Origin of the sequence: Eubacterium aggregans (assembly GCF_900107815.1) — a bacterium.
GTDB classification, from domain to species: domain Bacteria; phylum Bacillota; class Clostridia; order Eubacteriales; family Eubacteriaceae; genus Eubacterium_O; species Eubacterium_O aggregans.
In genome coordinates, this window is record NZ_FNRK01000016.1 from 1 (window position 1) to 54,089 (window position 54,089).

General features: G+C 50.3%; 55 protein-coding genes, 1 pseudogene and 1 riboswitch. Of the genes and pseudogenes, 17 read left to right on the forward strand and 39 right to left on the reverse strand.

Annotation, left to right across the window (positions count from 1 at the left end; translation table 11 throughout):
* Nucleotides 1-281 (reverse strand): transposase (locus tag BLW33_RS09575; protein ID WP_479723643.1); only part of this gene is annotated, 281 nt, incomplete at its 3' end.
* Between the two features lie 416 nt (nt 282-697).
* Between BLW33_RS09575 and BLW33_RS09580 the strand changes: the two genes are divergently transcribed.
* A complete protein-coding gene (locus BLW33_RS09580; protein WP_090308124.1) occupies nt 698-877 on the forward strand; it encodes a hypothetical protein in 180 nt (59 codons plus the stop codon).
* Nucleotides 878-1,493: 616 nt separating this feature from the next.
* On the opposite strand, the gene BLW33_RS09590 is transcribed toward BLW33_RS09580, so the two are convergent.
* The 9 genes from BLW33_RS09590 to BLW33_RS09625 form a co-directional block, all read right to left on the reverse strand.
* On the reverse strand, nt 1,494-3,788 hold the full coding sequence (locus BLW33_RS09590; protein WP_090308129.1) for a DGQHR domain-containing protein: 2,295 nt from the start codon (nt 3,786-3,788) through the stop codon (nt 1,494-1,496).
* Between the two features lie 18 nt (nt 3,789-3,806).
* On the reverse strand, nt 3,807-4,616 hold the full coding sequence (locus BLW33_RS09595; protein WP_090308131.1) for a DNA adenine methylase: 810 nt from the start codon (nt 4,614-4,616) through the stop codon (nt 3,807-3,809).
* Between the two features lie 60 nt (nt 4,617-4,676).
* Nucleotides 4,677-5,561 (reverse strand): HNH endonuclease, encoded by an 885-nt coding sequence (locus BLW33_RS09600; protein WP_090308134.1) that lies wholly within the window; start codon nt 5,559-5,561, stop codon nt 4,677-4,679.
* Nucleotides 5,551-5,715, reverse strand: a complete 165-nt coding sequence (locus tag BLW33_RS14145) for a hypothetical protein (RefSeq protein WP_176966694.1) — start codon at nt 5,713-5,715, stop codon at nt 5,551-5,553. The genes BLW33_RS09600 and BLW33_RS14145 overlap by 11 nt, the downstream gene beginning before the upstream one ends.
* Before the next feature lie 107 nt (nt 5,716-5,822).
* Nucleotides 5,823-6,614 carry a methyltetrahydrofolate cobalamin methyltransferase gene (locus BLW33_RS09605; protein WP_090308137.1) on the reverse strand — a complete coding sequence of 264 codons (792 nt, stop codon included), beginning with the start codon at nt 6,612-6,614 and terminating at the stop codon, nt 5,823-5,825.
* A 3-nt stretch (nt 6,615-6,617) separates the two neighbouring features.
* On the reverse strand, nt 6,618-7,250 hold the full coding sequence (locus BLW33_RS09610) for a cobalamin B12-binding domain-containing protein (protein WP_090308139.1): 633 nt from the start codon (nt 7,248-7,250) through the stop codon (nt 6,618-6,620).
* 16 nt (nt 7,251-7,266) lie between these two features.
* Nucleotides 7,267-8,820: an FGGY-family carbohydrate kinase gene (locus BLW33_RS09615; protein ID WP_242911646.1), complete on the reverse strand. Its 1,554-nt coding sequence runs from the start codon at nt 8,818-8,820 to the stop codon at nt 7,267-7,269.
* Nucleotides 8,821-8,868: 48 nt separating this feature from the next.
* On the reverse strand, nt 8,869-10,026 hold the full coding sequence (locus tag BLW33_RS09620; RefSeq protein WP_090308142.1) for a uroporphyrinogen decarboxylase family protein: 1,158 nt from the start codon (nt 10,024-10,026) through the stop codon (nt 8,869-8,871).
* Between the two features lie 14 nt (nt 10,027-10,040).
* Nucleotides 10,041-10,610 (reverse strand): glycerol-3-phosphate responsive antiterminator, encoded by a 570-nt coding sequence (locus BLW33_RS09625; RefSeq protein WP_090308145.1) that lies wholly within the window; start codon nt 10,608-10,610, stop codon nt 10,041-10,043.
* Between the two features lie 265 nt (nt 10,611-10,875).
* Here BLW33_RS09625 and BLW33_RS09630 point away from each other — a divergent pair, with 265 nt between their 5' ends.
* Genes BLW33_RS09630 through BLW33_RS09640 form a run of 3 tightly spaced genes read left to right on the forward strand, consistent with a single transcriptional unit; the run spans nt 10,876 to nt 13,505 of the window.
* On the forward strand, nt 10,876-11,277 hold the full coding sequence (locus BLW33_RS09630; protein WP_090308147.1) for a hypothetical protein: 402 nt from the start codon (nt 10,876-10,878) through the stop codon (nt 11,275-11,277).
* Between the two features lies 1 nt (nt 11,278).
* Nucleotides 11,279-12,481: a TFIIB-type zinc ribbon-containing protein gene (locus tag BLW33_RS09635; RefSeq protein ID WP_090308150.1), complete on the forward strand. Its 1,203-nt coding sequence runs from the start codon at nt 11,279-11,281 to the stop codon at nt 12,479-12,481.
* Nucleotides 12,482-12,527: 46 nt separating this feature from the next.
* Complete coding sequence (locus BLW33_RS09640; RefSeq protein WP_090308153.1) at nt 12,528-13,505, forward strand: SPFH domain-containing protein; 978 nt, start codon at nt 12,528-12,530, stop codon at nt 13,503-13,505.
* Between the two features lie 92 nt (nt 13,506-13,597).
* On the opposite strand, the gene BLW33_RS14005 is transcribed toward BLW33_RS09640, so the two are convergent.
* Together BLW33_RS14005 and BLW33_RS09645 are read right to left on the reverse strand one after the other, a co-directional pair.
* The gene (locus tag BLW33_RS14005; RefSeq protein WP_143032618.1) at nt 13,598-13,807 is read right to left on the reverse strand and encodes a hypothetical protein; all 210 of its coding nucleotides are present in this window, start codon (nt 13,805-13,807) and stop codon (nt 13,598-13,600) included.
* A 376-nt stretch (nt 13,808-14,183) separates the two neighbouring features.
* Nucleotides 14,184-14,344: riboswitch (cobalamin riboswitch) on the reverse strand.
* A gap of 64 nt (nt 14,345-14,408) precedes the next feature.
* On the reverse strand, nt 14,409-15,146 hold the full coding sequence (locus BLW33_RS09645; protein ID WP_090308157.1) for an NAD-dependent protein deacylase: 738 nt from the start codon (nt 15,144-15,146) through the stop codon (nt 14,409-14,411).
* A 192-nt stretch (nt 15,147-15,338) separates the two neighbouring features.
* Between BLW33_RS09645 and BLW33_RS09650 the strand changes: the two genes are divergently transcribed.
* The 3 genes and pseudogenes from BLW33_RS09650 to BLW33_RS14230 all read left to right on the forward strand — a co-directional run bounded on the left by BLW33_RS09650 (nt 15,339) and on the right by BLW33_RS14230 (nt 19,248).
* Nucleotides 15,339-15,857, forward strand: a complete 519-nt coding sequence (locus tag BLW33_RS09650) for a response regulator (RefSeq protein ID WP_090308160.1) — start codon at nt 15,339-15,341, stop codon at nt 15,855-15,857.
* Nucleotides 15,858-15,891: 34 nt separating this feature from the next.
* Nucleotides 15,892-16,017, forward strand: a pseudogene (locus BLW33_RS14590) (hypothetical protein); the annotation flags it as partial.
* Nucleotides 16,018-16,047: 30 nt separating this feature from the next.
* Nucleotides 16,048-19,248, forward strand: a complete 3,201-nt coding sequence (locus BLW33_RS14230; protein ID WP_207647822.1) for a PAS domain-containing hybrid sensor histidine kinase/response regulator — start codon at nt 16,048-16,050, stop codon at nt 19,246-19,248.
* Between the two features lie 37 nt (nt 19,249-19,285).
* Here the strand turns inward: BLW33_RS14230 and deoC are convergent, their stop codons facing one another.
* The 3 genes from deoC to BLW33_RS09670 are packed head-to-tail and all read right to left on the reverse strand — an operon-like array spanning nt 19,286 to nt 22,578.
* On the reverse strand, nt 19,286-19,951 hold the full coding sequence (deoC, locus tag BLW33_RS09660; RefSeq protein ID WP_090308165.1) for a deoxyribose-phosphate aldolase: 666 nt from the start codon (nt 19,949-19,951) through the stop codon (nt 19,286-19,288).
* A gap of 35 nt (nt 19,952-19,986) precedes the next feature.
* A complete protein-coding gene (locus BLW33_RS09665; RefSeq protein WP_242911647.1) occupies nt 19,987-21,495 on the reverse strand; it encodes an FGGY-family carbohydrate kinase in 1,509 nt (502 codons plus the stop codon).
* Nucleotides 21,496-21,525: 30 nt separating this feature from the next.
* Entirely contained in the window at nt 21,526-22,578 is a 1,053-nt protein-coding gene (locus BLW33_RS09670; RefSeq protein ID WP_090308168.1) for a galactitol-1-phosphate 5-dehydrogenase, read from the reverse strand.
* A gap of 213 nt (nt 22,579-22,791) precedes the next feature.
* On the opposite strand from BLW33_RS09670, the gene BLW33_RS09675 reads away from it, so the two are divergent.
* Nucleotides 22,792-23,637 carry a MurR/RpiR family transcriptional regulator gene (locus tag BLW33_RS09675; protein ID WP_090308170.1) on the forward strand — a complete coding sequence of 282 codons (846 nt, stop codon included), beginning with the start codon at nt 22,792-22,794 and terminating at the stop codon, nt 23,635-23,637.
* A gap of 107 nt (nt 23,638-23,744) precedes the next feature.
* Here BLW33_RS09675 and BLW33_RS09680 read toward each other — a convergent pair whose 3' ends face one another.
* Nucleotides 23,745-24,494 (reverse strand): SDR family NAD(P)-dependent oxidoreductase, encoded by a 750-nt coding sequence (locus tag BLW33_RS09680; RefSeq protein ID WP_207647823.1) that lies wholly within the window; start codon nt 24,492-24,494, stop codon nt 23,745-23,747.
* A gap of 177 nt (nt 24,495-24,671) precedes the next feature.
* Complete coding sequence (locus BLW33_RS09685) at nt 24,672-25,028, reverse strand: metal-sensing transcriptional repressor (RefSeq protein ID WP_090308172.1); 357 nt, start codon at nt 25,026-25,028, stop codon at nt 24,672-24,674.
* A gap of 193 nt (nt 25,029-25,221) precedes the next feature.
* Between BLW33_RS09685 and BLW33_RS09690 the strand changes: the two genes are divergently transcribed.
* From BLW33_RS09690 to BLW33_RS09715, 6 genes are all read left to right on the forward strand, one after another.
* Nucleotides 25,222-26,226 (forward strand): energy-coupling factor ABC transporter permease, encoded by a 1,005-nt coding sequence (locus BLW33_RS09690; RefSeq protein ID WP_090308175.1) that lies wholly within the window; start codon nt 25,222-25,224, stop codon nt 26,224-26,226.
* A 23-nt stretch (nt 26,227-26,249) separates the two neighbouring features.
* The gene (gene cbiQ / locus BLW33_RS09695) at nt 26,250-27,053 is read left to right on the forward strand and encodes a cobalt ECF transporter T component CbiQ (protein WP_090308177.1); all 804 of its coding nucleotides are present in this window, start codon (nt 26,250-26,252) and stop codon (nt 27,051-27,053) included.
* A 14-nt stretch (nt 27,054-27,067) separates the two neighbouring features.
* Nucleotides 27,068-27,838 (forward strand): energy-coupling factor ABC transporter ATP-binding protein, encoded by a 771-nt coding sequence (locus tag BLW33_RS09700; protein WP_090308180.1) that lies wholly within the window; start codon nt 27,068-27,070, stop codon nt 27,836-27,838.
* 222 nt (nt 27,839-28,060) lie between these two features.
* A complete protein-coding gene (locus BLW33_RS09705; protein ID WP_090308182.1) occupies nt 28,061-29,092 on the forward strand; it encodes a BMP family ABC transporter substrate-binding protein in 1,032 nt (343 codons plus the stop codon).
* 30 nt (nt 29,093-29,122) lie between these two features.
* Nucleotides 29,123-30,322, forward strand: coding sequence for a sodium/glutamate symporter (gene gltS, locus BLW33_RS09710; protein ID WP_090308185.1), 1,200 nt, complete (start codon nt 29,123-29,125; stop codon nt 30,320-30,322).
* Nucleotides 30,323-30,366: 44 nt separating this feature from the next.
* Nucleotides 30,367-30,762 (forward strand): hypothetical protein, encoded by a 396-nt coding sequence (locus tag BLW33_RS09715; RefSeq protein ID WP_090308187.1) that lies wholly within the window; start codon nt 30,367-30,369, stop codon nt 30,760-30,762.
* Here the strand turns inward: BLW33_RS09715 and BLW33_RS09720 are convergent.
* The 3 genes from BLW33_RS09720 to BLW33_RS09730 form a co-directional block, all read right to left on the reverse strand.
* Nucleotides 30,740-31,480 (reverse strand): HD-GYP domain-containing protein, encoded by a 741-nt coding sequence (locus tag BLW33_RS09720; RefSeq protein WP_090308190.1) that lies wholly within the window; start codon nt 31,478-31,480, stop codon nt 30,740-30,742. The two genes, BLW33_RS09715 and BLW33_RS09720, sit on opposite strands and share 23 nt — an antisense overlap.
* A 172-nt stretch (nt 31,481-31,652) precedes the next feature.
* Nucleotides 31,653-31,949 (reverse strand): hypothetical protein, encoded by a 297-nt coding sequence (locus tag BLW33_RS09725; RefSeq protein ID WP_090308192.1) that lies wholly within the window; start codon nt 31,947-31,949, stop codon nt 31,653-31,655.
* A gap of 32 nt (nt 31,950-31,981) precedes the next feature.
* Complete coding sequence (locus BLW33_RS09730) at nt 31,982-33,184, reverse strand: CaiB/BaiF CoA transferase family protein (protein ID WP_242911648.1); 1,203 nt, start codon at nt 33,182-33,184, stop codon at nt 31,982-31,984.
* Nucleotides 33,185-33,344: 160 nt separating this feature from the next.
* On the opposite strand from BLW33_RS09730, the gene recQ reads away from it, so the two are divergent.
* The gene (gene recQ, locus BLW33_RS09735) at nt 33,345-35,195 is read left to right on the forward strand and encodes a DNA helicase RecQ (protein WP_090308253.1); all 1,851 of its coding nucleotides are present in this window, start codon (nt 33,345-33,347) and stop codon (nt 35,193-35,195) included.
* A gap of 246 nt (nt 35,196-35,441) precedes the next feature.
* Here recQ and BLW33_RS09740 read toward each other — a convergent pair whose 3' ends face one another.
* The 18 genes from BLW33_RS09740 to BLW33_RS09825 all read right to left on the reverse strand — a co-directional run bounded on the left by BLW33_RS09740 (nt 35,442) and on the right by BLW33_RS09825 (nt 50,955).
* Entirely contained in the window at nt 35,442-35,882 is a 441-nt protein-coding gene (locus BLW33_RS09740) for a cupin domain-containing protein (protein ID WP_090308198.1), read from the reverse strand.
* Nucleotides 35,879-37,105 (reverse strand): ethanolamine utilization protein EutH, encoded by a 1,227-nt coding sequence (locus BLW33_RS09745; RefSeq protein ID WP_242911649.1) that lies wholly within the window; start codon nt 37,103-37,105, stop codon nt 35,879-35,881. Before BLW33_RS09745 ends, BLW33_RS09740 begins: the two co-directional genes overlap by 4 nt.
* Before the next feature lie 39 nt (nt 37,106-37,144).
* Complete coding sequence (locus tag BLW33_RS09750) at nt 37,145-37,684, reverse strand: BMC domain-containing protein (protein WP_090308204.1); 540 nt, start codon at nt 37,682-37,684, stop codon at nt 37,145-37,147.
* On the reverse strand, nt 37,681-39,036 hold the full coding sequence (locus tag BLW33_RS09755; RefSeq protein WP_090308206.1) for a 4Fe-4S dicluster domain-containing protein: 1,356 nt from the start codon (nt 39,034-39,036) through the stop codon (nt 37,681-37,683). The genes BLW33_RS09750 and BLW33_RS09755 overlap by 4 nt, the downstream gene beginning before the upstream one ends.
* A gap of 14 nt (nt 39,037-39,050) precedes the next feature.
* Nucleotides 39,051-39,332, reverse strand: coding sequence for a EutN/CcmL family microcompartment protein (locus tag BLW33_RS09760; RefSeq protein WP_090308209.1), 282 nt, complete (start codon nt 39,330-39,332; stop codon nt 39,051-39,053).
* Between the two features lie 4 nt (nt 39,333-39,336).
* On the reverse strand, nt 39,337-40,050 hold the full coding sequence (locus BLW33_RS09765; protein WP_090308211.1) for a hypothetical protein: 714 nt from the start codon (nt 40,048-40,050) through the stop codon (nt 39,337-39,339).
* 9 nt (nt 40,051-40,059) lie between these two features.
* Nucleotides 40,060-40,884: an ethanolamine utilization protein EutJ gene (gene eutJ / locus BLW33_RS09770; protein ID WP_090308214.1), complete on the reverse strand. Its 825-nt coding sequence runs from the start codon at nt 40,882-40,884 to the stop codon at nt 40,060-40,062.
* Between the two features lie 13 nt (nt 40,885-40,897).
* Nucleotides 40,898-41,509: a phosphate propanoyltransferase gene (gene pduL / locus BLW33_RS09775; protein WP_090308215.1), complete on the reverse strand. Its 612-nt coding sequence runs from the start codon at nt 41,507-41,509 to the stop codon at nt 40,898-40,900.
* A 9-nt stretch (nt 41,510-41,518) separates the two neighbouring features.
* Complete coding sequence (locus BLW33_RS09780; RefSeq protein ID WP_090308218.1) at nt 41,519-42,280, reverse strand: ATP-binding protein; 762 nt, start codon at nt 42,278-42,280, stop codon at nt 41,519-41,521.
* Nucleotides 42,281-42,299: 19 nt separating this feature from the next.
* Nucleotides 42,300-42,581, reverse strand: coding sequence for a BMC domain-containing protein (locus BLW33_RS09785; RefSeq protein WP_090246383.1), 282 nt, complete (start codon nt 42,579-42,581; stop codon nt 42,300-42,302).
* 1 nt (nt 42,582) lies between these two features.
* Nucleotides 42,583-42,882, reverse strand: a complete 300-nt coding sequence (locus tag BLW33_RS09790; RefSeq protein ID WP_090308219.1) for a BMC domain-containing protein — start codon at nt 42,880-42,882, stop codon at nt 42,583-42,585.
* 28 nt (nt 42,883-42,910) lie between these two features.
* Nucleotides 42,911-44,386: an acetaldehyde dehydrogenase (acetylating) gene (locus BLW33_RS09795; RefSeq protein WP_090308222.1), complete on the reverse strand. Its 1,476-nt coding sequence runs from the start codon at nt 44,384-44,386 to the stop codon at nt 42,911-42,913.
* Between the two features lie 33 nt (nt 44,387-44,419).
* Complete coding sequence (gene eutL, locus BLW33_RS09800) at nt 44,420-45,073, reverse strand: ethanolamine utilization microcompartment protein EutL (RefSeq protein WP_090308224.1); 654 nt, start codon at nt 45,071-45,073, stop codon at nt 44,420-44,422.
* Nucleotides 45,074-45,082: 9 nt separating this feature from the next.
* On the reverse strand, nt 45,083-45,973 hold the full coding sequence (eutC, locus tag BLW33_RS09805; protein ID WP_423230246.1) for an ethanolamine ammonia-lyase subunit EutC: 891 nt from the start codon (nt 45,971-45,973) through the stop codon (nt 45,083-45,085).
* Nucleotides 45,974-45,989: 16 nt separating this feature from the next.
* Entirely contained in the window at nt 45,990-47,357 is a 1,368-nt protein-coding gene (locus BLW33_RS09810) for an ethanolamine ammonia-lyase subunit EutB (RefSeq protein ID WP_090308229.1), read from the reverse strand.
* Nucleotides 47,358-47,387: 30 nt separating this feature from the next.
* Nucleotides 47,388-48,815, reverse strand: coding sequence for an ethanolamine ammonia-lyase reactivating factor EutA (gene eutA / locus BLW33_RS09815; protein WP_090308231.1), 1,428 nt, complete (start codon nt 48,813-48,815; stop codon nt 47,388-47,390).
* A gap of 141 nt (nt 48,816-48,956) precedes the next feature.
* The gene (locus BLW33_RS09820; RefSeq protein ID WP_090308234.1) at nt 48,957-50,369 is read right to left on the reverse strand and encodes a sensor histidine kinase; all 1,413 of its coding nucleotides are present in this window, start codon (nt 50,367-50,369) and stop codon (nt 48,957-48,959) included.
* 1 nt (nt 50,370) lies between these two features.
* Nucleotides 50,371-50,955 carry an ANTAR domain-containing response regulator gene (locus BLW33_RS09825; RefSeq protein ID WP_090246370.1) on the reverse strand — a complete coding sequence of 195 codons (585 nt, stop codon included), beginning with the start codon at nt 50,953-50,955 and terminating at the stop codon, nt 50,371-50,373.
* Between the two features lie 293 nt (nt 50,956-51,248).
* Between BLW33_RS09825 and BLW33_RS09830 the strand changes: the two genes are divergently transcribed.
* Nucleotides 51,249-51,893, forward strand: a complete 645-nt coding sequence (locus tag BLW33_RS09830) for a hypothetical protein (RefSeq protein ID WP_090308236.1) — start codon at nt 51,249-51,251, stop codon at nt 51,891-51,893.
* A 401-nt stretch (nt 51,894-52,294) separates the two neighbouring features.
* The gene (locus BLW33_RS09835) at nt 52,295-52,687 is read left to right on the forward strand and encodes a flavodoxin (RefSeq protein ID WP_090308239.1); all 393 of its coding nucleotides are present in this window, start codon (nt 52,295-52,297) and stop codon (nt 52,685-52,687) included.
* A gap of 106 nt (nt 52,688-52,793) precedes the next feature.
* Here the strand turns inward: BLW33_RS09835 and gltA are convergent.
* Nucleotides 52,794-54,089, reverse strand: a 1,296-nt coding sequence (gene gltA, locus BLW33_RS09840) for an NADPH-dependent glutamate synthase (protein WP_090308242.1), incomplete at its 5' end; no start/stop codon positions are given.

Here is a 54,089-nt window from a genome sequence, read left to right on the forward strand (position 1 = left end):
ACGATTTTGGGCTCAAAGGAAGCGTCCCGGTCCTGGGGAACCTGGATCTCCATGCTGCCATAACGGCTGTTCACCTGTTTGGATTTGTAGCCATTTCGAGAATCCGGGTTATCCGAACGTTGGGATTTTTCATAGCCCAGATGTTCGTCCATCTCGGACTCCATCATTTCCTTGATCGTTCCTCCAAGCAAATCCTTGAGGGCATCCTGGATATCCAAGGCAGACTCAATGTCATACTCTTCGAGGAGCATTCGGATGATGTTGCGTTTACCATCGGTCATCTCGACCTTGTGAACGGGTTTCTTTGGTTTTGCCATAATAAAAGGCCTCCTATGGGATTAGTTTATTCTACCACAGGAAACCTTGGTTTGGGAATTTACAGAAAGAGTTTCACAGACCCGCTAGACTCCCTGAGGGCTCCGAAAGAAGGCTAGCTTTTTGTCCGCACCCCCCTCCCGTTTTTAAAGTTACTCTGAAATTTAAGGTTGTATCCTGCGGTGCTGTTAACCAAATCTTAGCTCCTCACAGCACCACACAAAATAGAGCAAGCCATGTCAATTCTCTACCTCGCCCTCCACGCCGACCACAGCGGCTCCGTCCCTATCATCTACCCCGGCAGAACCAGTGGTCGCGCCCTGGCAGATGCCGTCGAGTTCCGCTTCGGCCTAGCCCCCGGGCCATCATCAGGGATGACGACATGGAAGTCCGGGATACCGCCATGCCCGCCTGCATCTTCGAAACCGGCAGCATCCGGGCCAACATCGCCTACCTCACCACCCCCGCCCCCTACGGCGCCATCATCGCCCAGGGGTCCGCGCCTACTTCAGCATGGAATCTGGCCTCATCCAAAACCCCACGGTCATCCATGCACCATTGATAGCATCCCCGAACCCGACCCCCGCAGTGCCGCCTAAGCTTTTCAGAGTGCCTGTGGACTGGAGACTGATGGCATTGTCGGAGTGCTGACCTTCCATGTACTGATGGGCTGATTCATACGGGCCCAATAAAAATAATCTTTCGCCAAAAACCACCGCCCTGAATTCAGGGCGGTGGTTTAATTTAAGAATGGTGCAGTATTCTATTAAAAACTAAAATTAACGAGGTGCTATGTATCCTACTGTTAAACTCTTCAGTTCTCTGATTCGGAATTTTGTGTTACCCAATCCATTTGAACAACTCCCCATGACCTATAACAGTCTTCCTATGTCTATTTTTGCGTTGTTTCAACCCTCTATACTTTTCTCTCTTGCTGTTATTCCCATTCATAAATTATCCTACTTTATGACGAGACTCTATTATCATCGTCCTTATGATTCAAAAGCTAAAGGGAGTATTCTGTATCTTTTCTTCTTCGTTGTCTATTCCGCTCTTCTATACATAATGGCAAAGTTTAGTTTTAGTCCAACAGTTATTTTTCTGTCAATTATCAGTTACGCCTGCTTTCATATTGGCGTTATCTTGTTGATCAATTGGAGCAATCTACATTCTTTTTTTTAGTCATCTGCGTTCACTATCCATTGGTGGACTTCACTTATTAATTCAAACGACATCTTAGGAACACTATAACTACTTGTTCTAACTAATTTGTTTTTTTCTTTACTTAATGTTTCTATCCATTTTGTTTTCGCTTCTTTTCCTCCTGCAACTTGTTTATCTTCAGGGCGAGTAATGATATCATCAAAGATTTCACTCCAATTGCTTCCATATATCACAATACTTTTAAAATCCAGTAGATCAACATAATCCCAAGCAGTTACAAATTCGACATCCTCTTCATCCTTGGAGACATTTTCATAATTTCTATCATTTGCCTCTCCTTCTGCCTTTTTATATACCGTTTTTGGCAAACCTTTTATTTCCCAATTTTCTCCATAATACTGTTGAAGTCCTATTTCAATCTTTTCTTTTAATTTCGACTCAATATCGTTCAAATACTGTCTTGCTTCATTGTTATATTGTTGTGTTTCGTTTTCTAAATATTCCGATAGACCTTCTGGTTGAAAATCTTCATATTTATTCGCAATTATTCTCTGAAACTCTCTCCAAAATTTAGTATCCGCACCTCCACCTAAAAAGCTTTTCAGTTCTTTCCTTTTATTAATATCAACACCTTTTAGAAAATCGACTAACGCTTTAAGATAGTATTGTACCTCAGAAAAAATGTGTTCTTCTTTATCCTGTAATGGGTTAATTTTCGACTGTTTTATAAGGTGATTAATAATATCATTAATCACCCTAATAACCGCTTGTATTCCTCGGTTTATTGTTAGGATACCATTTTCCCCCAACATCCACTCTTCTTCTGCTTCCGATTTAACATACGCTAGACATTGTTCCAGAAACGGATAAAAGGAATCACAAGTACTTTGATTTTCACCAAAATCAAAAGTACCATTCATTTGGATCGTATTGTTTTTTGAAAAGACTGAAAAAAATTGACATTTTTTTAATGCAACTTGGATTGCTTCTATTGTAATACACTTTGTTGCATTTTTCTCATCCTCCCCAATTACAATTCGTCCATGTAATGGTGATGTCGCTTCTTCTCCACACATTTGTGCAATCTTTGATCGAAGGGCCTCTCTCTTTTCATTTCCATTCTTCGAATCCCATAGCATATCACTATTTAGAGTTACCCTCAGTGTTTTTGAAACTGCCTTTTGATTTTCATTAATATCCATGAATATTTTTAATTGTTCATTTCTATCTAAGTTGATGAAAGCTACAACTGGTATTGAGTTTTTCTCTGCAAACGGAGTATCCGAGTAACCATAAAGTCGATGTTGACCGTCAATAATATAAATTGAATGATATTTCTTTGGTAAATGTAATACACCTATCTTAGATAAAGAATTTTCGACTTTCATTGCGGCTAAATCAAATTGTACTTTCTTATCTGATTCTATACTTACAATGAGCGAATTCGGAAAATACCCGCCATTATTAATAAAATTCTGAACTTCTTTTAATCGCTTCTTTTTTATAATCCTTTGATATGTTGGCATCATATTTTTGTTTGCTTCACTTCGATGCAACACATAACCTAATTTTAATAATTTTTCTGGCTCAATTGAAAAAGCATAATAAGTATATCCACCCATCTTTCCTTCAATAGCTGGAATTCGCGTATCCATATTTTTAATTTCTTGATTTGCAAATAAATTTCCAAGGAGTTGATACCGAGCACAGGTCCCTAAATGTTTGACCAACTCTTCGTAGTATTGGATCATTGATCGATTAAAATTGACAATTCCCCACTCCTCTAATCTTTTCAAATCAGCTCTATTTAAAATATAATTATCTGTTGCCCAAATAAATCTTACTTTTCTATTTGGATATTGCTTAAGTGCTTCTTTTCGTAAACCAGACATCTGTCCATGTAATGCTTCTATTTCTTTTTTAAAATTACCATCTTTTAGTGAATCGGCTGCTTTACACTCAATAATTAGTATTGTTTCCTGATCAACGGCAAATACATCTATTTGTTGTGTTAAATCTGCATTATGAAAATCATAAGACATTTTAAACTGTCGATCTTTATTAAGAGATTCAAAACCCATCTGGGCAAAAAGAAACCAAACCTTATCTTCAAATAGTTCATCAAATAGCTTCTTTTTTTTAACTTTAACGAATCTATCATCCGCATATTTCCGGACAAATTCCCAACCCTCACCCTCCAATTCTTCTTGACAGACTTTTCTCACCTTTTGTTCAATGTAGAGGTTTTTTCGTAACCGTTTAGACTGCTTTAATTCTTTATCCGTAACAATATTGTCCCAATTCGTCATTTCTTACCCCCATTATCGTCACTCAAGATTTGCAGATACAATGAGTTCTTGATAATTTTTTCTCCCTTTTGTATTACTAGAAACTTTACAAAACCGTTCAACTGTACTAAGCTCAAAACCACCCTGTTTTAGATATAGTTCGCGAACAGCAGGATGATCAACATTAGTCATTAAGATTTTGACTCCTTTTTTACGTGCTTTTCCAAGCGAAATCGACAATCGCACTTGATCTTCCCAAGTAAACAAATCTGCAGTATAGCTAACAAAACGCCCATTCTCGTTCATTACGGCATAAGGTGGATCGCAAAACAAAAAATCATTCTTATCCGCTTCTTCAATTGTTGTTTGAAAATCTTGCGCTTTGATAGATGCATTTTTTAATAGATTCGCCGTATTAATTAGTTCTTTTTTCTCAAAAAATATTTTGCGATTAGACCCTATTGGGACATTAAAATATCCACTTTTATTTACTCGATAAATACCATTAAAGCATGCTTTATTGAGGTAAATCATACGAGCAGCAGTCGTGTAATTCTTTCTAGTTTTTGTTTCCCGTATTTTATAATAATAATCCTTACTGTGCTTTTTGGAATGAATATCTAAATACCGACAGACATCATCCACCTCATTTTTTATTGAACAATATGTTGTAATCAATTCTTGATTGATATCACTTAATAGAGCTTCATCTGGTTTCAAATAGAAAAAAACCGCACCACTTCCAAGAAATGGCTCAATATATTTATTATAGTTTTTTGGAAATATATCACTTTGTGCTAAAGCAAACCAAGTTTTACCCCCGGCCCATTTCAAAAAAGTACCTTTCATTTCTTATCCAATTACACTTTCCTTAGTTTTGTTTTATTATACCCATAAAATTAATTGCTTTCAATATATATCTCCACGGGAGGTATTATTCTTAACTAAATGCACATCCAACGTCAGCCCTTCCCTCAGCCCATTGGGATATACCCACAGCCGTTCATTTCTCAGGAAGGTGGGCTTCGCCGCATGGACAATCCGATGATGGTTCGGGCAAAGGATCATCTGGTTACTGGCGTTATTATTGAGACTCTTCACAAAATAGTCAATGTGGTGGGCCTCTGCAACCTTCACGCCATAGGCTTCGCCACAATGCGCCCCACAGATCTGGCATCGGTAGCCATACAACACCTTAAGATCCTGACCAATGGCCGCATTGAGGTGGCGATACTTCCGAACACCCACCTTTTCGACGATTCCGGTACTGCCATCCTCCTTCGACAGGGCTTGCCATTCTTCCTCCAGGCGATGCTCATCCAAGTGTGCCGAATACTCAGACACCTCCCGCTGATCCTGTGGGGTGATTGCCTCCACCCAAAACACCCCTGGCTGACTGGTCCCGTAGAGCACCAAATAGGCCTTCTGGTCATCGGGCAATTGGATTAAGCGGCGATTCCCGGCCGCGCGCTGCGCCCGAAGGGCTTTCAAATAGCTAAAGTTCTCCCGAAACACCTGCTGTAATGCCCTGGCAAAGCTCGAATTGCTGCCATATCGCAGCTGAAGAATATCCTTGTGGGTGGGATAATCCACCTCGGAAAACGCCTGGTTCTTAAGCGTCACCCGATGGTCCATCCCCTCAAAGATGATGGTGATTTCCTGGGAATCGCCCCGGTGAAGCTGTCCATGGATGCCCTGCATGAAGGCCATCTGATAATCCAGGGTAATGGGACAGCCCTGGGTCAGTAGCGACCAATTGATTTCTTTTTTTAAAAAAAAACCATTATCCCACATCCTCACTCCTCCTTCCGCGTAAACCGGCACCCCGGATAGCCGTTGCAGACATTTCCAAAACCCACTGGGGCTTATCATACTCCCGGACCCGGGCAACAATCTGGTTTTTAAAATAGGTCTGAATATCCGAAGCCCAGAGGATCCCTGGGGCCACGGTCTTGACGCTGCCATCCCCAACGGGTTACATTCCCCTACAATTGAAAATGCCGGAGTCCACCCCGCTAAAGGTTTTCCCCGGCACAATCTGCCGTCTTCGCTATTTTAAACTTTTTTCCTGAAATACCGGCTATAGTTCTTACAGAATCGATCCTGCCCTAAAAGGGCTGTGGTGACTAAAAGGGCCTCCTGCATGTCCGCATCCGTGGGGTCCATCACCGCAGAATCCATGCCCGCCGCCATGGCCAGGGCAAAAAAGGTGCGGTTGATCATCTTCCGCTTCGGAAGCCCAAAGGAGATATTACTCAGACCGGAAGTGATATGAATGGTGGGGTAACAGCGCCGAATGCCGGCAATGTCCCTTTCAAAATTCAATAAGGACTGTCCCTCGGTGGCCAAGGCCAGTACACAGGGATCGATATGGATCCGCTCAGGTTTGACGCCATAGGCCGCCGCGGCCTCAACCAAGGACTGGGTAATGGCGATTTTAGTCTCGGTATCCTTGGGGATCCCATGGTCATCGCTGCAGGTAAGGCCGATAACCTGCCAGTCATTATCCTGTAAAAGGGGGAGTAATACGGCACATTTTTCCCCCTCTCCGGAAATGGAGTTGATGATTCCCGGACCCTTGACCAAGGGAAAAACCGATTCAATACAGCGGGGGCTGGGGGAGTCGATACATAGGGGTATATCGACAGTATCCTGAACCACCCGAATCAGCCACCTCAAATCCTCGGTTTCCCGGTCCGGCTCTGTCCCGGCACAAAGGTCAAGATAATGGGCGCCGGCATCGGCCTGGGCCTTGGCCCGGGCGATGATGAAGTCGGCGTCCCGTTCCAGAATCGCCTTCTGGACAACAGGGATCGCCCCATTGAGCTTTTCGCCAATAATAATCATGGGCTAACCCTGACACAGGGCAATGGCAATTTCTGCCGCACTGCCGGCATCTTTAGCGTAGGCATCGCAGCCTGTTTTATCACAAAATTCCTGGGTGATGGGTGCTCCGCCAATGAGGATTTTAACCTTGTCCCGAATACCCGCATCCTCAAAAGCCCTGACCACCTTGGGGGTTTCCGGCATGGTGGTGGTGAGGAGGATGGAGCAGGCGCAGATATCGGCCTGGTGTTCCATAACGGCCTCCACAAACCGGGCTTCTGGTACGTCCACCCCAATATCGATCACATGGAGTCCCCGGGCTTCCATCATCATCCGCACTAAATTCTTTCCGATATCGTGCATATCCCCCTTGACGCTGCCCAACACCACGGTGCCCCGGTCGGCCGCATCCCCTTCCTTCAGTAAGGGCTTTAGGACCTCTGCCCCGGCGGACATGGCCTCGCAGCAACAGAGGACCTCTGGGATAAAGAGGATTTCCTCCTTGAATTCCTGTCCCACGACAGCCATGCCTTCCATCATGGCGTCCAGTATTTCCTGGGGGCCGTACCCCGAATCCAGGGCTTCCTGCACTAAGGCTGGCATCCCCCGATCATCCCCTTCATAAAGGGTATCTGCAATTTTTTTTAAGATTTCCATGGTTTCTCCGATTTCTTTATTCTTCCAAGGCCAGCTTAACCAGACGTTCGTACACACCCGCATCCGCTAGAGCACGGTATGCATCCTTGTACACGGTAAAGTAGCGGTTGTAACGGTCATGAATGGCCATATCCGGTTCATAGCTCCCGGCGATCTGCACCATTTGATCCACGGCTGCCTCCACGCTATCGTAAAGGCCTGCCCCTACGGCTGCCAGGATGGCGGCTCCCAGGGAAGTGGCTTCCTCGATGGCGGGAATGAGTACCGGCTTGCCGTAAATATCGGCTTGAATCTGATTCCACACCGCCGATTTGGATGCGCCGCCGCTGATGATGATTGTATCGATTTCCACGCCGTTGGCGGCCATTTGCTCGACGATTTCCCGGGTTTCAAAGGTTACCCCTTCCATAATGGCCCGGGCTAATGTCGGGCGTTGATGCCCTAGGGTTAATCCGATAAAAGTTCCTCTGGCAAAGGGGTCCCAGTTCGGCGCTGCGGAACTGGCAAAATAGGGAATGCAGATGAGTCCGTCAGCCCCTGGTTTGATGTCGGCCACCTGTTCGTTAATGTAGTCGTAGGGGTCGATGCCGGTTTCTTCGGAAAGCTCCATTTCAGGGATGGCAAATTCATTGCGATACCATTTAAGTGAGCTGCCGGCGGCATTCTGCAGCCCTTCTGTTTCCCATTTGCCCGCTACCCCATGGGCGGAGCAGGGCAGGCGCATGCTGTCATCATAATAGGGCCCATCCATATAAGCCAGGGTAACGGCTGCCGTTCCCACGGTGACCTCCACAATGCCTTTTTTAATGGCGCCTGTCCCAATGCCGGCGCATTGCTGGTCGCCGCCGCCGGATACCAGCTTGGTCCCCGGGGCAAACCCGGTCAGGGAAGCGGCCTTCTGGGAGACTTCCCCCACCACCTGTCCCGATGGGACTAATTCCGGCAGCTTATCACCGTCGATGCCCAGGGTGTCTAACAGCTCCTGATCCCAGGTAAATTTTTTAATATCCATAAGCCCGTAAAGGGAGCCGTTGGACCAGTCTTCATAATAGCCTTCCGCCCCCAGCTTGTGGAGGATGCGCTCCTGATCCTGGGCAAATTTGTAGGTTTTTTCATAGATTTCGGGCTGATGTTTCTTAATCCACATGATTTTACTGCCGGTCCAGGTTGTCCCATTGGGCAGGCCGGTGATTTCGTAATAACGCTCGATACCGACCTTTTCGGCGATTTCGTCGCACTCCTCAAAGGAGCGGCTGTCCTGCCAGGAAATGGCGGTGCGCAGGGCCATCCCATCCCGATCCACCGGGGTAAAGGTACAGCGCTGGCTGGATAAGCCGATGGCTACAATGGCTGCCGGATCCAGGCCTGACTTTGCAATGGCATCGTTAGAGGCCTCACAGGTCATGGCCCAGGTCATTTCCCCATCCTGTTCCACCCATCCGGATTGGGGGAAGGTGCAGGGGTATTCCCGGTAAGCACTGCTAAGTTTATTCCCTTCTGCATCAAAGATAATGACCTTGACACCCGTCGTTCCAATATCGATTCCTGCAACATAATTTTTGTTCATCATAATTCCTCTCTCTTTATCTCTTTTAGAATAATATGACCGTTTCTGTTTTTATGCTTCGTCGATGCTGATGGGATAATTGCCGTATTTTTTGACGCAGTCCACCATATGGATGAGGTTTTTGGCACTGACGTCCCCCTGGACATTGTGGGCCGGCGCCAGCAGGAATCCCCCCCCAGGGGCCAGCGCTTTAATGGCATCCTTCACCTCTGCGGTGATGTCTTCCTTGGTTCCGAAGGGCAGGACATCCTGGATATCGATATTGCCGTGGAAGCAGATATCCTCTCCGAATTCTTCCTTAAGCTCATAGCGATTCATATTCTTGGCGGCGGGCTGGACGGGATCTAAAATATCGATGCCGCATTCGATGAGATCCCCAATGAAGGCCCGAACCGAGCCGCAGCTGTGGAGCATGACCTTCCCCTTGGGATTCTGAGCCAGCAGACTGGCCTTGGCATCCTCCCAGAGCTCCTTAAGATGAGACTTGACCACCTTTCTAAAGGTACGTGGGGAGATGAGGGGCCGATCCTGCATCCCCAGGTCCTCGCCGCTTAAACGCAGGATATCCACCTCTGCCCCAACAGCTTCCAGACAGCACCGATCGATGCGCTTTTGAATCTGACAGACTTTATCCAGAAGAGCATGGGCAAATTCCTGATTATTAATGAGATCCTTATACCATTGCTCGTGGCCCCGCATATAGGTCGCCACCTCAAAAACAGCACCGGCAAATTTAGCCAGAATGGCTAAATCCGTCTTTTCCCGGACCTCGGCAATTTCTTCCTTCAGCCCCTCGTAGCGTACGGGGTCTTCAGGGTCGGGCCAGGCGTAGGTTTCTAAATCTTCAATGGTGGCATTTGCCAGAGGCGGGTCTTGAAGCTCAAAGTAAAAATGCCCCCCGTCTATCATGGTTTTCTTCCAGTAGCAGCCCCATTCATCCACAAAGCTGCCATCGGGCAGGCTTTTGCTGTGAACGGATTTAGCCGAATGGGGGGAGATGTAGTACATATCCAGCCCCAGCTTTTCAATCATTTCAATGGGCATTTGAACATCTGTCCAGTGGCCCATCCGCGGTGTATCCGGTAAATGGGAAAGCCCCAATGCCTTCTTCATATCCCGGTACACATCGATGGTCAGCACCATATCCACAGGGACCCGATCGGGCTCCTGGTGGTTGACCGCTTTGATCACACGCTCTCTTGAATTCATGTTCTCCTCTTTTTCTACAGACTCCACAGTTTTCGGTTACTGCACACAATATTATGTGCACCGGCTTCCTGAAGAACCTTAATATCCTTTTCCCGGGAAACCAGCCCACTGCTGATCACCGGCTGTTTAAATTCCAGATTTACCTTTCTGACAATCCGCGGGACAATGCCCGGTGTCAATTCCACAAAATCTGGCTGGGATTGCTTTAGCATATGCATGCCGCTTTCCAATGCTTGAAAATCCATTAGAAAAATGCGATGGCAGGTCATGAGATTCTCATGCTTTGCCAGCTTTAAAAGATGGGCTTTGGTCGACTGAATCCCATCGATGCCAAATTCCTCTTTGGCAAAATGAATCCCGCTGCCATCCTTCCCGATTCCCTCCACCAAATCCATATGGAAAAAAATCAATCGATTGGATGCCTTTACCCTTGCAATCTCATCCCGCACTTTAAACACATCACCCCCCACCATGAAAACCACCGCCACCTTGGATTCCAGTGCACAGTGGAAATCCTCGGGTGTTCTGACGGCGGCAATAACTGGATACTGTTCAAACTTTGCTTGCGCGCTTTGGGTAATCATTGGTACCCCCCTCTATTTTTTAATAAAACAAGCCATTCCGGAAAAGAGTACGAAAAAAAGCCATAAAAACAAAAACTGCTTCTGTTTTTATGGCTTCTCGGTATCTCTAGCCGTTTTATTAATTTAACTGTATTATACAACCCTATTTTGTGTTTGTCAATCCTTTCCATTTTTTCTTTTCTTACAAATATCAACCTTTTGGTTGATGGACTGCTCCCCCAAAGCATGATATAATAATTTTTAATCACTTTATGGAGGTAATCCTATGTCAAATCGACTGCAAGAACTTGGAGCGCGGATGGGTGAAGGCTTTCAGGCCTTTAAAGAATCCGTGGAGGCCAAGCTGTCTGCCGAAAATGCCATGACCCCAGAGCAGCGGATGAAGAACGCCGAAGCGGAACTGGCCGGCTGCCGCGCCGCCGAAGGGGCTGCCATGCGGGCTTTAGCCGCCTGTCAGGACGAAGCAGAAAAATACAGGCGTTACGCCAAAGAGGCTGAAGAAGCCGGGGAAAACAGCACGGTAAGACGCTACGAAACGGCCCTGGCCGATGTGGCGGCCAAGCTGCCCCAACTGGAGGCGGGTTATAAAGCCGCCGTGGTGAAGCGTGAAACCTGTGCAGAAATCATTGCCGGGTTGGGCATTGAGACCCAGCAGAACGAGGTGTAGCATGGCTGAAGCAATTAAAACGGAAAGCTTTGTATGCCCCTCCTGCGGCGGCCACATGAAATGGAATATTAAAAAGCAAGCCTTTGAATGTGAATCCTGCCGCACCCCCGGTGAAGCAGACCTCTCAGGGGAAGGCATTATCGATCATCCCCTGGATGAGTACGCCGCCCGGGATGCCGGAGGCGATGCCTACCCCGACGAAACCTATGCCATCTGCCGAAACTGCGGCTCTGAAATCGCCTTTTCTAAAAACGAAACTGCCACGGTCTGTCCCATGTGCGGCTCCCCCCAAGTGGATGCCCAGAAACAGATGGCCGGAGTCCCCCCGGACGGTCTCGTGCCCTTTAAGGTGGACAAGTCCGATGCCCAGGATGCCTTTAAAAAATGGGTGAAGAGCCGGTGGTTTGCTCCCAATAAGCTTAAGGAATCCTATCAGCAGGGTAAGCTTTCCGGGGTTTATCTCCCCTTCTGGACCTACGACAGCCATACCGAAGCCCATTACTGGGGTGAAGGCGGCACCTACTACGAAGAAGAGGATGATGAAGGCAATACCACCACCCATACCGATTGGACCCCGGTTTCTGGCTACGTATCCGCAGATTTTAACGATATCCCGGTGTGCGATGGCTCCGAACGCACCCAGGACGTGGTGGAGGGTATCCTGCCCTACAGCACCGAAGCCGGTGCCTCGGTGTACAATCCTGCCTTTTTAGCCGGAGTCGGTGCCGAACATTACGACAAAGGCGCTGCCAACTGCTTCCCCCAGGCTGAAGAACAAATGGAACGTACCATCCGCAGCCTGGCCGAGGACGATATCACTCACCGCAAGGGCTACGATACCGCCTCAGTCAACCGGGTGGAGATGGAACACCACAATCTGTCCTATAAGCACCTGCTGCTGCCCGCCTGGGTATCGGCCTTTGCCTATGGCGGCAAGGAATACACCTATATGATCAACGGTGAAACGGGACAGGTCAGCGGCAAACGCCCCTACAGCGTGCCTAAAATCGTAGCAGCCGTCATCGCCGGTCTTTTAGCCCTCTTCCTCATCTACAATATCTTTATAAAAGATGCGGATGCTAAGGAATACGTCTATCCCCAAACCTCGGTATCCATTGTAGAAACCCAGGCACAGACCGCCACATCTTCTGCCTTCAGCGGTGATAGCGGTCTTCTGATGACCACCGATTTCCCGGCTGCTTGATATAATTGATGATTCATACAATTTTACACTAAAGGAGACTTACACTATGGCTTGGTTTGGACAAGGTAAAGACACCATCGAATGGGAAGAATTCCGGGATGATGTGTTATTTTATAAATGGCCTAAAAAAGAAGTTAAAAAAGGGGCAAAGCTCATTATCCGCACGGGACAAAAGGCAATCTTCTACGCCAATGGTGCCGTGGAAGGGGTCTTTGAAACCCCAGGCACCTACGATATCGCCTCGGAAATCGTGCCCTTCCTCTCCACCCTCAAGGGCATTATGGACCTTCGGGGGGATTCGGGCATGCGGGCGGAGGTGTACTTCGTCAACAGCAAGGAGCTGCTCCTGCCCTGGGGCACCCGTCAGCGCATCATGATCCCCACCCCAGAGGTGCCAGCAGGCATCCCCGTGGGCTGTAACGGAAACCTCATCATCACCTTCCGGGATTACAACATCTTCATCGAAAAGGTAGCAGGGATTAAAGATACCTACGCCCTGGAGGATGTCTCAGAGCGGATTCTTGGAGAATTGAACCCCATTGTGGCGGAAGCCATCCTCGGGGGCCAGGGCTGTATTGGCGTCAATGCCCTCCTGGGCCTGCAGATGAACAGCCGAAAACTCAGCAAAACCATTGGGGAAGAGCTGGACAAAGAACTCTTCGATATCGGCCTGGGGGTGGCAGATTTCACCATCCAGAACTTCAATTACCCCGAAGAAGTTCAGCGCATGGCCGAAAAAGTGGCTGGCCAGGCCTTTTTGGGGGATACCAATAAATACGCCACCATCGCCATGGCCGACGGCATGGAAGCCGGCGGTGACAACATGGGGGCCATGGGCGCCCAGATGGCCATGGGCATGCAGATGGCCCAGCAAATGGCCGGGTCCATGGCCCAGCCCCAGCAACCGGCAGCGCCCCAACAGGCGGCCCCGGCCGCCGCACCCGCCGGGGACCGCTTCTGCCCCAACTGCCGGAAGATGGTAGCGGGCAAATTCTGCCCGGACTGCGGCACGGAAACGGTGTAGATCCGCCGTTTATTAATAAAATTATTATGGTTTATCACTAAAAGAGGGAGGGCCTGATTCAGGCCCCCCTCTTTTTATAATCCCACATCCACCTAAACGGATAAACCCTGCACCTCGAAATGACCGCAGCCTTTTTGATACGCCAGGGCATTGCACAGGAGAAACACCACGGCCCCCAGGACAACGACGATGCCCTTGGGCAGAAGATTCTGGGGATCTGGCGTGTCCAGCACATCCCGGACATAGGGGGTAACGAAGGCCATCCGTCCCCGGACCCCAAGCAGTGCTCCCTTTGGTCGCACCAGCTAACAGAAGTGTGCACTCGTTCCGCTTCGCTTCACTCGTTCACGGCTGCGCCGTGTAAATAACGGGAACACAAAGCCCATGGAAAAGCGAGCTTTCCCATGGGCTTTGTGTTCCCGTTATTTACACTTCTGTTAGCTTACGCGTAAAAATAGGGCCAGGGGTGCGGCCCCCTGGCCGAATCAAAGAGATGGTCTTTACCCTTCGGTAAAGAAAGAGGATTTAATGACACCTGCTAAAAAGCAGCAGATGCAAAAAGATTTTAATTAAATAGGAATGACCAGTTCTTTGAATTCACAAAAAATCCCCCTCCAGATTGGAGAGGGTTTAAGGCGACACGCTTGTGCTTTCTTAAACGCTCTAAATCGGAGCATTGTAAGAACCAATCACTGTGCCGGTCTTCTGGCTTAGCAATATCATCCGGATTCCCTTCCCATCATGCGACAGTGGTATTGAATCAGGCATTTTGCATTACAGCTGCGATTACAGCGGAGGAATCTCACCTCACTTCCAAAACACAGGATCATTCGTATTTAACTGATTTCAGTATAATGCATTGGGTTCTAAAAGTCAAGGGACCTTAGGATCATTTTATGATGCTTAGGATTCCAGGGCCGTAACGGCTGCGGTCATCACCCCAGCGATATCCTCATGGATAATCAGATCCGCCCGATTATCCGCAGAGGTCGTGCTCTTATTAATCAACACAAGATGTTTCCCTCTAAAATAATCAATGAGTCCCGCCGCGGGATACACCACCAAAGAGGTCCCCCCGATAATCAGCGTGTCCGCCTTGGAAATCGCCCGAATCGCCCCATCAATCACCTGGTTATCCAGACCTTCCTCGTAAAGAACCACATCCGGCTTAACCACACCGCCACAATGCGCACATCGGGGAATGCCTTCGGCAGATAGAATGAAGGTCTCATCGTAAAAGGCATGGCACTGGGTACAGTAGTTGCGCAGCACCGACCCATGAAGTTCGTAAACCACCTGGCTTCCCGCCTTTTGGTGAAGGCCATCGATATTCTGGGTAATGACGGCCTTTAATTTCCCCATGGCCTCTAACTTGGCCAGGGCTAAGTGACAGCCATTGGGCTTGGCGTCTGGATACACCAGCTTATCCTTATAAAAGGCATAAAAATCTTCAGGGTATCGTTCAAAATATGTATGAGATACCAACTGTTCCGGTGTGAAATGGCGATTGAGTCGCTCATTAAAGAGACCGTCTGAACTTCTGAAATCAGGAATCCCAGAAGCCGTCGATACACCTGCCCCACCAAAAAATACAATATGATTACTTTCCTTTAAAATCGATGTTAACGCCTCACGACTCATATAATCCTCCCCAAACCCGTTCTTTTTATTTATTTCGAACTATCTTTTGATTCTATTCGATTTTTCTTAAGGTTTTGTTAAATTTTATGGCTGACACTGCTTCCATTCCCCCATATTTCTTGATATAATTCTAAAGAGTAAAAGTAGACCGTTTATACGGCAATTTGGGGATTGATAAAGGGAGTGTATGACATGAACGCAAAAATGATGCTCATCGTAGACGATATGGATGTCAACCGACAAATTCTTTCCGAATATTTTTCGAAAGAATTTATCATCGTCTCTGCCATCGATGGGGAAGACGCCATTGAAAAAATTGAGCAGTACGCCCATCATATCACCATTATCCTACTGGATATCATCATGCCCAACATGGATGGAATTGAGGTTCTAAAATGGATGCAGGCCTCTCCCTACAAATCCATCCCCATTATCGCCATTACGGCAGAGCCTGGCTATCAATTAGAAGCCTTGGAAAACGGTGCCTGGGACTTTATTGGTAAACCTTTAGATAACCGGATCATTAAGGCTCGCATTCATAATGTCCTCGGACGCTATGCCCTGGAGGATGAACGACAACGTAACGCCCAACTCATACAAGCAAAACGTGAAGCCGATCATCTGATCAATAGTCTCCCCCGGGGGTATTGCCATTTACCGATTAGTTGGCAACTGCCTAAAAACCCAATATTTCTCAGACGGCGTTGCTAAACTGACTGGTTATAGCCGAGGGGAATATGCTAAAATCATTGCCGATGATGCCACTGCCCTTCTTTATGATGCTGATAAACGCCGGCTTTTAAGCTCTGCTACCACCGCTCTTAAATCGGGACATTCCATTGATAAAATCTACCGATTCTATCATAAAAATGGGAGCCTTATCTGGGTACGGATGACTGCCATGTCCATTGGAGAGGAAGCGGGGTGTCCGATCATTCATGCCGTTTTCCAACGGCCAGCACGGATGACCGAACTGTATGATAATCTTGTTAATGACAGCCAAAACCTCATTTATGTCAGTGATATCTCCACCTATGAGCTGTTCTATATTAATCGAACAGGACTCAAATCCATTGGCAGAGAGCAGGATGATTACACCCAGCAAAAATGCTATACCTTTCTTTTTGGCCGCTCGACTCCCTGTGATTTTTGTAAAATCAGCCAAATGTCTACCGACTGTTTCTTAGAACGGGATTACGAATATACTGTTACGGGGCAGATTTTCACCATGCGCGGAAAGCTCATTGAGTGGAACGGCATTCCTGCCCATGTTGAATACATCGACGATGTCACCGCCGCCAGACGTTCAGAGCAGGAACGGTTAAAGTTATCCAAGCAACTTGAATTGATGATGGAAAATATCCCCGGGGGAATGTGTGCTTACCGCATTGATGGTACTGGCATTCATCCCGAGGTCCATAATCAGGCTTTTTTCGAACTCTTTGGTTATTCTCCAGAGCACCAGGCTGCGGTTATGAATCAAACCAACTACCTTGGCGTCCACCCTGAGGATCTGCCAGAACTCAAAGAACGTCTTGATGATACCATCGCCCAAAACGGGAAAATTAATCACACTTATCGTATTTTCAATGATATGGAAGGGCGTTATTTATGGGTCAACCTCAATGGCGTCGTTATTCCCCAAAAGGATGGAACGAAGCTATGCTATGCCAACTATACCAATGTGGACAAACTAAAAGAGGTTGAGCAGGCTCTGCTGGAGAACCAGCTTCGTTACAAAGTTGCGGTTAAAAGCTCTGGGATCAACATTTGGGAGTACGACATTCAGGAAGACTCCCTCTTTGTGATCTCCAACTCACCCCGGATTAAACAGAATTGTTTTCAGATTCCCCATTACACACAATCGACTTTGGAAAACGGCTTTGTCCGAGAGGACTCCATCCCTGCCTTTTTAAATCTCTTTGACCGCCTACGCCAAGGTGTCCCGGAAATCACAGCGGATATTTGGTACAAAACCACCGACAAAGCCGGTTTTTGGTGTGAGCGGGTCACCTATACCAGCACCTTTGATGCCAACGGCAAACCCATTAAATCCTTTGGTGCCGGCCGGGATGTGACCCGGGAAAAAGAAGCCGAAAAAAAATTCCAGGAAGAATTATCCTACCGCAAGGCCGCCCAAAGCGATAACCTCGTGACGATTATTCTGGATTTATCCGATGACCGTGTCCTGGAAATTAGCAGTATCTTCCAATGTGTTCGAGATTTAAGGGGCAGTACGGCATCTCACTATTTTGAAGAAACCGCCAAGCACATCACCGGACATCACCATTACCAACAATTCAAGGATTTATTTAATCGAAAAGCCCTCCTCCACAACTTTAACAGCGGAAATTATCTGATTTCGATGGAAGTAACCCGTACTTTTGATACGCCAAAGATCTTTTGGCTCAATTACAGCGCCCATCTGATGCAGAACCCAAGGACCAAGCATATCGTCGCCCAAATTTCGTCAATTGATATCACCCAGGAAAAAGTTATGCAAACGGTTATGCAGACGGTGGCCAAGAAAGACTATGATTTCCTGGTCGTGGTCGATAGTTCTGTGGATTCGGCCCAGGATTATGCGGTCAAATTAAAAGAACACCTCTATGATCCCACGGAATCCTACGAACGACAGCATCAACACTTTATCGACACCTATGTTTGCCCAGAAGATCAGGCCCGGGTCTCCCGCCTGTGTCAAACAAATGATGTTTGGTCTAAAATCAAAGGCGGCAATACCTACAAAATCAGCTTTGGACTCCTACTCCCCAATGGACACAAGCGGCGGAAACAACTTCAGTTCACAGCAATCGATCTCTTGCGAAAAACTTTTTTAATGTCCTGCATTGATGTCACGAATATTTACGAAGAACAGGAAGTTGCCAAAGCAAAGCTAAAGCACGCTTTAGAGCTTGCCGAGCACGCCAATCATGCCAAAACGGATTTTTTAAGCCGCATGAGCCACGATATCCGTACTCCTATGAACGCCGTTCTTACCTTGGCCTCCCTTGGACAAGAAAGCCAGGACTTGGCTGAAGTTCAGGATTATCTCGAAAAAATCGAGGCCTCTGGCCGTTATCTCCTGGCCATTATTAATGATGTCCTAGACCTGAGGAAGCTCGAAAACCACCCCATCGCAATGCACCCCGTGGCCGTCTATCTCCCGGATTTCATCCGAGAAACCATGGCCATCGTCCGTCCCACCACTTTGGAAAAACAGATTGATTTACAGCTCCAAATCGATGGAATTCAATGCCATTATCTTAAGCTTGATAGGACCGCAGTTCAGCAGGTCATCGTTAATTTGCTCTCCAATGCCATTAAATTTACACCAACTGGAGGATCGGTTAAACTCATTTTAAAGGGCATTTCCCGGGAAAAGGGGGTTTTTCGCAACCAGGTGACCATCGTTGATACCGGTATCGGAATTAATCCTGAGTTTCTTCCCAAGCTTTTTCTTCCCTTTGAGCAGGAAAACACCCAGGACGATGTTACCCGACAAGGAACAGGCCTGGGGCTTTCCATCGTCAAAAGCATCATCCATCAAATGGGGGGACGCATCTGGGTAGAAAGTACCCCGGGCCAAGGCAGTGCCTTTCATGTCGAATGGCAAATGCCCGAGGCTTCTGCCGAGGATTGCAGCCAGACTCCAACAGAAGACGCCAATATCTCCCTTGACATCCTCTCCGGAAGACATATTCTATTGGCTGAGGATCATCCCTTAAATGCGGAGATTGCCAAGCGACTGCTGTCTAAACGGGATATGGACGTGGCGATTGTCACCAATGGCAATGCGGCACTGGAGTACTTTGGCCGCTCTGCCCCCTACACTTTTGATGCCATTCTAATGGATATCCGAATGCCCCAGATGAATGGTTTAGATGCTGCCCGGGCGATTCGACACCTAGATCACCCCGATGCTAAAACCATTCCTATTATTGCCATGACGGCCAATGCCTTTGAAGAGGATATAGACGCCGCCATGGCCGCAGGGATGAACGCCCATTTGTCCAAACCCATCGATCGTCATAAGTTATATCAGACCCTGGCCAGGCTCATTGAGCAGTCTGGCTGGGACAAACAAAAACCACTGCCCTGAATCAGGGCGGTGGTTTTGATTTTACATTCGCTTGTTTTTAATAATCCTTGGCGGCTTCGCCCTTTAACATCCCCACGGCAGAGGAAGTACCAATGCGGTCACAGCCCAGGTCTAAGAAATCCCTGAGATCGTCCACGGTTTTTACTCCGCCAGCGGCCTTCATCCGCACCCCCGGTCCAATATTGGCTTTAAAGATTTTAATATCCGGGATGGTGGCCCCGCCAGTGCCAAAGCCTGTGGAAGTCTTAATGAAATCCGCTCCGGCTTCAGTCACCAGCTTGCTCACCGTGGCTTTTTCATCATCGGTCAAGTAGCAGGTTTCCACAATCACCTTTAAGATATTGTCCCCCACAGCCTTCTTCACCGTGGCAATTTCATCCCGGACAAAATCGGTCCGGCCATCCTTCATGGCACCGATGTTAATCACCATATCGATCTCTGTGGCCCCTTCCTTCACAGCCTCAGCTGCTTCAAAGGCCTTGACGGCAGTAGTATTATACCCCAAAGGGAAGCCGATGACCGTACAAACGGTCAGCTTATCCCCGTAGGTTTCGGCTACTTTTTTCACATAAGCCGGGGGAATACACACTGAAGCGGTGCCGTATGCCACAGCTTCATCACACAATTCTGCAATTTGGTCCCAGGTGGCAAAAGCCTTGAGCTGGGTATGGTCGATATGGGATAAAATTTCCTGATTATTCATGAGTTCTCCTTCTTTCCGATTGACAGGATTCGGCCTTATTTGGCCATGGTGTCCTTTAATTGGTCATAAATTTCAACATAGGTGTTAAATACTTTTTGATACTTATCATAATGATCTGGATTCGGCTCTACACAGTACGCTTCCTTAACCATGCCCTTCGTCGCTTCTTCAAAATTGTCATAGGCGCCAGACCCTACCGAAGCCACAATGCAGCAGCCCAAACCACCCGCACTGGGGTCTACTGTCACAATAATGGGTTTCCCCGTAGCATCAGCAATAATCTGCATCCAGGTTGCATCCTTGGTAACTCCGCCACAGCCGACAATACTGTTAATGGGGCATCCCTGGGATTCAAAATTGTCGATAATATTCTTTGTCCCCAGAGCCACAGATTCCAGCAATGCCCGATAGATGTGTGCTTTGGTATGGCTTAAGGTCAGGCCATAAATCACGCCCTTAGCATTGGGATCCTTATAGGGTGTCCGGTTTCCCTGGAAGAAGTCCAGGGCCACTAATCCCTCTGCCCCAGGCTCGATTTCGTCGATGAGGGCATTCATATGGGCGTAGGGATTATCCAGCTTATTTAAATCCCATTCCCGCATAAACCACTTCACAATGGAGCCGGCAGAAATCTGTCCGCCTTCTAATAACCACAGTCCCGGAACGATGGGATTATTGTAGGGACCCCAAATACCATCGAGAACCAGCTTTTTATCTGAGAAGCAGAGCTGTACGAAGCTCGTCCCCATAATCATGGCCAGCTTACCCGCCTTGGCAACCCCCATGCCCAGCATTCCGATATGGGCGTCGATTCCCCCTTCGACAACTAACATATTGGGGTTGAGGTCGTATTTTTCGGCAAAGGCTTTATCGATTTTGCCTAAGGGGTCTCCCACGTGTTTGACATCCAGTACCAGCTTATCGGCGTAATCCTCTAATCCGATCTGGTTAAAGAAGTCCGCATTCCAGCCCCCTTCACATTCCACATAATTCCACTTACAGGCCGCCTGGCAGATAGAGGTGGCATACACACCACACAGTTTGTAGTTCATCCAATCCAGCTGTTCAATAATCTTATAGCTTTTGGCATAGATATCTGGCTGATTGTTTTTAATCCACAATACCTTAGGAATCATCCATTCCACGGAATCCTCACCCCCACAATATTCCAAATAGGGATGATTTGTCGCATTACAGGTTTCCATTTCTTTGACCGCCCGGGTATCCATCCACATAATGGCATTCTGGAGGGCTTCCCCCTCTGCGTCCACAGGTACCACCGTGGACGAGGTGGAGCACACACTAATGGCTTCAATACTGTACCGAATCCCCATGGACAGCTTACTGGTAACATTTCCCACCGCCGTGTTAAAACAACGCCACCAGTCATCGGGTTTCTGCTCCGCCCATCCCGGCTTGGGATAAGTCGTTTCGTAGACCTGCTCGTCCGAAGCCACCACATTCCCACTGATATCTGTTACCGCCACACGCACACTCTGAGTCCCCGTGTCCACACCCATAAAATATTTTGCATTTTCCATCATATTATCCTCCTCTAATTGGTTAATTCCGGTTTATTCCTGTCCCCACGGGAAAAACATAACCTTGTTGTAAAAATAGCCACCCTTAGCAATCTCTGCAAAGACTGCCGGGCATTCGTCCAGGGGTAAGCGATGGCTGATAATATCCTTGGCAGTCATCCCCCGTTCTGCAAACATCTTTAAGGATTCCGTCCAATCCACACCTGGGAAAGGTTTGGTAAAGGAGTTCCAGGAGCCAATGATGGATAACTGGCTGCGCAGGATGGTATCCACTTCCTTTTCGGACAGTTCCAGCCCCTTATGGGAGATCCCTAAGAAAACAATCCGGCCCATTTTACCAGCCATCAAAATCGCTTGTTTCTGGGCAGCCGGCACACCGGAGAAATCAATAATCAGATCCACACCATGGCCATCCGTGGCATCCAGCACCGCCTGAAGGGCATCCGTGTCCTTGGAGTTAATGACCACATCCGCCCCAACCTTTTTCGCAATATCCAACTTTTCATCCCACACATCGATGGCGATGACCTTAGAGGCCCCTTCCAGCTTGGCGTATTGAGCTGCGAAAAGGCCAATGGGACCTGATCCCACAATGGCCACACTCTCCCCTGCCTTAAAATTCCCCCGGGAAAGGCCATGGTAGGCATTGGCACAGGGATCGATGGTGGCGGCATCTTCATAGGACACATTATCCGGAATCTTGATGAGATTGGTCTGCTTAACAGAGACATATTCAGCCAGTGCACCATCTCTTCGGGAGCCGTAATAATCATAATCCTCGCATAGTGAATAGTTCCCCTTTTGGCACCATTCACATTTTCCACAGGGAATCATCGGCGGAACAACCACTCGGTCCCCAGGGGCAAATTCAGTGACATCATTCCCCACTGCTTCGATTTCACCGGCAAATTCGTGGCCAATGGTAATGGGTGACACATGAGCCCCATAAACTAAAGCCCGGGGAATGTCCGAACCACATAACCCCACGGCACGCACTTTCACCATGACTTCATCTGATAGCATTTCTGGCTTTGCTACTTCTTCTACCCTTAAATCTCCGGGTTTGTACATCCGCACTGCTTTCATGAATAAACCTCCTGAGTTTTTCGGAATGGTGATTCCGTTTGATATTTACGTATTTATTTTATTCACCGTAAATTATAAACGAATTATATACCCTCAAGTCTACGATGTCAATATCATATGCGTTAATTTTTTACGTTTTTTTATCCACACGATTTTACTTTTCCCCTCTTTTTCGTTATAATAAGATTCAGAAATGAAAATTTTGGAGGTCCCATGGTTTCTTTACTCCCTTTAATCCGAACAAAGTACAATACTTTTTCTAAAAACCAGAAAATTATTGCTGATTATATTCTTAACCATACCGATTCTGCATCCATGCTATCCATTACTGATCTCGCCAAGTATTGCGACACCAGTGAAACCACGGTCATGCGTTTTCTTAAAAAAATGGATTACGATTCTTACCAAACCTTTCGCATCAATTTAGCCCGAGAAGTCTCCAAGGATCCTTCGGGCACCATCAATGATGAACTGCGTCCCGGGGATTCCATCCATGAAATTAAGGCAAAGGTCATCAGCCACAACTTGACGGCGGTCAAGGATGTAGCTCATTCTCTGCCGGATGCCCTGATCCAATCCGTTCTGGATACCCTCTTTCAGGCGGAACGTATTTTTTTCTTTGGGGTGGGCGCCTCTGCTGCCATCGCCTCAGATGCCCTTCATAAGTTTGCAAAAATTGGGCTGAATGTGAACAGTTTTCCGGACCCCCACCTCATGAATATCCTGCTATCTCATGCTGGTCCAGGAGATGTGCTTTTTGCCATTTCCCACACTGGTGAAAGCCTGGAGGTTTTAAAAACAGTGGATATCGCCAAGAATAGGGGCGTCCAGATTATCGGAATGACCAGCTTTTCCAACTCAACCCTTGCTAAAAGTGTGGATTTTTTCCTGTCCAGCTCCACCAATGATAAAAAATATCATTCTGAGGCCATGGCCTCCCGATTAGTGCAGCTGACCATTATTGATATTTTGTATTTATCTTTATTTATGTCCCATGAGGATGTTTTTTATACGGCCCTGGACGAATCCCGCCTGGCCGTGGCCAAAAATAAAACCTGATAACCCTGCCCTTGCGTTATTGGGACACCACAAAAAACAGCAGGATTGCAATCACTTATGCAACCCTGCTGTTTTTTTAGACGTTTTCCCACTCACCAGCTCGCAGCTTACATCACGATGCCGCCGTCCACATGGATGATCGTCCCAGTGGTAAAGCTGGCTTGGTCAGAGGCTAAGTATACATAAGCCCCAGCCAGCTCCTTGGGGTCTGCCATCCGCCCCAGGGGTGTAAACCCTTTGATGGCGGACATGGTGGCATCGTCCACAAATTCGGCAACCATATCCGTAAGCACCGCTCCGGGAGCCACTGCATTCACCCGAATATTATAGGGTCCCAGTTCCTTGGCACAGGATTTGGTCAAGCCATTGACCCCAAATTTTGAGGAGGAATAGGCGGTCTGCATTTTCCCGCCATAAGTCCCCACCATTGAGCTGGTGTTAATAATGGCACCACCCGTCTCCTGCATTTCCTTGGCAACGGCACGGATACACTTAAAGGGTCCCACCAAATTAATGCGAAGAACCGATTCAAAATCATCATCCGTCATATCAAAAATTTGTTTTGTCGAGGTCACACCCGCATTATTGACAAGAATATCAATTTTTCCATAATGGGCGATGGTCGCCTTCACCATGGCATCAACACTTTCCGTATTTGATATATCCACGCCAATGGGCAGGATGTCCGCCTCCGGGTACACTTTTTTTAACGCACCGGCTGCTTTTTCAGCCGAGGCAATTCGGCTGCCGCACAGTGCCACCTTTGCCCCCTCTTCGATATAGGCCTGGGCAATGGCATAACCAATTCCCCGGGATGCTCCCGTAATAATAGCAACCTTATCCTTTAACTGTATCATGAAACCTCCTTCTCATAAACTTCTCATAAAATTCAATACTCTTTATATGTAATTATAATAAGTACATATAAAGCCGTCAACCTTTTTCTCTTATTTCCCATCTCTTTCAGACTCCATTCAGATAAAAAAAGAACCCAGAAAGGCTATCTGAGTTCACGAAGATCGTATTCTTCTGCTTTATTTTATAAATTGATCAATGGCTTTACTCAGAGCATCGATCTGTGCCATGTCATCATCCCGCACGGCATCGATAATACAGTGCTCTAAATGCCCCTTCAGAATAACTTTCCCGGTATTGTTAATGGCTGAGCGCACCGCCGATAGCTGAATGAGCACCTCGCTGCAATCCCGATCCTCCTCCACCATCCGTTTCACCGATTCCAAATGGCCAATGGCTTTGGATAAACGATTGATGATGGCCCGCTGTTCTTTGGCACTGTGGTGATGGCCATGATCCCCAGAATGACCATGCTCATGATCATGACTATGATCGTGGTCATGGCTATGGCTACATTTATCATCCTTCACTAACATCGTGGACCCCCTTCGCTTTTATTTTAACCGATTGTTTATGATGCCATTGTAGCCTTTAACAAACAAAAGCGCAATTTTTTTTTGTTTTTTCCTTCCCGTATAACCCCCACCGGGGCTTGTATTATGGGGATTATCGCCGTATAATCAACTTGTAAACACAAGTTAAGGTCACAATGAAAAGAGAGGTACGATTATGCACATGGCAGATGCTTTGGTCTCCCCAGCCGTGGGAGGAATTATGTTAGCCGCCAGCGCCGGCTGCGTCGCTTATTCTGCGTATAAATGCAAGGACGAGGTGGATGAAAAGACCATTCCCCTCATGGGGGTTTTAGGTGCCGCTGTCTTTGCCGGTCAAATGATTAATTTCACCATCCCCGGTACCGGGTCCAGCGGACACATCGGCGGGGGGATTCTATTAGCGGCGACACTGGGGCCGTTCCCGGCCTTCCTGGTGATGACCGCCGTTCTGCTGATCCAGGCCTTGTTTTTTGCCGACGGGGGCTTATTAGCCCTGGGATGCAATGTGTGGAATATGGGCTTTTATACCTGTCTCCTCGTTTATCCCCTTATCATGCGCCCGATCCTTAAAAAGGGCCTGACCAAAGGCCGAATCACCTGGTCCTCCATCCTCTGTGTGGTGCTGGCCTTATCCATGGGGGCCTTTTCCGTTGTCTTAGAAACCACGGCATCTGGAATCACCGCCCTTCCCTTTGGTATTTTTACCGGGCTAATGCTCCCCATTCATCTGGCCATTGGCCTGGTGGAAGGGATTGTCACCGCCGGGGTCCTGTGCTTCATCCAGCAAATGCGCCCGGAAATCCTCGCAACGGCCATTGAAGGTACCGCCCTTCCCTCTAAGCTGAATACTAAAAAGGTGGTCATCAGCCTCCTGGTGTTCGCGGTCCTCTTAGGTGGGGGCTTCTCCCTCTTTGCATCGGCCAATCCCGATGGTCTGGAATGGGCCATGGAAAATGTGGCCGGTACCACGGAATTAGAAAGCGATGGAGGCGCCCACGAAGGTGCTGCAGCCATCCAGGAATCCACAGCCTTCATGCCGGATTATGATTTTTCCGGCGGTGAGGGGAGTGCCATGGGCACCACCACAGCGGGTCTTATCGGTGCGGGCATCACACTGCTTCTGGCCGGAGGGACTGGGCTTGTGATCACCAAGGTAAAAAAATCCCACAAATCTGCTTAAGGTTCGGCTTTCAGGAGGTCCCGATGACCGATTTTTCCCAGTCTTTAAATACACTGACCAGCATTGAAGAGCTGGTGGATGGCCAGACCATCATCCACCGGCTCCACCCGGGGGTCAAGCTGGCCCTCACCTTTTTATATCTGGTGCTTGTGGTCTCTTGCCCCGTGTACAATCCGGGGCTTTTGGCCGTTTTTGCCTTCTTTCCTTTTATTCTGATGGCTCTGGCGGAGATTCCCTGGCGGCCCCTCTTTAAACGGGTGGCCATCGCCCTCCCTTTCGTGGCTTTTGCCGGGATTGCTAACTTGATTTTTGACCGACAAGTGGTGGCGGTCATTGGCTTTCTGCCCATCACTACCGGCGGCCTCTCTTTTTTAACCATTTTGCTCAAAACCTGTTTCTGTGTGACGGCGGTCCTGATCCTCATTGCCACCACGGGTTTACCCGCCATTGCCTATCAGCTGCTGCGCATCCATATCCCCCGGATTTTAGTGGAGCAAATCCTGCTGATTTACCGATACATCTCTGTCCTTTTGGGAGAGGCCGCCCGGATGACCACGGCTTACCACCTTCGGGCTCCCCAGGAACGGGGGATTCGCATGAAGGATATGGGTGTTTTTTTAGGTCAGCTTTTACTCCGAAGCTTTGATCGGGCGGACCGGGTATATCACGCCATGAAGTGCCGGGGCTACGATGGCTCCTTCCTCCAGGGACGGCCTGCCCCTGCAAATGCGGCGAATTACGCAGTCTTTTTCCTCGGTGCCGGGGCCCTCCTTCTGATGCGCTTCTTTCCATTCCTTTGGACCCAAGTATTCCTTCCACTCTTTTAGATAGGCGGTATTTTATGCAACCCACATCCATTACCATAGACGATCTTGTTTTTACCTATCCCGATGGCCACGCCGCCATTGATCATCTCTCCCTAAAGGTTGCCCCGGGAGAATGCATTGCCCTGGTTGGAGCCAACGGTGCGGGTAAATCCACACTCTTTCATTTATTGACGGGTATTCTTTTTCCCACAGAAGGGGGAATCACCATTGGGGATACCCGTGTTGAGAAGAAAACCCTCCGGGATATCCGCCGCCTTGTGGGGCTTGTCTTTCAAAACCCGGATGATCAGCTCTTTACCACCCGGGTGAGCGAGGATATTGCCTTTGGTCCCCAGAATATGGGCCTTTCCCCCGAAGCGGTTGACGCCCGGGTAACCCAGGCCCTTACCCTCCTGGGGATCGAAAAGCTCCGGGATCGAATGCCGGCCCACCTTTCCATCGGAGAAAAGCGGATGGTGGCCGTGGCCTCCGTCTTGTCCATGTCCCCAGAGGTCATCCTCTTTGATGAACCCTCCTCCTTCCTGGACCCCTGGGCCCGCCGTCGGCTCATGGAGACCATCAGCGCCATGCCCCAAACCCGGATCATCGCCACCCACGATTTGGACATGGCTGAAGAGCTGTGTGACCGGGCCATCGTCCTCCGAGAGGGCGCCTGTGTGGCCGATGGGGCCTGTACCCAGATTTTATCCGATGCGCCACTCCTCGAAAACTGCCATCTGGAAATGCCCTTTAAATTTCAGCGCTGTTCGAGTTGTTCCCACGGCTATGAAGCCATTCTCTCATAATTAGGAATATTTTGACACAAACCAGGTTGGACGCCACTCCAAATACCCCGGAATGTGTCTTTTTTTACGCGTAAGCTAACAGAAGTATGAGGGGATGAGTGAAGCGAAGCGGAACGAGTTATACTTATCCCCTTGTCTTTCTAAGGATTATTGTCTAAAATAGGGAGATAAGCTTGTCGAGGAACTGAGCAAATACAGACGACGGAAAATAGGAAGGATATCATGAAGAAATTGTGGATACTTTTGACCCTTTTATTGGGAGGCATTATTTTAATTTCAGGATGTCGAAAAGCACCTGAAATTCACTATGCCATGCTTGGCGATTCGCCCCAGCTCACTGAGAATAGCTACACCTACGGCATGTACGAGGGTCTAAAAACCTTTGAACGCAGTAACCCTGACACCGCCGTGAGTTATTTGGAGTCCCAATCCCCAGAGGACTACCTGGCTAACGCCGAAAAACTGGCCGACGATGGCAACACCTTAATTTGGGGAATGGGTGGGACTACAGAAGATGCGCTGTTAACCTCTGCCGGCTACAATCCCGATATACGCTACATTATTTTAGATGCCAGCGATACTCAGACCGTTCTTCCCCAAAATGTGAATACCATTGTTTTTGCCTCGGAGCAGGCCGCCTTCCTGGCCGGCTATGCCGCGGGAACCGCCACCCAAAGCAACCATGTTGGGTTTATTGGGGGAATGAAAATTCCTGCGGTTGAGCGCTTTGAATACGGCTACCGTTATGGTGTTGAGATTGCAGCAAAGGAGCTCGGAAAAAACATCCAGTGCGATGTCCTCTACACCGATTCCTTTAGCGAGGCCGCCCTTGGCCAAAAAAAAGCCACCCAACTCTACCAAAGTGGGTGCGATGTCCTCTTTCCGGTTGCCGGCACCACTGGAACCGGCGTGATTGAAGCAGCCATTACCGCTGACAAATGGGTTATCGGAGCCGATATCGATCAGTATGAAAATGCTCCCAGGGTTATTTTAACCAGTGTCGTCAAGCGGACCACTAATGTGGTCAAATACTTTACCCAGCGCTTCCATGACGGTAATCTTGAAGGGGGCACTGTCATTGTCCGGGGCTTAAAGGAAGATGCAGTGGGTATTCCCAAGGAAAATCCCAATATTGATGCCCATTTTCCCCAGCTCACAGAGCGTCTTGATGCGTTAAGCCTTGAGATTAAAAATGGCCAACGCCCGATCCCCGCCACCCAGGGCCAATACCAAAGCTTATCCGATGCTTCTTAATAATCCCACAATGGAAAGGATGATTCTTTTATGATCATAACCCTGGATATGATTCAAACCCTGGGTGTCGCCGCCGTCGTTCTTTATCTCGGCGAGTTCCTCAGAAAACACATTCCGATTCTCGCCCGATTCTGTATCCCTGCGCCAGTGGTGGGTGGCCTGCTCTTTTCCCTGGTCACCCTTCTGGGCTATACCACCGATCTCTTTCAGATTTCCTTTGACCTCACCCTCCAAGAGGTCTGTATGACGGCCTTCTTCACCTCCATCGGATTTGGCGCTTCCTTCAAATCCCTAAGACACGGCGGACTCCCTCTCGTTCTCTTTGTTATTCTCGTCATTGGACTGATTCTGCTGCAAAACCTTGTCGCCCTGGGCATGTCTTACGTTGTCGGGGTTTCCCCACTGCTGGCCCTCTGCACAGGCTCCATTCCCATGGTGGGCGGTCATGGCAGTGCCGGTGCATTTGGCCCCATGCTCAAAGCCGCCGGCGTCGATGGGGCTACCAGCATCGCCATGGCTGCCGCCACCTTCGGCTTGGTTGCTGGCTCTTTACTGGGAGGACCTCTGGGAAAACGGCTCATCGATACGTTTAATCTCACCCAGGGACTGGAAGAACGTCATGTTATTCTTGACACTGAAGTTGAAGTCGAAGGGGATACCTCCTCAATCCTGGCCGGAAACCTCACCCGGGGAATTTGCCAATTAGCCATTGCCATGGGGATCGGAACCTTAATCTCCTGGGCCATCGCTCAGTCTGGTCTCAATTTCCCCTCCTACATCGGTGCCATGATTGCCGCTTCGATCCTCCGAAATATTTCCGATGAAACAGGGGCCTTCCCGGTGTACGATTTTGAAATTGCCGAAGTCGGTGAGGCCACACTTTCCCTCTTTTTAGCCATGGCCCTCATGAGCCTCCAGCTTTGGCAGCTGGCTGCCCTGGCTATCCCCCTCATTTTGATGCTGACCGCCCAGGTTCTACTGATGACACTTTTTGCCCGCTTTGTGGTGTTCCCACTGATGGGCCGGGATTACGATGCTGCCATCATCACAGCGGGTACCTGTGGTTTTGGTATGGGAGCAACCCCCAATGCCATGGCCAATATGCAGGCCCTCACCGAGAAATATCTGCCCTCAGAAAAGGCCTTTCTCATCATCCCCATCGCTGGAGCCCTTTTTGTGGATTTTTTCAACAGCATTATCGTAACCTTTTTTATTAATCTCTTAAGTTAAAAAGAATCTGACCGTATTATCATCGTTGTATAAGGAGAAAATCAATGAAACGTCCATTAAAAATCACCCTGTTTATCGCATTATTGTCTGTTTTACTGCTTGGTGGCTGTGCAGCATCCCAGGAGAAAACCAACCCAACCCCTGAAAAAAGCCTGGTGGGGTCCTGGACCATTTCCCCGGAATCTGCCAAAAACCTAAAGAAAGTGGTTGGGGACGTATCCTTGCGCATCGTCCTCAATGCCGATGGCACCGGTTCTGTGGATGCCACCATTAATGGTGACCCCAAAAGTTATTCTGGAACCTATACCAACACGGATAAAACCATCACCATTTCTTCGGCTGATATGGATGCCCCCCTCACCATTGGCTACGCCTTTAAGGGGGATGATATCATTGCGACCTATTCCGCGCTGCAGGTCACCCTGGTGCGTGGGAATTAGTGGATAAATGCACCCTACTGCCCATCACCCGATCCAAATCCGCAACAATCCCGCCATCACTTTGATGCTTTTTCACCATTTTTAACATCATTTTTATGGCTACAGCGTGTGTTAACCCGGACTTATAGGGTCTTGGCTCGGTAAGGGCCTGGTAAATATCCACACAGGCCACCAGACGCTCTTCAAAGCCCAAATCCCCGGCAGAGAGCCCCTTAAAATACCCCGAGCCATCCAGCTTTTCATGGTGTTGGGAGGCCCATTTCCGAAGGGTTTCAAACCCCTTAATATGCGATAGTATCCCATCGCTTTTTTCGGCATGGGTTTTCATAATTTCATATTCCCCGGCGGTTAATCGCCCTGGCTTTTCCAGCACCGCATTGGGTACCATCAGCTTACCGATGTCATGAAAAGCCCCAGCCATAAACAGGTCCATACAGCCTTCCGCATCATATCCATAATAGTGCCCCATTTTTTCCAGCTTTTCTGCAATCCCCATGGAATGCCTGCATGTTGACGCCGATTTATAATCTGTAATACGGGCAAAGAGGGTGGCCATATCCCGAAACTGTTGATGGGAATAAAGGGCGGTACGTCGGGGAAGACGAGATTCAATCCGCATCTCTAATTCTCCACCCTCCAGGTTGCTCAAGTCCGAAAGCGTAAAGGTATCCCAAAAGAGATCCACTAACTCTCCTGAAAAACAACGATTTCGATTCATTGATAAATACTTTTGAATGTCCTAAATCCAACGCGACATCCAGCTGATCCGCCAAATGGATGATTTGGGCCGCTAAGGGTGTTTCTTTGGCGGTCCGACCAAAGGGGCCACTGCCATCAGCATTTTCATGGTGATACAACACCGCCCCATCCTCATTTGTCGCCATTGGAAGTTATGCAATATTTCGCTCACCGAGCTTGCAGTGAATCCCTATATCCATCATTTCAGGGTTATCCATCCCGCGGAGTTCCGTCGCAATATACTCGGCCAGGGCGTTGTCATGAAGGAGGGCGCAGGCCACCAGATCGATTAAATCTTTATCGCACATCCCCAAAGCGTTCCCAAGCTCCATTCCCATCCAGGCTACCCTTTTTGAATGGTGATTGGTGGCTCCCAGTAGTTCATATTCCACATAATCCAAAGCTTGAGAACACGCAAATAAAACATCGTTAAAACAGATTTCCTTCATTCCTCTATTGAATCCTCCCTCTTCGATCACCCTTAATTAAAAACGCCCTTCGCTGTAAAGTCCTCAATTTCTGTGTCCGAATACCCCAGCTCCTTTAAAACCTCCTGGGTTTCTGCCCCCAGGGCTCTTCCCCCTTCGGTGTAGGATACCGGACAGGCCGATAGCTTAATGGGGCACCCCAGCTGCTTGAGGCGCACCTCCGGATGCTCCGGCATGGCGACCTCCACCACCATTTGACGGGCTTTAACATGGGCGTCGGTCAGCAGGGCATCGGGCAGGCTGAGTACCGGCTCCACGCACACATCCACCGGACCGAAGATGGCCTGCCATTCGTCTTGGGTCCTGGTCCTGAAAATTGCCCGGGCCTCGGCCTTTACAGCCGCCACATCCTCTGGCCAGACGGTCTTTTCCACCCAGTCCGGCCGGCCCATGCACTCACAGAAGCCCGCCCAAAACTGAGGTTCCAAGGACCCCACACTCATGTACTCACCATCAGCGGTTTCGTAAAAATCGTAGAGGCAGCCACCATTTAAGCGGGTGCCCTCCCGGGTGGGCCGCTCCCCAGATGCCAGGAAAGCCGTACCGTCCATGGCGTTAAAGGGAATGAGTCCATCGTACATGGCCACATCCACCCATTGGCCTTCTCCGGTAACCGTCCGATGATGGACTGCCGCCAGAATGCCCACCACTGAATTCATGGAGCCCACCGAAAGATCCGCAATCTGCATATTGGTCAGCACCGGCCCCGTGGTTTCCCGGCCAGAGTAGGCCATATTCCCACTCCGGGCCAAATAGTTAATATCATGGCCCGCCCGGTGGCTCAGAGGGCCGTCCTGACCGTATCCCGTCAGGGAGCAATAAATCACGCGAGGATTTACCGCTTTTAAATCCTCGTAGCCCAGTCCCAGACGATCCATCACTCCTGGCCTGAATTGCTCGATGACGATGTCGTACTCCATAATCAGTTGTTTAATCATATGAACGGCTTCGGGTGTCTTAAGATTTAAAAACATGGAGCGTTTATTCCGTCCCAGCCAAGCTTGATTGGCAGATATTCCCGTATTCTCCACCATCGGGGGATAATCTGCTACGATATCCGGCCGGCTGCCAGAGGCTACCTTAAGCACCTGGGCCCCCAGGTCTGCGAGCATCAAGGTAGCATAGGGACCTGGTAAAAGTGTCGTAAAATCTAAAACCTTTAAATCCGATAAAGCGCCTGTATTATAACTCATCATATACCCTCACTTTTTATACTAAAAAATTCATCCTTATCCCCACTTCCCCAGTATAACGGCCCAGCCGCCATTTGTAAATCCTTCTCTGGGATTTCTTCCTTTGTTCTCTGCCTTTTTCTGATGTATAATAAAAATAAGAAAATAAATGATTGGAAACGCCATGACTGTACAAAGCAAGGAACAGATTTTAAAACACTATTTTGGGTACGATGCCTTCCGGCCCGGGCAGGCGGTCCTTATCGATGCGGTCCTCTCAGGGCGGGACGCCCTGGGGATCATGCCCACCGGAGCCGGAAAATCCCTGTGCTACCAGATTCCTGCCCTAATGCTTCCGGGACTGACCCTGGTGATCTCCCCCCTCATCTCCCTGATGAAGGACCAGGTGGGGGCCTTGGTTCAAAACGGTATCCCCGCGGCCTGCCTGAATTCCTCCCTAAGCAATGAGGAATACCGTCAAGCCTTGGAGGATGTAGACTCCGGCACCTGCCGGCTGCTTTACATCGCCCCGGAGCGTTTAATGGCCCAGGATTTCATGGCCTTCATCGCCGACCAAACCGTCAGTATGATTACTGTAGATGAGGCCCATTGTATTTCCCAATGGGGCCAGGATTTCCGCCCCGCCTATTTGGCCATTCCGGATTTTATCCAGAGCTTTGAGGCCCGCCCGGTGGTTTCCGCCTATACCGCCACGGCCACCGCCCAGGTCCAAGAGGATATTGCCACCCTTTTAAATTTGGCGGAGCCCAAGCGCCTGGTCACCGGCTTCGATCGCCCGAACCTGAACTTCGAGGTCCATCACCCCGATAAAAAGCTGCCGGAGCTCCTCCGCCTGGTGGACAAGCGCCGGGATAAAAGCGGCATCATCTACTGTGCCACCAGAAAGCTGGTGGAGCAGGTGGCAGAGGCCCTGGTGGCCGATGGCGTTCCGGCAGTTCCCTACCACGCCGGTCTTTCCGATGAGGTCCGCCGCCGGAATCAGGATGCCTTCATCTACGATAAAAAGCCCGTGGTGGTGGCTACCAACGCCTTTGGTATGGGTATTGATAAATCCAACGTCTCCTATGTGATCCACTACAATATGCCCGGGGATATTGAAAGCTACTACCAGGAGGCGGGCCGTGCCGGCCGGGACGGGGAGCCGGCAGATTGCATTCTGCTCTACAGCCCCCAGGATGTGCGGACCCAGCAATTTTTCATCGCTCATTCCTTTACCGAATCCGGGGATGCGGACCCCCAGGCCCTTCGGGCCCTGGACGAGGAACGCCTGAAAACCATGACCTTCTACTGCCACACCGAGGACTGCTTAAGGGGGTATATGCTTCGGTACTTTGGGGAGGAGGCCCCGGCAGAATGCGGCCACTGCGGCAACTGCAATGCCGAAAAGGAAACCCTGGATATGACGGTACCCGCCCAGAAGATTTTTTCCTGTATCATCCGCACAGGCAGCCGCTTTGGGGCGAAGATGGTCATCGATGTCCTCCGGGGGAGTAGGAGCAAGCGCCTGTCGGATTTAGGCTTTGACACCCTCTCCACCTACGGCATCATGGCCGAGAACTCCGAAACCCGACTGCGCCAAATCATCCGCAGCCTGACGGGTTTGGGGTACATTGTCGTCGAGGAGGGACAATTTCCGGTGCTGCGCCTGAGCCAAAGGGCCCGTCCTATTCTCAAAGGGGAGGAAAGGCTGACCCTCACCCTGCCCGTAGAGCGTAAAATCAGCCGGGCCAAAGACCGCAAAAAAGGAAAACGCAGGGGGAGCACCGATGCCCTTCATCCCGAGCTTTTCGAAATCCTTCGGGATCTGCGCAACCAGCTGGCCGAGGAACAGAGCGTGCCGGCCTATGTGATTTTCTCCAACGCCACCTTAACCGATATGTGTGCCGTCCTGCCCACCACCACCGAGGCCTTCCTGTCCGTCTCCGGTGTGGGCCAGGTGAAATGTGAGCGGTATGGGGATGCGTTTATGGCGGCCATCCGGGATTGGAAGCAGAACGGGGAAAGCCCTTCCTAAAAAATATGCAAAAAAGAACAAGAGACCGCCAGGATGATGGAAGACTGGTGGTCCGTTGTTCTATGGATTTGGTGCGTTCCAGGTATTCCCTGGACGTATATGGGTTATGGAGGTGTGAATTCCACCCAAGGCTGCGGCGCTGTGATGGTGTGAGTATCACAGCACGCAAAGGATTGAGCACCATGTCAAAAGGAGCCCCGGGGCAGAGCATCGTCCTACCCCAAGGTCATTTGTTTACTGCCGCAATTATTCCTGCTCCTGCCAATTGGCGGGATAGACAAAATAAGCATACCGCGCCTTGGAGGGGGTTTTAAAAAAGATATGGCTGCCCTTTGGAATATAAAGGATATCCCCAGGTCCCCCGGAGATGGTCCGGCCATCAATTTCAATTTCCAGCTCCCCATCGATGACCATATCGTATTCGTCATAGGTCAGGGTCCACTCAAAGCGGGTGTGATCCAGCTCCATGATTCCAGCCCCAATCCGCGGTGCCTCCTCCAGGGACAGGATATCCCGCAGGCCAACCCCCGGAGTTTCCCCAAAGGGCTCACACTTTACGGTATCGGTTTTAACCTGGATAATACCGCTGGGGTCCTGGGTCTTTTGAAAGGACGCCGCCGACTGGCCAAACTGCTCCTTCATCACGCTTTCCACAATTTGTTTAATCAATGCTTCACTCAGATTCATTCCTCTTCCTCCTGCTCGGTTTCCTGGGTTGCTTCAATTTTACTCAGCAGCTTCGGTGCCAGAGCATTGGCTAAAATAAGGGCTGTAATACCAGCCACCAGCTTTCCGACGATAACGGGGAAAATCATCTCCTGGTTCACCCCGGCGGTAAAGCCCAGGTGATCTCCAAAGACAAAGGCCGCAGATACGGCAAAGGCAACATTGAGGAGCTTTCCCTTTCCATTCATTTTATCCATGATGTTAAACATGGCAATATTATTGGCCAAACTGGCCACCAGGCCCGCCGAGCTGTTCTCGTCGATCCCCAGCTTTTGACCCACCTTTTCCAGAGATTTTCCAAAGGTATCCGTGATCCACTTGACCATGGGAAATGCCCCAATTAACACAATGGCGATGGTCCCGCAGATCAACAAACCGGATTCCAGGGGAATGACCCCAGCGGCATCCGGGGTGACCATAATATCCATTAAAGGGAAACGAATCCCGGTCATGTATTCAAAGACCGCTACCGCTGTAAAGAAGGTAATGACAGTCGTCACACCAGTTCCGAATTTATTAAAGCCACTGATCATTTTGGCGGGTTTAAACCATAGGCCAAGAACGATGAGCCCGGAAATGATAATAACAGGAATCAGATTGACCAGAATGGTCCCAATATTCATTTTATAGGGGGTCAGATTCATGACCAGGCCACCGACAATACAACCGATGGGGATGGTAATCAGCCCTGCTAAAACCCCGGCACCCAGGTATGGGCGATCCTTCTTCTTAATAATGGAAAGGGCCACGGGGATGGTAAAGACGATGGTCGGGCCCATCATCGTGCCCAGAATCAGGCCCGAGAAATTCCCAATGGTTTCATTAGCCGCCATATTCATGGCCAGGGGATACCCTCCCATGTCACAGGCCAGCAGTGTTGTGGCAAACATGGACGAATCCGCACCGACCAAGTTATAAACCGGCACCAATATAGGTTTTAGAATAATGGCAAGTACCGGTGCCGCCGCCACCACCCCGGCCATGGCCATGGCCAGGGGGCCCATGGCATTAAAGCCCTCTTCAAATTGTTCCCCATACCCCAGCTTGTTCCCCCGAATTTTATCGACGGCACCAACAATCATGAAAATCATCATAATCATGATAATGACGGAGTTTACGGAAATATTTCCAATCCACTCCCCGATGCTTGACGTAAAGACATCGATATTTGTAATATTTTGCATCAATTCATTAAACATTCTTTTATCCCTCTCTATTCTCCATTACAATAAGGAATCCACCAGTGCTTCCGCTGGCCGCGGAATAACAGCGGTCTCCACCAGCAGCTCATCTGACAAGTTGGCTGCGGATACTGCGGCCTTAACAGCGCCCACATCCCCGGTTAAGGTAACAAAGCCCTTGCCCCCAATGGCATAGCCGATCCGTACTTCCAGCAGCGTCACCTGGGCAGCCTTCACCGCTGTATCTGCGGCGGTGATGGCCGCCCCAATGGAATAAAATTCCAGGACGCCGATGGCCTCGGTCTCAACCACTTGTACCGTCCCCATCAGGGCTGGTACCAGCTGATCGTGGATATTGGGAATCAACAGTGTATTGACCACATAGGCCTCGCCCACATGGATTCCCGCCTCCATGGATGCCCTGATTTCGCCCACATCCCCGGAAATCAGTACAATATATTTCCCGGGACATCCCGTGGATGCCCGAACCAGATCCACCTGGGCGGCTTTCAGCATGGCATCCGTCGTTATTATGCCTCTGGCAATACTGGCCAGCTCAATCATTCCAAGTGCACGCTTCATCCCTGGGTACCTCCTTTTCCTTCAATGGTAATCCCATAATCTGTCACTTCCGTAACGGTGCCCGCCATACTGGCGTGGAGGTTAACCGATAGCCCTTCCTGGGCTTCACCAATTGGCTGCCCCAGGGCCACCACATCACCCACAGCTACAATGGGCCGGGCCGGACTGCCAATGTGTATCTTCAGGGGAATCCGAACCAGGGGCGGTGATAATTGGCCACATTCCCTGGGTTTTTGCCCTTCGTAAGCCTGCAAATTGATCCTGGCAATGAGCCGATGGGTGGGAATCCGACGATGGGCAATCATGGGGTGAACCCTTGGGTCCCGCCCCTTTTCAATGGTCAGTCCCCGTTCCCGAAGCTTTTCCTTAAAATAGCCGTTCATTCGACGGGGAGATAACCCCATGGGGCAGGCAAACAGCTCACAAATCCCACAGTCACAGCAATTGACGGCACTCCCAAAGGCCCGAATAAAGGCGTCGTCCCCCAGGCTGTTTTCTTTAAAGGCGTGGCGCATGACCTCGTGGGGCTTGACCCAATGGCCAATTAAGAACCGGGGACATAAATCCGTACACATCTGGCACTGGATACAGGCACTCAGGGCCTGACGCTTGATCCCCTGGATGGATGTCGTCCCCCGGCGCACCAGCTCATGGTTCCGGGGCAGAACCAATAGGTTGCCCAGGGTCTTGGTAACCACTGCCCCATCGATATCCCCAGAGTCCGTCAGAATGCGCCCCATCATGGGGCCACCTAAAAGAACGGCCATTTCCCCGGATTTCATTTTGGCCTGGGTCAGGCAGTCCTTAATGGGCGTCCCCAGGGGCACCTGGAGAAGGGTGGGGTTATCCACCTCTCCCACAACGGATAGTATTTTATGGGTCACTGGCTTTTCCTGGGTCGCATTCCAAACATCCACCACGGTCCCCACATTATCCACCACAACACCGACATCCAGGGGCAGTCCCCGCTCTGGGACGATTCTGCCCAGCACTTCATACACCAGGCTCTGCTCATCACCCGCCGGATAAAAGGGGGGAAGGGTCACTATTTCGATGGCAGCTTTAGCCTCTTTAATGGCTTTTTGAAGGCAGGCAATTTCTGCCACATAGCTTTCCTTAAGGGCAATAATCAAGCGCTTGGCACCCAGGGCCCAGCCAATGGCCTGGATCCCCTTGATGATTTTATCTGCCTCCTGGCGGCACAAATATTTATCGGTAGCAATGAGGGGCTCACATTCTACTGCATTGACGATAAAGCATTCTGCCGTGGCCCCAAGCTTAATGTGGGTCGGAAATCCTGCCCCGCCGGCACCAACGACACCGGCCGCCTGCACTTCTTTCACTAAATCCATGACATCCCCCTCTCTTATCCATCGCTTCGGTGAATTTCCATATCATCAATAATGCCAATGATGGCGGCATCCACGGGGCAATGGGAATCCTCTGCGGCACCCCGGGCGGAGCTGCCCCCAACGACAATGACCGTTTCTCCAATCCCTGCCCCAATGGTATCCACAGCGACAAAGGGATCGCCCTGGCCCTTGCCGATTTCCACCTGATAGGGCTTGACCAGCATCAGCTTAAAGCCATTTAGCTTATCCATTTTTCGGGTGGCCCAAACACTGCCAATCACCTCTCCCACCTTCATGGGGTTACCTTCTTTCGACGCTGAATTCACAGTCGTCGATAAATTCCTGGGCCATATCCGTTAAAATGGCATGGCCTGGAATATAGATAATTTGGGGTTTTTCCCGGTTGGCCTTCACAATATCTACCTCGGTGATAATATGCTTTTCGATGGTAGCCACCCTCGTTTCCCCTGGAATTTCCTTTGGGATTTCCTCTGGTCCCAAAGGAACTGGAGCGTCATTTTCCAGGCAGTGCATCAGCTCCACCCGGTCACAAACCTCCAGGCCCAGGGTCTTAAGACCATCCAGCTGCTTCTCAAAGAGCCTCCAATAGGGGCCCCGTTCACTTTGGGGGATGCTGAACAGCTGAATACCCTCCCGGGGAGCAACAATTCGCTTCCCCAAAAGTAGGGCTGACATAATGGTCTCTACATAGGGACTTCCCCCGGTGCCAGCAGCCAGCTGGCCCACGGTGCTGCAGCGCAGTCCCTTTAAAATAATGCCCTCATAAGCCCCAAAATCCGTCCCCGGTTCTACAGAGACCTCCTCCAGGCAGTACTGCACCTCCAGGCGCGGGTCCGCCACTACCGAAGGGCCACCGTCCCCCTGGGGATCGGTCAGAACCAGCCATCTGGGCTTCTGGGGTTCTTCCGCTTTTTTCTGAGCCGATGGCTCCGTTTCTGATAATTGAGTGGCCACCCGGGCCATCACTTCTTCGATTAATTGATTGACGTCCATTGTTTCTCCCTAAATCCTGCAATTCATGGCAATCCCCGTTGGTGTCACCAAAAAGGGATTCCGGGGCTTGACCGTGGGGATACCGGTTTCCCTTTCAATAACCCCTTCCATCCCCGTCAGACAGCAGGTTCCACCGCACAAATAGATGGCATCGACACTGCGTCCCAGGGCGTATTGACAGATGATGCTGGCCATCTTTTCCACAACAGCCTTCACCACCGGTAAAATTTCCCGATGCCTTCCGTAATCCTGCTTGAGAATCTCTGCCTCCTCCATGGAGATATGGTAATTCCCAGCAAGGACCATGGAGAGATGGACGCCGCCAGTGGGTTCATCCTCAATATCTGTCACGACACCGTCCTCAAAAAAGGCCAGCCCTGTGGTCCCACCGCCAATATCCACTACCAGACCATCCTTGATTTGGTAAAGGGCATTGGCCGCAGTGGGTTCATCCAACACATTGGTCACCTCAAAGCCAGCCCCCTCGGCTACATAGCGGTGGGTTTTAACGCTGGACTCGGTTCCCGCCGGCATGGCAATGGCGCAGTTTAACAGCTCGCAGCCCAACCGCTCCTCTAATCGCGCCTTGAGGGCTTTTACGATATTCAGAGCTCCGATATAATCCACCACAATGCCATCCCTTAGGACCTGGGCCGCCTGCTTTTCACAGGCCACCGGCTCATTATCCTGATCCAGGACGACAATGACGATGTAGGCCGTCCCCAAATCCAGGCCAACCTTCAGCTGCTTTGGATCGATGGGGCCCTCCGGGGTGTGGGTGATGGATCGCTCGACACCACAAACATGCCGCTCAATCCGTTCTAAATCTAACATACTCCATCTCCTTTCACCCCAGGATGCGTCCCAGGGTAAATCCGCTAATCCCTGCAGCATTGGCTTCGTCCATATCGATGTGCATCCGGTTTCGGAACGCGGGATTCACCCGGACCGTCACATTTTGAAAGGTCATCAGCCGTTCGCTCAGTACCCGGACATCGACACGCTGTTTATCCACAAGGCCAAAGCGGTCGGCGCCCTCCGGGGTCAGATGCATATGGTTTCGGGCGATAATGGCCCCTTCTGTCACATCGATTTGACCACCCGCTGCCTGTAATTTAAGGCCGCCGGAGCCCGCTGTATCTCCGGACTCCCGCAAGGGGGCATCGATTCCCAGCTTTCTGCAGTCGCTGTAGGCCAGCTCAATTTGGGTGCGGTTCCTGGCCGGTCCAAGGATGGCGGTTCGTTCCAGCTGTCCTCTTGGACCTACAAGGGTCACCCGCTCTTCTGCCAGAAATTGACCCGGCTGGGAAAGGGCCCGCTGAAAGGTCATGGCCTTACCCACGCCGAAAAGGCGTTCAAAATCCCCTTGGCTCAAATGGACATGGCGGGCAGAAACCTCTATCTGGATTAGCTTTCCACGGATCATGGACTCCAACACGGTATCCACTATTTGCTTCATTTCATCCTCCTATCCGTTATACATGCCCGCCAAATATTTGCACATCATGATATGTACTGCGCTGGACAGTCGATTTAACCCCTCCACAATATCCCCATGATGAACGGCCTTACCCTGCTGATAGGCCTTGATGGCACTAATCTCCACCTGGCGGATTTCTGTCCGAAGAATATTCAGGCAGGCGTATTCTTCCCCCAGGCTTTTATCGGGCAGCACCATCTGCTTAATATTGAAATACGCCATGGGGTCATGGGACTGTGCCCGAAGCTGACTCTGATCCAGCCCAATAATGGTTGCCTTGATAAAGGGGGTATCCAGCACCTCGCTGCGCATCATCTGGCGGAGGGTCTCCAAAATATCCTCCAGCTCCTCGATGAGGATTCCCGATCGGCCACTGGCCATAAGTCCGGCTTGGTTTCTGATGATGACCGCCTGGAGATAGTCAAGCTTTCCCCGGAAGATAATCCGGGGATGGGTTTTCATGACCAGGACATTCCCATGGAGCTGGGTCATATACTCCGGCTTCTCCATAAAGAAAGCCCCGGTTTCCTCATCAATGTAGCGTGGCTTCTCCGAAAGGGGAAGGGCTGCAGGGGGAGCAGCCGACTGCCCTTTTTCTGATGCTGCCTGGCACTCACGAAGGATTTTTATTTTTCGTTGGGAAAGATATTCCTGGGCAGCCGGTGACAGGATTTTTCCCTGTTCCAAATGGTATACCGTCTCATTCGCCTTTAGATCCTGGCGCAGGGCGGCCTCTGTAATCACTTTCATGCCCTATCATCCTCCCAATCTATTCTAATCTTGGCAAAATAGCTTCGACCTCGCTATGGGGCCGGGGGATGACATGGACAGAAATCAGGCTCCCCACCTTATCCGCCGCTGTGGCACCGGCATCCACCGCTGCTTTCACCGCCCCAACATCCCCACGGACCATCACCGTGACCAATCCGCCGCCCACCAGCTCCTTGCCAATGAGGGTGACGTTGGCCGCCTTAACCATGGCATCCGAGGCCTCCACTGAGGCTACCAATCCCTTGGTTTCAATCATTCCCAGTGCTTGATATGCCGACATACTATTCTCCTTTAATGGGGGTATCTAAATGGGGCAGGATGGCTTCAACTTCAGTATGGGGTCTTGGGATGACGTGGACGGAAACAATTTGTCCCACCCGTTCTGCCGCCGTGGCCCCGGCATCTACTGCCGCCTTAACCGCGCCAACATCCCCGCGGACCATCACCGTAACCAATCCGCCGCCGACCCGTTCCTTGCCAATCAAGGTGACATTAGCCGCCTTAACCATGGCATCCGATGCTTCAATGGATGCAACTAAACCCTTTGTTTCGATCATTCCTAATGCTTCAGATGAGCTCATTATAATTTCCTCCTGTTATTTAAAATGGCTAAATTGCCTGAATCCGTTTGATGATTTCTGCGACCATTTCGTCCACATCCGCCTCGGTGAGTTCCGATTGGACCATACAGCCACCCTCCAGCATCTCCGCAGACTTCCTAATCTCTGAAAGGGACCGGCACCCATAGGCCACATGACGGATATCCATAAGATTCTGGGGACCTACATTTTCAGAGGTGGCACTGCCGCCAATGGCACCGCACCCCAGGGTAAGGGCCGGCATCAGGCCAGTGGTCGCCCCGATTCCTCCCAGGGCGCTGGGGGAATTGACAATAATCCGGGAAGCCGGAATCCGGGCTGCAAAGTAGTCCACCATGGCTTCATCCTGGGTATGGATGGCAAAGGTGTGGCCTGCACCCTCATAGTGGAGAATTTCCCGGCACATTTCACAAACCTCCTGATACCCCGGTGCAGTAAAGAAAGCCAGAATGGGGGTCAGCTTTTCATTGGAATAAGGATGTCCCCGGCCCACACCATTCTCCCGGGCCACCAGAACCCGGACATCCTTTGGAATGGTCAGTCCTGAAAGCTCAGCAATGGTTTGAACATCCTTCCCCACGATCATGGGGTTCATGGTGCCATTGGCCCGGAGGATAAACGCCCCCAATTGCCGCTGTTGGTCATCGTCCAGAAAGTAGGCTCCCTGGGCCTCCATTTCCTTTTGAACCTGGGGTGCCAGGGCATCGTCACAGATGACGGATTGCTCTGAGGCACAAATGGTGCCATTATCAAAGGTCTTGGAATCCATAATCTGAGACACTGCCGCGGGAATATCCGCCGTTTTTTCAATATAGGCCGGGCCGTTTCCAGGGCCCACGCCAATGGCTGGCGTCCCTGATGAATAAGCGGCTCGGACCATAGCAGACCCCCCGGTAGCCAGAATCATAGAGACGATGGGGTGCTTCATTAAATGGTCGGTGGCCTGCATGGTGGGGATGGTGATACAGGATACTAAGTCCTCCTTCCCACCCCCCTCTGCAATGGCCTGGCGGATAACCTTTACGGTTTCCATAATGGATCGCAATGCCCCGGGATGGGGTGAAAAGACAATGGCGTTCCCCGCCTTAATGGCGATTTCTGCTTTGTACAATACCGTGGATGTAGGATTAGTGGAGGGCACCAGTCCCGCAATAACCCCTACGGGTACGGCAATGGACCGCACCTTTTTCTCATCATCCCGATGAATTTCACCAATGGTTTTCATATCCTTGATATATTCATAAACCCCCTGGCTTGCGAATATATTTTTGATGACCTTATCCTCTACCCGGCCAAAGCCGGTGTCCTCGTTGGCCAGCTGGGCCAGGCGCTTGGCATTGCGCACTCCGGCCTCAGCGATGCTTTTGACAATTCGATCCACGGCTTCCTGACTTGAATGCGCCAGCTCCTGCTGGGCCGCCTGGGCTTTTTCCAGCAGTTCCCGAACCTCCTGAACCGACAGCAGATCCTTATCGTATAACTGCATATGCTCACTTCCTTCCGTTTATCCGATGATATTTCATCGCTCTAGGGGGTTTTCCGCCACATATTCAACGGCAGTGGCAAAGGCATCACAAGCTGATTTACAGGCAGACTGGGACCCTGTCAGCAGTGCCCCCCCAAAGTTGGTTTCAGAGGGCGGTGCGTACAATTCACACAGCTGTACATCTGCGGCCTTCATGGCCGCATCCACGGCGTACATGGCCTCCAGGGGCGGCGCGATGAGATAGGCCAGGGCTTCGCCCTCGGGGACTCCGGCCCCCTTGGATAAGTAGCTCCCCGTCCGGGCGATGCAGTGGGCGTAATAACAAATGGAATCATCCGCGTTGGCCGAGATAAAGTGGGCCACATTTTCGATGGTATCCACACAGGCATCCAGTCCGCTTTTAACCTCCGCTGGATTTTCCCCGGCCAGTATCCCGATGATTTCTCCGGCCAGCTTGGTATTGGCATTATCTGCCCCTCCGTAAAAGCTCTTGGCATACACCACCTGGACCTCGGCCTTTTTTGTGGCTTCATCCAGAGCCGTGTAGGTTACATCATCACAGTCTGCTGTAATCAGGGCCAATGCCTTCAGATTCTTGGGCAGCTTCAGGGCTTTGGCCATTTCCGGGTTAACATTGGGAATAAGCTTCGTCGCGAGAACATTCGTTTTTAAAAAATCACCTTTCACGCTTTCCTCCTATAGTTTTAAATCTGTTCCGCTGTTTTTTTCGTCCAGCATCTTTTTCAGCACTGTGGCAATGTGTGCCCCAGCCTCTGCCGGATTGGTCCCGGCCCGATGGATATTGGAAAGCACGTTGCGCCTGGCCTCGGGCATTCCCACCGTGGCCTTATAGGCCATGTAGGCCGACATGGACTGGGCGGTGATAAGCCCGGGACGCTCTCCAATGAGCACGCAGGTAACATCCGCACCGGTAATTTCTGACACCTCATCCATCACAGCCACCCGTCCGTATTTGACAAAGAAGGGCGTTCCGATTTGGATGCCGTTTACCTCAAGGCCCTGGATAATGGCAGGCAACACCTCATTGACATTGGCCTCGACCGCCGCAGAGCTTAATCCGTCTGCAATAAAAATCTGAACCTGGGGGTTCGGCACACAGCGCGACCTAACCATGGCGGCGCCCTCGGCGCTTAAGCGCCGGCCCAGATCCGGGCGGGTCAGGTAAACATCCTTGTTCTCACACTGGGTTTGGACGGTGAATACCCCAAGGCTATCCACAAAATCCTCGTCCACATCGGTAAAGACGGCATCCTGGGCAGCGGAATGGGCAGCCCGGAATTGGAGGACCGGATCAGTTTTGTACCGGGCGCCGGCCTTGCCAATGCCAAGGCGGCAGGGTGCGTTGGCCTTAAGCTGGGCGTAGGCCTCCTTGTGCAGGGGATTCTCCACCAAATACTGTGTTGTAATATCGACAGCGGTAACATCCGGGATCAGGCCCGACTCCAGGTCACCGCCCTCTCCCTGGACTTCCATCAAAGGTGGTGCCGTCATCTCCTGGGTGGTTCCTGAAATATCCATCCCGGCGATGACATCCTTGACGATTTTCCTCAATTCTTGTTCACTAATCATCACACTCTCCTGACTATTTAACGAAGACCGAGGCATCCCCGGCTAAGGGAGTCAATCTTCCATTTTCTGAAAAGCCCATTTTCTCCATCCAGGCATCAAAGGGGGCCGTGGGACGAAGGTTGAAAACCTCCCGAAGGGCTGCCGCTTCATGGTAGCCTGTACATTGATACATGAGCATACAGTCATCCCCCTGGGGAACCCCCATGATATAATTACACCCAGCGGCCACCAACAAAGTGGCCAGATTTTCAATATCATTTTGGTCCGCCTTCATATGGTTGGTGTAACAGGCATCACAGCCCATGGACACCCCTGTAAGCTTACCCATGAAGTGATCCTCCAGACCCGCCCGAATGACCTGCTTGGAATCGTACAGGTATTCCGGTCCGATGAAGCCCACCACGGTATTGACCAGGAATGGATTGTAACACTTGCCCAGGCCATAGCATCGAGCCTCCATGGTCAGCTGATCCCAATCGAAGTTAGCATCAGAGGATAGCTCTGCCCCCTGGCCGGTTTCAAAATACATCACATTGGGACCGGTGCTGGTGCCCCGGCTGAGCATTAAATCGTGCCCATCCTTAAGCATTTGTGCAGAAATCCCGAAAGCCTCGTTGCCCTTCTGGGATCCGGCAATGGATTGGAACATCAAATCCATGGGGGCATTCATCTTTTCGATGGCCTCCATTTGGGTAGTCACGTGGGCCAGTACACAGATCTGGGTGGGAATCTCCCATTCATTTTTAAAGGCATCGAAAGCCTTTAAAACCCGGGTGACATTTTCCACTGAATCATCCACCGGGTTCAGACCCAGCACCGCATCCCCACAGCCTAGGCTAAAACCCTCCATGGTCGAGGCGATAATGCCGTCGATATCGTCGGTGGTGTGGTTGGGCTGGAGTCGTGATGAAAACGTCCCCGGCAGGCCGATGGTCGTATTGCAATGGGCGGTAACCCGTATCTTCTTTGCTGCATAAATCAGGTCCAGATTCCCCATGAGCTTGCACACCGCTGCCACGATCTCGCTGGTAATTCCCCGGGAGGCCCGGCGGATCATTGCCCCGTCGGTTTTTTCATCCAATATCCACTCCCGGAACTCTGCCACCGTCTTATTCTTCAGCTCCATATAAATGCTTTCATTCACATCATCCTGGATGATGCGTGTAACCTCATCCTCCTCATAGGGGACTGCTGGATTATTCCGTATCTCCCCCAGGGTGATGTGGGAAAGCACGGCCTTGGCCGCAACGCGTTCCTCCGCCGATTCTGCCGCAACCCCCGCCAACCGATCCCCGGATTTCTCTTCGTTCGCCTTCGCCATGACCTCCCGAAGGGACCCAAAGGAATAGGTCGTCCCAAATAGCTTTGTTTTTAAAATCACTGTTTTTCCTCCTTCTCTAATGCCGATTGCCTACGTGTTAAAGACCATTGTTTTGATAACGACAGGGCATACCCTCCCTCCTGCAACTGGTTTTCCGATATCAATATAATCCCCGTCCTGCGCATACACGCCGTCCAGGCAGATAATGTCCTTCTTGCCGCCTAAAATGCTGTCCACTGCATTCCCCAGGACCTTCCCGATATCGCACTCCAGAATCAGTACCAGGGGAATTTCCCATTGGATAATGGCGGCGCATCCCTCCAGGATTCCCCTGGCCAAGGCCTGAATGTCCTGGAAGCTTTCATAGGCCGATGCCGACAGGGCAATGGCCACAGGGCTCGGTCCATCCTCCTGGATAAACAGGGGGAGCCGGCGCTTAATTCCCAGAATTAAACCGGGGATAGTGGCTTCCTCCTCGTGGGAAAGCTTTAAAATCGGAATATTCTTCATGGGGAGGACCGCCTCCACATAATGGATGGTGCTTCCGCTGACATTCATGGTATGGCTACCGGCGCCCACCACCGTTGCCCGGATGGTCTCCCGGGCGGGATAGCGCTCTACCTTCTGAAAGGCCGGATGGCCTTCGATGGCCTCCCCCAGTAAAACCCCAATGTCCCCATAACAAAACTCGTCGCATTTCTCCTGACCCATGCAGTCTGCCACCCCTCCGGAAAGGGTGAGGGCATCGATAATCAGACCCTCCGGCAAAGGCTGTCCATTGTTGGTGTACAGCCGCCCATGGTCCGCCTCCCTAGGCAGCAGCCCCAGGGCCTCGGCCAAATGGTCCGCCATCAGCCGGCACAGCTGCCTCAGGACAGCAATGTCGGCATTCTGACCCATTTCCAGGGGAAGTCCATGTTCCAGGGCCAGGGCCTTTAGCTTATGGTAAATCCCGCTGATCCGTCCCCCCTCCACACGCACCAGCCGTCCCCCAATGTCCAGGCAAGCGGTCCCCACCAGCTTGCCTTTATCGAATACGGCGATGTTGCTCGTTCCCCCACCAATGTCAATATTCGCCACACAATTGTGATGTTCTTGGGACAGCACATCCGTCCCGGCCCCCCGGGCCGAAAGGACGGACTCTAAATCCGGGCCGGCGGTGGCCACCACGAAATCCCCGGCCATTTCACTGAGGGCCTGGAGGACGGCATCCGCATTCTTCTTTCTTGCAGTGTCCCCGGTGATGATGACGGCCCCGGTTTTTAAATCCCCGGGCGAAATCCCTGCTGCCGCGTACTCCTGTAGGATCAAGGTCTTTACCGCCCCCGCATCGATCTCATCCTCCGCCTTAAGGGGAGTGAAATAAATTTGCGACCGGTAGAACACGGTCTTATCGACGATACTGATTCGCGGAACGGTAAAGCTGCTGGCCAGATTTTCGATGGTCAATTGACTAAAAACCAGCTGGGTGGTCGATGTTCCGATGTCGATTCCCACACTTTTTATCACTTCCTTCACTGGATACCCTCCGTTTTTTCCAACAAAAAAACCTGGACATCGGAATCGTCATCAATTCCCATTGCCCAGGCCTCTTCACCAAGGTATTGGAGCCCTGCGTCATTGCAGGCTCCCTTACATATTCAGTTTATTTCAAGTGCCTCAAACGGCACAATTATTTTGCACATCATGCATCTGTGTTGAAAATTCAAAGGCAATCCGGGTTCCCTGATCATCAGATTCCAGCTTTAACGTCCCGTGGAGTTTATCCCGCACCAGCGATTTAACAATGGACAGCCCTAAACTCTCTTTTTTAATTTTCTCAACATCAAAGCCACAGCCATCATCGGCCACTTCAATACTGGAATACAGCCGCCCCTGGGTAATCTGAATGGAAATACTCCCCCTCTCCCGATCCACAAAGGCATACTTTAGCGAATTTTGTGCGATTTCATTGATAACCAGAGCAATGGTCGTCGCAATATCTAATGAAATATAGAAATCATCCCCTTCTAAATCCACCTGAAGCTCAAGGGTGGGATCACAAATCCGCATAAGATTATCCCGAATGTTGGAAATAACGGCCATCACTTTCACCTGGTCGATCCCATTTTTCGCCAGCAGCTCATGGGTTCGGGCAATGGACAAAATACGGTACATGCTTTTTTCCAGATTTTCCCGGGTCTCTTCATTTTCAGAGCGTCGGCTCTGGAGGCGCAATAGGGATGCGATGGTCTGAAGATTATTCTTTACCCGATGGTGGATTTCCTTGATGGCTACCGATTTTAAAATCAACTCCTGCTCCTGCTTTCGCTCCCGGGTAATATCCCGGATAATGACCGCGAAGGAATCATCGTCCTTCCCACTGCTGACGTGGCGAATATTGAAATGGTGGTTGGCCAGCTCGGTTTCCTTGTTCGCCAGGGTTCCTGGTAAATGGCCGCAGTCCATACTGACCAAGCGAACATTTTTATAGGATTGACCGACAATATCCCCCACATACCCCAGCTCCTTATATAAATTGGAGGCACACTTATTGCAAAACCGAACGATGCCATTTCGATCCACCAGGATCAGGCCCTCTTCCAGATATTCATCTAACCACCACTGCTTATCATCTTCAATAAAAACATCGGGGTAAAGGCCATCCATGGTAAAGGGCTCGGTCTCCAGGCCTTTCAATTCATCCATGGCCTGCTCTCGGATTAAAACGCCAATTACCTTGCTGTCGTTGAATATAGGTTCCACCGATTGGATAACGCACCTGTCTTCCTGGGTCATTGCTTTCATATGTTTGGTTGGTATTCCAAGTCGGAATGTCCTTGCCACTGCGGGTTCATTGTCTTCCTGGGCGGGCATACCTAAAACGCTGTTTTCATAAGAAGAAAAACTTCCCAAGGGCTTTGCTTCTGCCACCACCAGCGCATCCCCGGACCGGGAGATACAGTCGATAAAAATATCAGCGTCCTCCATATTGGCAATGGGCTGAAGGATAGCGGCCATGGCCTCAATGGTTAAAATTTCCTGTTCCGTTAAATCGGTGTGGAGCTGGCACAGGCTTCTCGCTGTTTCCATCTCATCCCCCTGTCTGCATCAACACATATTCGGCTACCCGCCGAATGGGTACATTTTTTTCCTGACTGACCCGGCGCAGATAGCCGTAGGCATCATCCTCCTGGATTTTTCCCCGCTGCATCAAACGCCCCTTGGCCTGTTCGATGACAATTCGGCTTTTCAGCCGCTCAGAAACCTTTTCCATATCCCGTCGCAGCTGCTGCACCTCATTGCTCCTGGCCATGGCCAGCTCGATGGTTGGAATAATGGCCCCCTCCACAATCGGCTTGACCATATATCCGCCCACACCGTTTTTCTTAGCACCCTCTACATATTTCTGATCCGTATAGGCCGTGAGTAAAATAATGGTCCCTGCCAATTTCTCTTCCATGATAATCTGAGAGGCTGACATTCCGTCCAAAAGCGGCATTTTGACATCCATGAAAACTAAGTCCGGATGATGCTTTCGACACAGCAAAATCGCATCAAAACCATCATTGGCTTCTTCAATGACAATGTACCCCTTTCCTTCTAAAATCTCCCTCAAATCCATGCGCGTTATGGGCTCATCGTCAACAATAATGACCGTTGCTCTTCCATCATCCATTACGTCTCTCCTTTTAATTTGAAATCCTTCATCCACCGCCACAGCACACCCCTCGCCGCGATGGATTAACACACCGTTTCAAAAAAGAAAATGCCCCCTTGATTTGTATCAAAGGAGCTTCATCACTCTAAACATTTTTCATTTGTATCGATATCATTATGATAGCAAACTATTGTTTATCCGTCAACGGGTTATTGATAGGTTAAGCTTACATTAAGTTTGCATGAAACAGAGTCCTTTCACTGAGCACCATTCCATGCTATGATAAGAGATAATTCCCAAAGGAGACGCCTATGTTTAAATTCATCAAACCTCAAATCCAAGCCGATCAGGAAAAAATCTTTCGTCAACTTAAATTAAAGCCCGGTTCCCATGCCGCCGAACACGCTGCCCGGACCCTCCCGGAGCTTTATCAGCTCGCCCGGAATTGCCTGGGCGTCACTACCTGCTACGCTGTGTTACCCAACCAGTACCAGGGTATTCTCCCCAGCGTGGATTGCTGCTCCCACATCGTTATTGGCCTCATTACCTGCTCCCGGGATTTTGAAACCATTGGCCAGCAGAAAATGGCAGAGGGCCAACACTTAGAAGCCTACCTTCTGGACCACCTCGTCAGTGAAATCCTCTTTAACGCCGCAAACCAACTCAACGCCATCATTGAAGCAGCCCTCCTGTCCCAGGGGCTAAACCTCACCTGTCAATACTCCCCGGGAGAAAATGGCATTCCCCCGGAAATCCAGGGTGCTGTTCTGGAGCTCCTCAAGGCCGAAGCCCCTGAAAACCACCCCCTGGATGTGGATATAACGGAAAGCTATATGCTCATTCCCGTCAATTCCCTGCTGTATTATTATGGGGCCGATGCCGGTATAAAGGGCCAGTCTACCCTCCACGACTGTAGCCAGTGCGGAGCCGTCGGGTGTTCTTTTCGGACCGCGTGATAACAAGTCCAAAGCCTGTAATCGTCGGGAACCGCTTGCCACGCCTTAATGTAAAACAGTGTGCCCTTCCAGTGGGCCTGTTGTCCTGAAAGGACAGTGACAAGCGCAAAAATGAAATCTGCACTTCGCAGAGTTCATCGCTGAACAGACCCAAAGGCATGACCGTCTGAAAAAGATAAAAAAAGTTCGGCTTAACGAGTATTTTTCATTCGCTGATTTAAGTGAGTGTGCTACAATACCCTTTATTGACATACTTGACCATTTTCCAAAACAGCAGACAACTTATACCTATTTCAGGTATAAGGCTGTAAAAATCGGCATTGATTGAGCAGGGCGGGGGTGCTTCTTGAACGAAAACTCAAGATAGATAATGGCCCATTATAATTTTAGGAGGAAGTTCTATGCAAGTATATTATTTTTCACGCACTGGAAGAAGCAAGGCAATTGCTGATCAATTGGCAGCACGTTATCAAACCACAGCGAGGATGATTGATGATCATAAAAACTGGGATGGTAAAGTGAATTATATGAAGGCTGGAGCGATGGCACTCAGCGGAAAAACGATACCCGCAGACTACCTTGAACCAGACATTACGGATGAAATTGTTGTGGTGTTTCCTTTATGGGCTGGAACAATGCCCCCTGGGGTAAAGAATTTTGTGGAGACGGTGGGAAAAGAAAATATAACAGCGATTATTACTTCTTTGGGAAGTACGATGAAACAACGGGATGGATTTAAAAAAATAATCGATTTGGTAGGAGAGGACATAACGCTCCCAGATATTGTAGAATAAGCCAAAAGATAGAGGATTCCCCTTGGTCTCCAAGGAACTCCCCCTATCTCAAAAGACAAAAGCGCCACCAGTAACGGTGACGCTTTTTTTATATTCAAATATTTTTTTACGATTTACTCAAATACCCATCAATAGCCGCGGCCGCTTCCTTCCCGGCCCCCATGGCCAAGATGACGGTGGCGGCACCGGAGACGGCGTCCCCGCCGGCGTAGATGCCCTCCCGGCTGGTCTGACCTGTGCCGTCTTCGGCCACGATGCACTGCCAGCGGTTGGTGTCTAAGCCAGCGGTGGTGCTGGAGATTAAGGGGTTGGGGGAGGTCCCCAGGCTCATGATGACGGTGTCCACGTCGATGTCGTACTCACTGCCGGGGATTTCCACTGGGCGGCGTCTGCCGGAGTTATCGGGTTCACCGAGCTCCATTTTGACACAGCGCAGGCCGGTGACCCAGCCGTCCTCGCCTACAAGGATTTCCTTGGGGTTGGTGAGGAGGTGGAACTGGATGCCTTCTTCCTTGGCATGGTGGACTTCTTCTACTCTTGCGGGAAGCTCGACTTCACTTCTTCGGTAGACAATGTATGTGTCGGCGCCTAATCGCAGGGCGGTTCGGGCGGCGTCCATGGCGACGTTGCCCCCGCCGACGACGGCGACCTTGTGGCCTCTGTGGATGGGGGTGTCGTAGTCTTTAAAGGCCTTCATGAGGTTGTTCCGGGTGAGGTATTCATTGGCGGAGAAGACACCGTTGGCCTGTTCCCCGGGGATGCCCATAAATTTAGGGAGTCCGGCACCGGAGCCGATAAAGACGGCATCGAAGCCTTCGTCGTTCATGAGCTCGTCAATGGTGGTGGCTTTGCCGATGACGACGTCGGTTTCGATTTTGACACCGAGCTTTTTGACGTTTTCCACTTCTTTGGCCACAACGGCTTCTTTGGGCAGGCGGAATTCTGGGATGCCGTAGACTAAGACGCCTCCGGCTTCATGCAGCGCTTCGAAGATGGTGACGGTGTAGCCCATTTTGGCGAGGTCTCCGGCACAGGTGAGTCCGGCGGGGCCGCTTCCGATGACGGCGATTTTTTTGTCCTTGGGTTCAGCGGTGACTGTGGGGACGATATGATGGGCCATGGCCCAGTCGGCGACAAAGCGTTCGAGCTTACCGATGGAGACGGGCTCGCCTTTAATGCCGAGGATACACTGACCTTCACATTGGCTTTCCTGGGGACAGACCCGGCCGCAGACGGCGGGAAGGGCGGAGGCTTCAGCGATGGTTTTAGCGGCTTCTTCAAAGTTCCGTTCGGCAACGTGCCCTACAAACCGGGGGATGTCGATGGAGACGGGACAGCCGGCAACACATTTGGGCTTTTTACAGTTTAAGCAGCGTTCGGCTTCGGAGACGGCTTCGGCTTC

What these genes read in the sequence shown, in the direction of transcription:
- BLW33_RS09580 (WP_090308124.1), top strand. Translation starts at nt 698, where the DNA reads ATGGAAGTCCGGGATACCGCCATGCCCGCCTGCATCTTCGAAACCGGC.
- BLW33_RS09590 (WP_090308129.1), bottom strand. Translation starts at nt 3,788, where the DNA reads ATGACGAATTGGGACAATATTGTTACGGATAAAGAATTAAAGCAGTCT.
- BLW33_RS09595 (WP_090308131.1), bottom strand. Translation starts at nt 4,616, where the DNA reads ATGAAAGGTACTTTTTTGAAATGGGCCGGGGGTAAAACTTGGTTTGCT.
- BLW33_RS09600 (WP_090308134.1), bottom strand. Translation starts at nt 5,561, where the DNA reads ATGTGGGATAATGGTTTTTTTTTAAAAAAAGAAATCAATTGGTCGCTA.
- BLW33_RS09605 (WP_090308137.1), bottom strand. Translation starts at nt 6,614, where the DNA reads ATGATTATTATTGGCGAAAAGCTCAATGGGGCGATCCCTGTTGTCCAG.
- BLW33_RS09610 (WP_090308139.1), bottom strand. Translation starts at nt 7,250, where the DNA reads ATGGAAATCTTAAAAAAAATTGCAGATACCCTTTATGAAGGGGATGAT.
- BLW33_RS09615 (WP_242911646.1), bottom strand. Translation starts at nt 8,820, where the DNA reads ATGATGAACAAAAATTATGTTGCAGGAATCGATATTGGAACGACGGGT.
- BLW33_RS09620 (WP_090308142.1), bottom strand. Translation starts at nt 10,026, where the DNA reads ATGAATTCAAGAGAGCGTGTGATCAAAGCGGTCAACCACCAGGAGCCC.
- BLW33_RS09625 (WP_090308145.1), bottom strand. Translation starts at nt 10,610, where the DNA reads ATGATTACCCAAAGCGCGCAAGCAAAGTTTGAACAGTATCCAGTTATT.
- BLW33_RS09630 (WP_090308147.1), top strand. Translation starts at nt 10,876, where the DNA reads ATGTCAAATCGACTGCAAGAACTTGGAGCGCGGATGGGTGAAGGCTTT.
- BLW33_RS09635 (WP_090308150.1), top strand. Translation starts at nt 11,279, where the DNA reads ATGGCTGAAGCAATTAAAACGGAAAGCTTTGTATGCCCCTCCTGCGGC.
- BLW33_RS09640 (WP_090308153.1), top strand. Translation starts at nt 12,528, where the DNA reads ATGGCTTGGTTTGGACAAGGTAAAGACACCATCGAATGGGAAGAATTC.
- BLW33_RS09645 (WP_090308157.1), bottom strand. Translation starts at nt 15,146, where the DNA reads ATGAGTCGTGAGGCGTTAACATCGATTTTAAAGGAAAGTAATCATATT.
- BLW33_RS09650 (WP_090308160.1), top strand. Translation starts at nt 15,339, where the DNA reads ATGAACGCAAAAATGATGCTCATCGTAGACGATATGGATGTCAACCGA.
- BLW33_RS14230 (WP_207647822.1), top strand. Translation starts at nt 16,048, where the DNA reads ATGTCCATTGGAGAGGAAGCGGGGTGTCCGATCATTCATGCCGTTTTC.
- deoC (WP_090308165.1), bottom strand. Translation starts at nt 19,951, where the DNA reads ATGAATAATCAGGAAATTTTATCCCATATCGACCATACCCAGCTCAAG.
- BLW33_RS09665 (WP_242911647.1), bottom strand. Translation starts at nt 21,495, where the DNA reads ATGATGGAAAATGCAAAATATTTTATGGGTGTGGACACGGGGACTCAG.
- BLW33_RS09670 (WP_090308168.1), bottom strand. Translation starts at nt 22,578, where the DNA reads ATGAAAGCAGTGCGGATGTACAAACCCGGAGATTTAAGGGTAGAAGAA.
- BLW33_RS09675 (WP_090308170.1), top strand. Translation starts at nt 22,792, where the DNA reads ATGGTTTCTTTACTCCCTTTAATCCGAACAAAGTACAATACTTTTTCT.
- BLW33_RS09680 (WP_207647823.1), bottom strand. Translation starts at nt 24,494, where the DNA reads ATGATACAGTTAAAGGATAAGGTTGCTATTATTACGGGAGCATCCCGG.
- BLW33_RS09685 (WP_090308172.1), bottom strand. Translation starts at nt 25,028, where the DNA reads ATGTTAGTGAAGGATGATAAATGTAGCCATAGCCATGACCACGATCAT.
- BLW33_RS09690 (WP_090308175.1), top strand. Translation starts at nt 25,222, where the DNA reads ATGCACATGGCAGATGCTTTGGTCTCCCCAGCCGTGGGAGGAATTATG.
- cbiQ (WP_090308177.1), top strand. Translation starts at nt 26,250, where the DNA reads ATGACCGATTTTTCCCAGTCTTTAAATACACTGACCAGCATTGAAGAG.
- BLW33_RS09700 (WP_090308180.1), top strand. Translation starts at nt 27,068, where the DNA reads ATGCAACCCACATCCATTACCATAGACGATCTTGTTTTTACCTATCCC.
- BLW33_RS09705 (WP_090308182.1), top strand. Translation starts at nt 28,061, where the DNA reads ATGAAGAAATTGTGGATACTTTTGACCCTTTTATTGGGAGGCATTATT.
- gltS (WP_090308185.1), top strand. Translation starts at nt 29,123, where the DNA reads ATGATCATAACCCTGGATATGATTCAAACCCTGGGTGTCGCCGCCGTC.
- BLW33_RS09715 (WP_090308187.1), top strand. Translation starts at nt 30,367, where the DNA reads ATGAAACGTCCATTAAAAATCACCCTGTTTATCGCATTATTGTCTGTT.
- BLW33_RS09720 (WP_090308190.1), bottom strand. Translation starts at nt 31,480, where the DNA reads ATGAATCGAAATCGTTGTTTTTCAGGAGAGTTAGTGGATCTCTTTTGG.
- BLW33_RS09725 (WP_090308192.1), bottom strand. Translation starts at nt 31,949, where the DNA reads ATGAAGGAAATCTGTTTTAACGATGTTTTATTTGCGTGTTCTCAAGCT.
- BLW33_RS09730 (WP_242911648.1), bottom strand. Translation starts at nt 33,184, where the DNA reads ATGATGAGTTATAATACAGGCGCTTTATCGGATTTAAAGGTTTTAGAT.
- recQ (WP_090308253.1), top strand. Translation starts at nt 33,345, where the DNA reads ATGACTGTACAAAGCAAGGAACAGATTTTAAAACACTATTTTGGGTAC.
- BLW33_RS09740 (WP_090308198.1), bottom strand. Translation starts at nt 35,882, where the DNA reads ATGAATCTGAGTGAAGCATTGATTAAACAAATTGTGGAAAGCGTGATG.
- BLW33_RS09745 (WP_242911649.1), bottom strand. Translation starts at nt 37,105, where the DNA reads ATGCAAAATATTACAAATATCGATGTCTTTACGTCAAGCATCGGGGAG.
- BLW33_RS09750 (WP_090308204.1), bottom strand. Translation starts at nt 37,684, where the DNA reads ATGAAGCGTGCACTTGGAATGATTGAGCTGGCCAGTATTGCCAGAGGC.
- BLW33_RS09755 (WP_090308206.1), bottom strand. Translation starts at nt 39,036, where the DNA reads ATGGATTTAGTGAAAGAAGTGCAGGCGGCCGGTGTCGTTGGTGCCGGC.
- BLW33_RS09760 (WP_090308209.1), bottom strand. Translation starts at nt 39,332, where the DNA reads ATGAAGGTGGGAGAGGTGATTGGCAGTGTTTGGGCCACCCGAAAAATG.
- BLW33_RS09765 (WP_090308211.1), bottom strand. Translation starts at nt 40,050, where the DNA reads ATGGACGTCAATCAATTAATCGAAGAAGTGATGGCCCGGGTGGCCACT.
- eutJ (WP_090308214.1), bottom strand. Translation starts at nt 40,884, where the DNA reads ATGTTAGATTTAGAACGGATTGAGCGGCATGTTTGTGGTGTCGAGCGA.
- pduL (WP_090308215.1), bottom strand. Translation starts at nt 41,509, where the DNA reads ATGAAGCAAATAGTGGATACCGTGTTGGAGTCCATGATCCGTGGAAAG.
- BLW33_RS09780 (WP_090308218.1), bottom strand. Translation starts at nt 42,280, where the DNA reads ATGAAAGTGATTACAGAGGCCGCCCTGCGCCAGGATCTAAAGGCGAAT.
- BLW33_RS09785 (WP_090246383.1), bottom strand. Translation starts at nt 42,581, where the DNA reads ATGTCGGCATATCAAGCACTGGGAATGATTGAAACCAAGGGATTGGTA.
- BLW33_RS09790 (WP_090308219.1), bottom strand. Translation starts at nt 42,882, where the DNA reads ATGAGCTCATCTGAAGCATTAGGAATGATCGAAACAAAGGGTTTAGTT.
- BLW33_RS09795 (WP_090308222.1), bottom strand. Translation starts at nt 44,386, where the DNA reads ATGCAGTTATACGATAAGGATCTGCTGTCGGTTCAGGAGGTTCGGGAA.
- BLW33_RS09820 (WP_090308234.1), bottom strand. Translation starts at nt 50,369, where the DNA reads ATGGAAACAGCGAGAAGCCTGTGCCAGCTCCACACCGATTTAACGGAA.
- BLW33_RS09825 (WP_090246370.1), bottom strand. Translation starts at nt 50,955, where the DNA reads ATGGATGATGGAAGAGCAACGGTCATTATTGTTGACGATGAGCCCATA.
- BLW33_RS09830 (WP_090308236.1), top strand. Translation starts at nt 51,249, where the DNA reads ATGTTTAAATTCATCAAACCTCAAATCCAAGCCGATCAGGAAAAAATC.
- BLW33_RS09835 (WP_090308239.1), top strand. Translation starts at nt 52,295, where the DNA reads ATGCAAGTATATTATTTTTCACGCACTGGAAGAAGCAAGGCAATTGCT.